Source organism: Mycobacterium sp. TY815 (genome assembly GCF_030755135.1).
Lineage (GTDB): Bacteria > Actinomycetota > Actinomycetes > Mycobacteriales > Mycobacteriaceae > Mycobacterium.
This window is the reverse complement of record NZ_JAUFRX010000003.1, coordinates 115,344-173,014: the sequence shown is the minus strand read 5'-3', so window position 1 is coordinate 173,014 and position 57,671 is coordinate 115,344. Positions and strand designations below refer to the sequence as shown.

At 68.2% G+C, this 57,671-nt stretch carries 40 protein-coding genes (2 of these 40 cut by a window edge); 15 read left to right on the top strand and 25 right to left on the bottom strand.

All coding sequences use genetic code 11. The annotated features are described in order from the left end of the window. Positions 1–681: the final stretch of a galactan 5-O-arabinofuranosyltransferase gene (locus QXK92_RS26520; protein ID WP_306246773.1), read on the top strand. It extends 1,278 nt beyond the left edge of the window; 681 of the gene's 1,959 nt are visible here — the last part of the coding sequence; the start codon falls outside the window, past its left edge; it ends in the stop codon at positions 679–681. Continuing rightward, positions 681–3,947 (top strand): arabinosyltransferase domain-containing protein, encoded by a 3,267-nt coding sequence (locus QXK92_RS26515; RefSeq protein WP_306246771.1) that lies wholly within the window; start codon positions 681–683, stop codon positions 3,945–3,947. The genes QXK92_RS26520 and QXK92_RS26515 overlap by 1 nt, the downstream gene beginning before the upstream one ends. Here QXK92_RS26515 and QXK92_RS26510 read toward each other — a convergent pair. Together QXK92_RS26510 and QXK92_RS26505 are read right to left on the bottom strand one after the other, a co-directional pair. Then, a complete protein-coding gene (locus QXK92_RS26510) occupies positions 3,944–5,011 on the bottom strand; it encodes a diguanylate cyclase (protein WP_306246769.1) in 1,068 nt (355 codons plus the stop codon). The two genes, QXK92_RS26515 and QXK92_RS26510, sit on opposite strands and share 4 nt — an antisense overlap. A gap of 21 nt (positions 5,012–5,032) precedes the next feature. After that, positions 5,033–6,157, bottom strand: coding sequence for a BTAD domain-containing putative transcriptional regulator (locus QXK92_RS26505; RefSeq protein WP_306246767.1), 1,125 nt, complete (start codon positions 6,155–6,157; stop codon positions 5,033–5,035). Between the two features lie 260 nt (positions 6,158–6,417). Between QXK92_RS26505 and QXK92_RS26500 the strand changes: the two genes are divergently transcribed. Together QXK92_RS26500 and embB are read left to right on the top strand one after the other, a co-directional pair. Then, on the top strand, positions 6,418–9,705 hold the full coding sequence (locus tag QXK92_RS26500) for an arabinosyltransferase domain-containing protein (protein WP_306246765.1): 3,288 nt from the start codon (positions 6,418–6,420) through the stop codon (positions 9,703–9,705). Beyond that, positions 9,702–12,995: an arabinosyltransferase EmbB gene (gene embB / locus QXK92_RS26495; RefSeq protein ID WP_371934603.1), complete on the top strand. Its 3,294-nt coding sequence runs from the start codon at positions 9,702–9,704 to the stop codon at positions 12,993–12,995. Before QXK92_RS26500 ends, embB begins: the two co-directional genes overlap by 4 nt. A 205-nt stretch (positions 12,996–13,200) precedes the next feature. Here embB and QXK92_RS26490 read toward each other — a convergent pair whose 3' ends face one another. Both QXK92_RS26490 and QXK92_RS26485 read right to left on the bottom strand, forming a co-directional pair. Then, the gene (locus QXK92_RS26490) at positions 13,201–15,021 is read right to left on the bottom strand and encodes a serine/threonine-protein kinase PknD (RefSeq protein ID WP_306246761.1); all 1,821 of its coding nucleotides are present in this window, start codon (positions 15,019–15,021) and stop codon (positions 13,201–13,203) included. A 21-nt stretch (positions 15,022–15,042) separates the two neighbouring features. Continuing rightward, positions 15,043–16,518 (bottom strand): arylsulfotransferase family protein, encoded by a 1,476-nt coding sequence (locus QXK92_RS26485; protein ID WP_306246759.1) that lies wholly within the window; start codon positions 16,516–16,518, stop codon positions 15,043–15,045. A 90-nt stretch (positions 16,519–16,608) separates the two neighbouring features. Here QXK92_RS26485 and QXK92_RS26480 point away from each other — a divergent pair, with 90 nt between their 5' ends. After that, entirely contained in the window at positions 16,609–17,481 is an 873-nt protein-coding gene (locus QXK92_RS26480) for an SGNH/GDSL hydrolase family protein (RefSeq protein ID WP_306246757.1), read from the top strand. 49 nt (positions 17,482–17,530) lie between these two features. On the opposite strand, the gene QXK92_RS26475 is transcribed toward QXK92_RS26480, so the two are convergent. Beyond that, positions 17,531–17,848 carry a hypothetical protein gene (locus tag QXK92_RS26475; RefSeq protein ID WP_306246755.1) on the bottom strand — a complete coding sequence of 106 codons (318 nt, stop codon included), beginning with the start codon at positions 17,846–17,848 and terminating at the stop codon, positions 17,531–17,533. Between QXK92_RS26475 and QXK92_RS26470 the strand changes: the two genes are divergently transcribed. After that, positions 17,842–20,292, top strand: coding sequence for a PE family protein (locus QXK92_RS26470; protein ID WP_306246753.1), 2,451 nt, complete (start codon positions 17,842–17,844; stop codon positions 20,290–20,292). The genes QXK92_RS26475 and QXK92_RS26470 overlap by 7 nt on opposite strands. A gap of 122 nt (positions 20,293–20,414) precedes the next feature. On the opposite strand, the gene QXK92_RS26465 is transcribed toward QXK92_RS26470, so the two are convergent. Beyond that, positions 20,415–20,651, bottom strand: coding sequence for a hypothetical protein (locus QXK92_RS26465; RefSeq protein WP_306246751.1), 237 nt, complete (start codon positions 20,649–20,651; stop codon positions 20,415–20,417). On the opposite strand from QXK92_RS26465, the gene QXK92_RS26460 reads away from it, so the two are divergent. From QXK92_RS26460 to QXK92_RS26445, 4 genes are all read left to right on the top strand, one after another. Then, positions 20,638–20,919, top strand: a complete 282-nt coding sequence (locus QXK92_RS26460; RefSeq protein ID WP_306246748.1) for a hypothetical protein — start codon at positions 20,638–20,640, stop codon at positions 20,917–20,919. The two genes, QXK92_RS26465 and QXK92_RS26460, sit on opposite strands and share 14 nt — an antisense overlap. A 29-nt stretch (positions 20,920–20,948) precedes the next feature. Continuing rightward, positions 20,949–22,721, top strand: coding sequence for an acyl-CoA dehydrogenase family protein (locus tag QXK92_RS26455; protein ID WP_306246746.1), 1,773 nt, complete (start codon positions 20,949–20,951; stop codon positions 22,719–22,721). Between the two features lie 8 nt (positions 22,722–22,729). After that, positions 22,730–23,050, top strand: a complete 321-nt coding sequence (locus tag QXK92_RS26450; protein ID WP_306246744.1) for a hypothetical protein — start codon at positions 22,730–22,732, stop codon at positions 23,048–23,050. A 162-nt stretch (positions 23,051–23,212) separates the two neighbouring features. Further along, complete coding sequence (locus tag QXK92_RS26445; RefSeq protein ID WP_306246741.1) at positions 23,213–23,641, top strand: FHA domain-containing protein; 429 nt, start codon at positions 23,213–23,215, stop codon at positions 23,639–23,641. 72 nt (positions 23,642–23,713) lie between these two features. Here the strand turns inward: QXK92_RS26445 and QXK92_RS26440 are convergent, their stop codons facing one another. The 11 genes from QXK92_RS26440 to glf all read right to left on the bottom strand — a co-directional run bounded on the left by QXK92_RS26440 (position 23,714) and on the right by glf (position 43,155). Then, positions 23,714–25,297 carry an acyl-CoA carboxylase subunit beta gene (locus QXK92_RS26440; protein WP_306246739.1) on the bottom strand — a complete coding sequence of 528 codons (1,584 nt, stop codon included), beginning with the start codon at positions 25,295–25,297 and terminating at the stop codon, positions 23,714–23,716. A 3-nt stretch (positions 25,298–25,300) separates the two neighbouring features. Further along, entirely contained in the window at positions 25,301–30,661 is a 5,361-nt protein-coding gene (pks13, locus tag QXK92_RS26435) for a polyketide synthase Pks13 (RefSeq protein WP_306246737.1), read from the bottom strand. Positions 30,662–30,681: 20 nt separating this feature from the next. Further along, on the bottom strand, positions 30,682–32,571 hold the full coding sequence (fadD32, locus tag QXK92_RS26430) for a long-chain-fatty-acid--AMP ligase FadD32 (RefSeq protein WP_306246735.1): 1,890 nt from the start codon (positions 32,569–32,571) through the stop codon (positions 30,682–30,684). 332 nt (positions 32,572–32,903) lie between these two features. Beyond that, positions 32,904–33,917 carry a cutinase family protein gene (locus tag QXK92_RS26425; protein ID WP_306246733.1) on the bottom strand — a complete coding sequence of 338 codons (1,014 nt, stop codon included), beginning with the start codon at positions 33,915–33,917 and terminating at the stop codon, positions 32,904–32,906. Between the two features lie 176 nt (positions 33,918–34,093). Next, positions 34,094–34,999: an alpha/beta hydrolase family protein gene (locus tag QXK92_RS26420; RefSeq protein WP_306246731.1), complete on the bottom strand. Its 906-nt coding sequence runs from the start codon at positions 34,997–34,999 to the stop codon at positions 34,094–34,096. Positions 35,000–35,166: 167 nt separating this feature from the next. After that, positions 35,167–36,210 carry a diacylglycerol acyltransferase/mycolyltransferase Ag85A gene (gene ag85A / locus QXK92_RS26415; protein ID WP_306246729.1) on the bottom strand — a complete coding sequence of 348 codons (1,044 nt, stop codon included), beginning with the start codon at positions 36,208–36,210 and terminating at the stop codon, positions 35,167–35,169. Between the two features lie 390 nt (positions 36,211–36,600). Continuing rightward, positions 36,601–38,580 carry a terminal beta-(1->2)-arabinofuranosyltransferase gene (gene aftB / locus QXK92_RS26410; RefSeq protein WP_371934618.1) on the bottom strand — a complete coding sequence of 660 codons (1,980 nt, stop codon included), beginning with the start codon at positions 38,578–38,580 and terminating at the stop codon, positions 36,601–36,603. Beyond that, positions 38,567–39,517: a decaprenyl-phosphate phosphoribosyltransferase gene (locus QXK92_RS26405; RefSeq protein WP_306246725.1), complete on the bottom strand. Its 951-nt coding sequence runs from the start codon at positions 39,515–39,517 to the stop codon at positions 38,567–38,569. The genes aftB and QXK92_RS26405 overlap by 14 nt, the downstream gene beginning before the upstream one ends. Further along, positions 39,514–40,053, bottom strand: coding sequence for a phosphatase PAP2 family protein (locus QXK92_RS26400; protein WP_306246723.1), 540 nt, complete (start codon positions 40,051–40,053; stop codon positions 39,514–39,516). The genes QXK92_RS26405 and QXK92_RS26400 overlap by 4 nt, the downstream gene beginning before the upstream one ends. Next, the gene (locus QXK92_RS26395) at positions 40,046–41,956 is read right to left on the bottom strand and encodes a glycosyltransferase (protein WP_306246722.1); all 1,911 of its coding nucleotides are present in this window, start codon (positions 41,954–41,956) and stop codon (positions 40,046–40,048) included. The genes QXK92_RS26400 and QXK92_RS26395 overlap by 8 nt, the downstream gene beginning before the upstream one ends. Next, positions 41,953–43,155 (bottom strand): UDP-galactopyranose mutase, encoded by a 1,203-nt coding sequence (gene glf, locus QXK92_RS26390; protein ID WP_306246720.1) that lies wholly within the window; start codon positions 43,153–43,155, stop codon positions 41,953–41,955. Before glf ends, QXK92_RS26395 begins: the two co-directional genes overlap by 4 nt. A 235-nt stretch (positions 43,156–43,390) precedes the next feature. Between glf and QXK92_RS26385 the strand changes: the two genes are divergently transcribed. The 3 genes from QXK92_RS26385 (at position 43,391) to QXK92_RS26375 (ending at position 48,319) form a co-directional block, all read left to right on the top strand. Further along, positions 43,391–44,350, top strand: coding sequence for a hypothetical protein (locus tag QXK92_RS26385; RefSeq protein WP_306246718.1), 960 nt, complete (start codon positions 43,391–43,393; stop codon positions 44,348–44,350). 312 nt (positions 44,351–44,662) lie between these two features. Then, on the top strand, positions 44,663–46,279 hold the full coding sequence (locus tag QXK92_RS26380) for an LGFP repeat-containing protein (protein WP_306247928.1): 1,617 nt from the start codon (positions 44,663–44,665) through the stop codon (positions 46,277–46,279). 9 nt (positions 46,280–46,288) lie between these two features. Beyond that, entirely contained in the window at positions 46,289–48,319 is a 2,031-nt protein-coding gene (locus QXK92_RS26375) for an alanine racemase (protein WP_306246716.1), read from the top strand. Here the strand turns inward: QXK92_RS26375 and QXK92_RS26370 are convergent. Continuing rightward, complete coding sequence (locus tag QXK92_RS26370) at positions 48,206–48,838, bottom strand: hypothetical protein (RefSeq protein ID WP_306246714.1); 633 nt, start codon at positions 48,836–48,838, stop codon at positions 48,206–48,208. The two genes, QXK92_RS26375 and QXK92_RS26370, sit on opposite strands and share 114 nt — an antisense overlap. Positions 48,839–48,885: 47 nt before the next feature. After that, on the bottom strand, positions 48,886–49,902 hold the full coding sequence (locus tag QXK92_RS26365) for an AraC family transcriptional regulator (RefSeq protein ID WP_306246712.1): 1,017 nt from the start codon (positions 49,900–49,902) through the stop codon (positions 48,886–48,888). Positions 49,903–49,974: 72 nt separating this feature from the next. Between QXK92_RS26365 and QXK92_RS26360 the strand changes: the two genes are divergently transcribed. After that, positions 49,975–51,288 (top strand): cytochrome P450, encoded by a 1,314-nt coding sequence (locus QXK92_RS26360; RefSeq protein ID WP_306246710.1) that lies wholly within the window; start codon positions 49,975–49,977, stop codon positions 51,286–51,288. 80 nt (positions 51,289–51,368) lie between these two features. Continuing rightward, entirely contained in the window at positions 51,369–52,850 is a 1,482-nt protein-coding gene (locus QXK92_RS26355) for a PE family protein (RefSeq protein WP_306246708.1), read from the top strand. Between the two features lie 10 nt (positions 52,851–52,860). On the opposite strand, the gene QXK92_RS26350 is transcribed toward QXK92_RS26355, so the two are convergent. The 6 genes from QXK92_RS26350 to QXK92_RS26325 all read right to left on the bottom strand — a co-directional run. Then, a complete protein-coding gene (locus tag QXK92_RS26350; protein ID WP_065049165.1) occupies positions 52,861–53,319 on the bottom strand; it encodes a DUF350 domain-containing protein in 459 nt (152 codons plus the stop codon). A gap of 29 nt (positions 53,320–53,348) precedes the next feature. Continuing rightward, on the bottom strand, positions 53,349–54,515 hold the full coding sequence (locus QXK92_RS26345; RefSeq protein WP_306246705.1) for a glutathionylspermidine synthase family protein: 1,167 nt from the start codon (positions 54,513–54,515) through the stop codon (positions 53,349–53,351). Beyond that, a complete protein-coding gene (locus tag QXK92_RS26340) occupies positions 54,512–55,225 on the bottom strand; it encodes a hypothetical protein (protein ID WP_306246703.1) in 714 nt (237 codons plus the stop codon). Before QXK92_RS26340 ends, QXK92_RS26345 begins: the two co-directional genes overlap by 4 nt. 82 nt (positions 55,226–55,307) lie before the next feature. Further along, positions 55,308–56,156 (bottom strand): HAD family hydrolase, encoded by an 849-nt coding sequence (locus QXK92_RS26335; RefSeq protein ID WP_306246700.1) that lies wholly within the window; start codon positions 56,154–56,156, stop codon positions 55,308–55,310. Between the two features lie 23 nt (positions 56,157–56,179). Then, a complete protein-coding gene (locus tag QXK92_RS26330; RefSeq protein ID WP_306246698.1) occupies positions 56,180–56,983 on the bottom strand; it encodes a 1-acyl-sn-glycerol-3-phosphate acyltransferase in 804 nt (267 codons plus the stop codon). 20 nt (positions 56,984–57,003) lie between these two features. Then, on the bottom strand, positions 57,004–57,671 hold the 3' portion of the coding sequence (locus QXK92_RS26325) for a 1-acyl-sn-glycerol-3-phosphate acyltransferase (RefSeq protein ID WP_306246696.1). 88 nt of this gene lie beyond the right edge of the window; 668 of the gene's 756 nt are visible here — the last part of the coding sequence; its start codon lies off the right edge, out of view; it ends in the stop codon at positions 57,004–57,006.

The following is a 57,671-nucleotide window of genomic DNA, read 5'->3' as shown; positions in this document are numbered from 1 at the left end:
CCGACGCTGAGCGTGCTGCTGGTGGCGGCCGGGGTATTCGGATTCGTCGAGTTCGCGACGGCGCTGGCCGCACGCAGCCGGGCGGCGCTGCCAGTCGCCACGGCGCTCGGGCTGACCGCGGCGATCGCGTTCAGCCAGGACATTCCCGACGTGCTGCGCCCCGACCTGACGATCGCCTACACCGACACCGACGGCGACGGCCAGCGCGGCGACCGGCGCCCGCCCAGTTCGGAGAAGTACTACCCGGCCGTCGACGCCGCCATCCGGAAGGTCACCGGCCGGCCGCGTGATCAGACCGTGGTGATGACGGCCGACTACAGCTTCCTGTCGTTCTACCCCTACTGGGGCTTTCAGGGCCTGACGTCGCACTACGCCAATCCGCTGGCCCAATTCGACAAGCGCGCCGCCCAGATCGAGAGCTGGTCGAAGCTCAAGAACGCCGACGAGTTCATCGGGGCGCTGGACAAGCTGCCGTGGCCGCCGCCCACCGTCTTCGTCATGCGCCGCGGCGCCGGCAACACCTACACGCTGCGGCTGGCCGAGGATGTCTACCCCAATCAGCCCAACGTCCGCCGCTACACAGTGGACCTCAAAGCCGCCCTGTTCAACGACCCGCGTTTCGCCGTCGAGACCATCGGACCGTTCGTGGTGGCGATCCGCAAGCCGGTGCCGAGCGCTTGATGGCGACCGAACAATTACCATCTACCTCCGTGGACGATGCGGGAGCAAACTACCGGATCGCTCGACTCGTTGCCGTCATCGCCGGACTGCTGGGGGCAGCGCTGGCGCTGGCGACCCCGCTGCTGCCGGTCAACCAGACCACCGCCCAACTCAACTGGCCGCAGAACGGCACCTACGGCAGCGTCGAAGCGCCGCTGATCAGCTACGTGGCCACCGACCTGAACGTCAGCGTCCCGTGCCAGGCCGCCGCGGGATTGGCCGGGCCGCAGAACGCCGGCAAGACCGTGCTGCTGTCAACGGTGCCCAAACAGGCACCCAAAGCGGTCGATCGCGGGCTGCTGCTGCAGCGCGTGAACGACGACCTGGTGCTGATCGTGCGCAACGTCCCCGTGGTGGCGGCGCCGCTGAGTCAAGTGCTGGGCCCGGACTGTCAGCGACTGACCTTCACCGCCCACGCCGACCGCGTCATCGGTGAGTTCGTCGGCCTCAAACAGGGCCCGACCACCGAGCATCCCGGCGCGCCGCTGCGCGGGGAAAAGAGCGGCTATGACTTCCGGCCGCAGATCGTCGGGGTGTTCACCGACCTGGCCGGTCCGACGCCGCCCGGCCTGAGCTTCACCGCGACCGTCGACACCCGCTACAGCAGCAGCCCGACGACGCTGAAGATGGCCGCGATGATCCTCGGGGTGCTGCTGACCGCGGCCTCCCTGATCGCGCTGCACGTGCTGGACACCGCCGACGGCACCCGGCACCGCCGCTTCCTGCCGTCGCGCTGGTGGTCGGTCGGCGGGCTGGACGCGCTGGTGATCGCGGTGCTGGTCTGGTGGCACTTCGTCGGCGCCAACACCTCCGACGACGGCTACATCCTGACCATGGCCCGGGTGTCCGAACACGCCGGCTACATGGCGAACTACTACCGCTGGTTCGGCACGCCCGAGGCACCGTTCGGCTGGTATTACGACCTGCTGGCGATGTGGGCGCATGTCACCACGGCCAGCGTCTGGATGCGGCTGCCGACCCTGCTGATGGCGCTGACGTGCTGGTGGGTGATCAGCCGCGAGGTCATCCCCCGGCTGGGTCACTCCGTCAAGAAGAGCCGGGCCGCGGCATGGACGGCGGCCGGGATGTTCCTGGCGGTCTGGCTGCCCCTGAACAACGGCCTGCGGCCCGAGCCGATCATCGCCCTGGGCATCCTGCTCACCTGGTGCTCGGTGGAGCGGGCGGTGGCCACCAGCCGGCTGCTGCCGGTGGCCGCGGCGTGCATCCTCGGCGCGCTGACCCTGTTCTCCGGCCCCACGGGCATCGCGTCCATCGGTGCCCTGCTGGTGGCGATCGGCCCGTTGCGGACCATCCTGCATCGTCGCTCCAAACAGTTCGGACTGCTGCCGCTGATAGCGCCGATCCTGGCGGCCACCACCGTCACCGCGATCCTGATCTTCCGGGACCAGACGTTGGCCGGCGAAGCCCAGGCCACCTTCCTCAAGCAAGCCGTCGGCCCCAGCCTGAAGTGGTTCGACGAACACATCCGTTACGAGCGGCTGTTCATGCCCAGCCCCGACGGGTCGGTGGCGCGCCGGTTCGCCGTGCTGGCGCTGATCCTCGCACTGGCGATCGCGGTGGCAATCTCGTTGCGCAAGGGGCGGATTCCGGGTACCGCGGCCGGGCCGAGCCGCCGCATCATCGGCATCACCATCATCTCGTTTCTGGCGATGATGTTCACCCCGACGAAATGGACCCACCACTTCGGCGTGTTCGCCGGCCTCGCGGGGTCATTGGGGGCGTTGGCCGCGGTGGCGGTGACCGGCGCGGCGATGCGGTCGCGGCGAAACCGCACCGTGTTCGCCGCGGCCGTCCTGTTCGTGATGGCCATGTCGTTCGCCAGCGTCAACGGCTGGTGGTATGTATCCAATTTCGGTGTGCCGTGGTCTAATTCGTTCCCCAAGTGGCGCTGGTCGCTCACCACCGCGCTGCTCGAGCTGACGGTGATCGTGCTGTTGATCGCGGCGTGGTTGCACTTCGTCGCCAGCAACGACGACGGACCACCCCGAACCCGGTTAGGCGCTCGCCTGTCACGAATTCTGCAGTCCCCGTTGGCTATTGCCACCTGGTTGCTGGTTCTGATGGAGGTCGTGTCGCTGACCCAGGCGATGATCTTCCAGTATCCGGCGTGGTCGGTGGGACGGTCGAACCTGCAGGCTGCGGTTGGTTTCAAGACCGGTAAGACCTGTGGGCTGGCCGAGGACGTCCTGGTCGAACTGGATCCCGAAGCCGGGATGTTGGCGCCGGTGTCCGCCCCGGTGGGTGACGCACTGGGCGCGGGCCTCTCGGAAGCGTTCACTCCCAACGGGATTCCGGCCGACGTTTCGGCCGACCCGGTGATGGAGCGTCCAGGTGACCGCAACTTCGCCAACGAGGACGGGGTGATCACCGGCACCGAGGCCGGCACCGAGGGCGGCACCACCGCCGCACCGGGCATCAACGGCTCCCGGGCGCGATTGCCGTTCAACCTCGATCCGGCCCGCACCCCCGTGCTGGGCAGCTGGCGGGCCGGTATCCAAGTGCCGGCGATGTTGCGGTCGGGCTGGTACCGGCTGCCGGCCAAAGATGAACGGCATAAGACACCACTGCTGGTGGTGACGGCGGCGGGCCGGTTCGACGCCCGCGAGGTTCAGGTGCAGTGGGCCACGGACGAGGAGGCCGCGGCCGGAAAGCACAGCGGTTCAATGGGATTCGCTGACGTCGGGGCTTCTCCGGCCTGGCGCAACCTGCGCGCGCCGCTGTCGGCCATCCCCGACTCCGCGACCCAGATCCGTTTGGTGGCCGACGACGACGATCTGGCCCCGCAGCACTGGATCGGCCTCACCCCGCCACGGGTGCCGCAGCTGCGCACGCTGCAGGACGTGGTGGGCTCGAAGGACCCGGTATTCCTGGACTGGCTGGTGGGGCTGGCGTTCCCGTGTCAGCGGCCGTTCGGCCATCAGAACGGGGTCGACGAGACACCCAAATGGCGCATCCTGCCCGACCGCTTCGGCGCCGAGGCCAATTCGCCGGTGATGGACAATCTGGGCGGCGGCCCGCTGGGCATCACCGAACTGCTGGCACACGCGACCACAGTGGCCAGCTACCTCAAGGACGACTGGTTCCGGGACTGGGGTGCGCTGCAGCGGCTGACGCCCTTCTACCCCGATGCCGCGCCCGCCCGGCTGGAACTGGGCACCGTCACGCGCAGCGGGTTGTGGGATCCGGCGCCGCTGCGCAAGAGCTAAATCCGGTCCATCGGCTGGTGGATGACACACGTCGCGCCGCCGGACCGCTTCGCCTCGTACATCGCAGCGTCGGCGTGCCGCAGCACGTCGTCGATCGAGAAATAGCGATCACCGGCGACCTGCGTTGCGACCCCGATGCTCGCGGTGAGCGCGAGCGCGCCGATGTCCACTCGGGCCAACGGCATCAGGCGGTCGACGACTTCTGACACATCGCCCGCGCTGCCGAACACCACGAGCACCAGTTCGTCGCCCCCGATCCGGGCGGTGATCTCGTCCGGTCGCGCCAGGGCCCGCAGTTCCTTCGCCATCTCGATCAGGGCGGTGTCACCGACCACGTGGCCGTGCGCATCGTTGAGAGCCTTGAAGCGGTCGATGTCGCATACCGCCACGACCACCGTCGCCGACGGGGCGAGCCGCCGCACGGCGACTTCGATCGCGGCGTACAGCCCGCGCCGGTTGCGCAGTCCGGTCAGCGGGTCGTACCGCGCCGAGCGCGCGGTTCTCCCGATCGCGCGCCGCCCGCCTTCGATGAGCGCCAGACCTCCCAGCGGCACCGCCACCACCCAGGCCAGGGCGGGCATGTAGAAGACGAACAGGTCGAACAACCCCGCATGCTGCTCGGCCACCGCCCAGGCCGTGATGGAACCGATCACCAGGGCACCGAAGACACAGTGCGCGTAGAGGATTCGTGCCCCCAGCAGGAAAGCGGCGAAGATGCCGACGATGCCCAGATACAACGTCGCGCAGAGCCGCGCGTCAGTTTCGGACAGAGCCGCCGCGCCGAACGCGGCCGCGCAGTCCGCCCACACGACGAACACCACGGCTTGCCGGTAACCGGGGAACCGGCCGAACAACCAGCGCATCCCGTAACCCACGGCGGTGACCATCGCGACGATGTGCACCGACTTGGCGACCACGCCCACGGGACGGGCCGGATGAAACTGGACGGCCACCAGCAGACCGGCCGCGACGAAGCAGGCCCCGGCGACCACCGTGGTGAACGCCCGCGTCATCCGACCCTCGCGCAGCGCCTCCGTCGCAAAACGATATTCCCGCCTGCCCACGCCCCGGACCTTCCCGTGATCTCAGACAGGCCGGATCTCGAAGACGAACTCGCATCCGCCGACGCAGACGCTGTCGCCGTGGGACAGCGTGGTGCTCCCCCGGATCAGTTCACCCCGTACCTCGACACCGTTGGTCGAGCGCAGGTCGGTGATCACGAAGCCTGATCCGGTGTCCGCGATGACGGCGTGGTGGCGGCTGACGTCGTTGTCGTCGAGCACGATGTCGTTGTCGTTCAACCGCCCGATACGGGTGGTCGCGCCCTTGAGCTGGTAGGTGCGTCCGAAGCGGTCCCGCAACCCCGCGGCCACCGACGTCGACAGCGTGGTCCTAGTGTCGATCCGGCTGCGCTTGCGGGTGCTCTTGACCGCCTGTTTGGTGACGATGGGCTCCTGGCGCAGGATCCGTTCGTGCAGGTCGCTGACCGTCGGCCCGGGATCGATACCCAGCCCCTCGGCCAGCGCCGTCTTCAACTGCCGATAGGCGCCGAGGGCATCGGACTGGCGCTCGGTGACGTAGTAGGCCGTGATGAGCTGCGCCCACAGCGGCTCGCGGTAGGGATGTTCGGCAGCCAGCGCCTCCAGCTCACCGATCACGGCATCGGCACGCCCGCACGCGATCTCGGCCTCGGCGCGAGCACTGTGCGCGGCGACCTTGTCTTCGAGGCATTTGGTGGCGAAGGGAGCCACGAAGTCGAAGTCACGCAGGTCATCGAGGACCGGGCCGCGCCATTCGGCCAGCGCCGCGGACAGGTGACTGCTCGCCTCCTCGAACCGGCCGGCGGCGGCGGCCTCGACTCCAGCGGCCTTGGCGGCGGCAAACCGGCCCAGGTCGTAATCGGAGTCCGCCACATTCAACTGGTAGCCCGGCGGGGCGCTCGCCAGTACGCGGACCGGGTCAACGCCCCCGTCACGCAACAGCCGCCGCAGGTTGGAGATGTGGGATTGGATGCTGGTCCGGGCCGCCGGCACCGGGGATCCGTCCCACACCGCGTCGATCAGCGAATCGACCGAGACCGGCCGGTTGCGATTGATCAACAGCACCGCGAGCACCGCCCGCTGCTTGGCGGGGCCGACCGATACCGGTACGCCGTCCACCGACAGTTGCAGCGGCCCGAGCACACCAAACCCGAGACCCGAGTTCGTCATCGCGCTGCCAGCCTTCCGGGAGATCAAGAGTCCTGGCTAGTTCTCCGGCAATATTGTGACCTCTGGGGGCGTCCCGTTTGGCAAAGCCCCACCATTTCGGTGTGGCGGCGGCGGCAAGTGCGCGGAATCCGCGGCTTCGGCAGCGTCGCCTGCGGATCGACGGACCGGCCGGCGCCCCAGCCCCGAAAGGCAACTCCGGAGGCTGAACCCCGGCCCCGCATCCGAAGACCACTCAGTCGCGTCGCCTACGATCGAGCCTCGTGTCCCCCGACGGTAATCAGCGGTCCCACCGGATCGCCCGGTTAGCAGCCGTCGTCTCCGGCATCGCCGGTCTGCTGTTGTGCCTGCTGGTTCCGCTGCTTCCGGTGCGGCAGACCACGGCGGCCATCCTGTGGCCGCAGGGCAACGCCCCGGACGGCAACATCAGTCAGATCACGGCGCCGTTGGTGTCGGGAGCGCCGCGCGACCTGGACATCTCGATTCCCTGCTCGGCCATCGCGACGCTGCCGGCCAGCGGCGGTCTGGTGGTCTCCACGCTCCCCTCCGACGGCTTCCAGACCGGCAAGCACGGTCTGTTCGTCCGCGCGAACAAAGACTCCGTCGTCGTCGCGTTCCGCGACACCGTCGCCGCGGTGGCGCCCCGCGCCAAGATCGCGGCCGGCGGATGCAGCGTGCTGCACGTCTGGGCCGACGCGGGCGGCGCGGGAGCGGACTTCGTCGGTATCCCGGGCGCCGCCGGGCGGCTCGACCCGGAGAAGAAGCCGCAGGTCGGCGGGATTTTCACCGACCTCAAGGTGCCCGCACAGCCAGGGCTCTCCGCGAAAGTCGACGTCGACACCCGGTTCATCCTGCGGCCCACCGCCCTCAGGACGCTCGCGATGGTGCTGGGCGCGCTCGCGGTGCTCGGCGCCATCGCCGCGCTGGCGGTGCTGGACGGGCTGAGCCGGGGCGAGACACTGCGTGGCTGGCGCCCGCGGTTGCCGAAGATCAGGGCGGGCATCGCCACCTGGCTCGCCGACCTCGTGGTGATCGGAACCCTGCTGCTCTGGCACATCATCGGCGCCACCTCCTCCGATGACGGCTACAACCTGACCATCGCCCGGGTGGCTCCGAAGGCCGGCTACAACGTCGACTACTACCGCTACTTCGGCACCACCGACGCACCGTTCGACTGGTACTTCGGGGTGCTGTCCCGGATGGCGTCGGTCAGCAGCGCGAGCGTGTGGATGCGGCTTCCCGCGACGCTGGCCGCCATCGTCTGCTGGCTGCTCATCAGCCACTACGTGCTGCGTCGGCTGGGCCCGGCGCGGGGTGGTCTCGGCGCGAACCGGGTGGCGGTGTGGACGGCCGGGGCGGTGTTCGTGGCCGCGTGGATACCGTTCAACAACGGCCTGCGCCCCGAGCCGCTGATCGCGCTGGGCGTCATGGTCACCTGGATCCTGGTGGAGCGGTCCATTGCGCTGGGACGGCTGGCTCCGGCGGCCGTCGCGATCATCGTCGCGATGCTCACCGTGACGCTGGCTCCGCAGGGGCTGATCGCGCTGGCGCCGCTGTTGACGGGTGCCCGCGCCATCGCCCAGACGATCCGCCGCCGCCGGGCCACCGACGGCCGGCTGGCGCCGATGATCACCCTGGCGGCGTCGTTGTCGCTGATCACGGTGGTGGTGTTCCACAGCCAGACGCTGGCCACGGCGGCCGAGTCGGCGCGGATCAAGTACACGGTCGGCCCGACGATCGCGTGGTACCAGGACTTCCTGCGCTACTACTTCCTCACCGTCGAGAGCAACGCCGACGGGTCGATGGCGCGGCGGTTCTCCGTCCTGGTGCTGCTGCTGTGCATGTTCGGGATGCTGTTCGTGCTGCTGCGGCGCGGCCGGGTGGCGGGGCTGGCCAGCGGACCGGCCTGGCGGCTGATCGGCACCACCGCGATCGGCCTGCTCTTGCTGACGTTCACGCCTACCAAGTGGGCCATCCAGTTCGGCGCCTTCGCCGGGCTGACGGGTGCGCTGGGCGGTCTCACCGCCTTCACCGTGGCACGGATCGGCCTGCACAGCCGGCGCAATTTGGCGCTGTATGTCACCGCGCTGCTGTTCGTGCTGGCCTGGGCGACGTCCGGCATCAACGGCTGGTTCTACGTCGGCAACTACGGCGTGCCGTGGTACGACATCCAGCCCGTCATCGCCAGCCACCCGGTGACGACGATGTTCCTGATGCTGTCGATCCTCACCGGCCTGCTGGCCGCCTGGTACCACTTCCGGATGGACTACGCCGGACACACCGAGGTCAAGAACAACCGGCGTAACCGGGTGCTGGCATCGACTCCGCTGCTGGTGGTGGCGGTGATCATGGTGGCGGGCGAGGTCGGTTCGCTGGCCAAGGGCGCGGTGTTCCGCTATCCGCTGTACACCACCGCCAAGGCCAACCTGGCCGCCGTGCAATCCGGGCTGTCACCGACCAGCTGCGCGATGGCCGACGACGTGCTCGCCGAACCCGACTCCAACGCCGGAATGCTGCAACCCGTGCCGGGGCAGGAATTCGGCCCCGACGGCCCGCTCGGCGGGGTCAATCCGGTGGGCTTCAAGCCCGAGGGCGTCGGTGAGGACCTGAAATCCGACCCGGTGGTGAGCAAGCCCGGCGTCGTCAACTCCGACGCGTCCCCGAACAAGCCCAACGCCGCCATCACCGACTCGGCCGGCACCGCCGGCGGCAAGGGCCCGGTCGGGGTCAACGGCTCGCACGCGGCGCTGCCGTTCGGTCTGGACCCCGCCCGCACGCCGGTGATGGGCAGCTACGGGGAGAACAACCTGGCGGCCCGCGCCACCTCGGCGTGGTATCAGCTGCCCGCGCGCCGGCCGGACCGGCCCCTGGTGGTGGTCTCGGCCGCCGGGGCCATCTGGTCCTACAAAGAGGACGGCGACTTCATGTACGGGCAGTCGCTGAAGCTGCAATGGGGGGTGGCCAAACCCGACGGCAGCACCCTGCCGCTGGGCGAGGTGTTCCCGATCGACCTGGGCCCGCAGCCGGCCTGGCGCAACCTGCGGTTCCCGTTCGCCTGGGCGCCGCCGGAAGCCAATGTGGCCCGCATCGTCGCCTACGACCCGAACCTCAGCTCCGAGCAGTGGTTCGCGTTCACGCCGCCGCGGGTGCCGGAGCTGGAATCGCTGCAGCGCCTCATCGGGTCGCAGACCCCGGTGCTGATGGACATCGCGACGGCGGCCAACTTCCCGTGTCAGCGGCCGTTCTCCGAGCACCTCGGTATTGCGGAGCTGCCGGAATACCGCATCCTGCCCGACCACAAGCAGACCGCCGTCTCGTCGAACCTGTGGCAGTCCGCCTCGACCGGCGGCCCGTTCATGTTCACTCAGGGTCTGTTGTGGACGTCGACCATCTCGACCTATCTGAGCGGCGACTGGTATCGCGACTGGGGTTCGGTGGAGCAGTATCACCGGCTGATTCCCGCCGACCAGGCCCCCGAAGCCACCGTCCAGCAAGGTGTGACCACAGTGCCCGGCTGGAGCCGGCAAGGACCGATTAGGGCCCTCCCATGACCAGTCCCGCCAGCCCTTCCGCGAGCCCCCTCCCCCCGAGCAGACGCGAAATCGCACAAAATCGGGCGGATTCAGGCGATTTGACGTTCCCCCGCAAGCGGGAGGTACCCCCAGCTCGCGAGACGAAGGTGACCCGGTGGGTGGCAACGATCGCCGGGCTGATCGGCTTCGTGCTGTCGGTCGCCACACCGCTGCTGCCGGTTGTGCAGACCACCGCGATGCTCAACTGGCCGCAGAACGGCCAACTCAACAGCGTGACCTCGCCACTGATCTCGCTGACACCGGTCGACTTCAAGGCGTCGGTGCCGTGCAGCATCGAGCGCGACATGCCGCCCACCGGCGGCGTCATCCTGGGCACCGCACCCAAGCAGGGTAAGGACGCCAACCTCAACGCGCTGTTCGTTGTGGTGAGCGCACAACGGGTGGACGTCACCGACCGCAACGTGGTGATCCTGTCGGTGCCGCGCGATCTGATGCGGTCCCCGCAGTGCGAGCGCATCGACATCAGCTCGACCCACGCCGGGACGTTCGCCGAGTTCATCGGGCTGAAAGACCCGCGCGGCGCCCCGCTGCGCAGCGGCTTCCCCGACCCGAACCTGCGCCCACAGATCGTCGGGGTGTTCACCGACCTGACCGGCCCCGCACCACCCCAGCTGAGCCTGTCGGCGACCATCGACACCCGGTTCTCCAGCACCCCGACCACGCTGAAGCTGCTCGCCATGGTCGGCGCGATCGTCGCCACCATCGTCGCGCTTCTTGCGCTGTGGCGACTCGACCAGCTGGACGGCCACCGGATGCGGCGGTGGATCCCGGCCAACTGGCGCACCTTCACCCTGCTTGACGGCGTGGTGATCGTCGCGTTCCTGCTCTGGCACGTGATGGGCGCCAACTCCTCCGACGACGGCTACATCCTGGGCATGGCGCGCGTCGCCGACCGCGCGGGCTACATGTCCAACTACTTCCGCTGGTTCGGCAGCCCCGAAGACCCGTTCGGCTGGTACTACAACCTGCTGGCCCTGATGACCCATGTCAGCGACGCCAGCATCTGGATGCGGCTGCCGGACCTGGTCGCCGGGCTGATCTGCTGGCTGCTGCTGTCGCGCGAAGTGCTGCCCCGACTCGGCCCGGCGGTCGCGGCCAGCAAACCCGCCAACTGGGCGGCGGCAATGGTGCTGCTCACCGCGTGGATGCCGTTCAACAACGGCCTGCGCCCCGAAGGCATCATCGCCCTCGGATCGCTGGTGACCTACGTGCTGATCGAGCGCTCGATGCGCTACAGCCGCCTGACGCCGGCCGCGCTGGCCATCATCACCGCCGCGTTCACCCTGGGCGTGCAGCCCACCGGCCTGATCGCGGTTGCCGCACTGGTGGCCGGTGGCCGCCCGATCCTGCGGATCCTGGTGAAGCGCCGCCGCATGGTCGGCACGTTGCCGCTGTTGTCGCCGATGCTGGCCGCCGGCACCGTGATCCTGACCGTCGTGTTCGCCGACCAGACCTTGTCGACGGTGCTGGAAGCCACCCGTGTGCGCAGCAAGATCGGGCCCAGCCAGGCCTGGTACACCGAGAACCTGCGCTACTACTACCTGTTCCTGCCGACCGTCGACGGTTCGCTGTCGCGCCGGTTCGGCTTCCTGATCGCCGCGCTGTGCCTGTTCACCGCGGTGTTCATCATGCTGCGGCGCAAGCGGGTGCCCGGTGTGGCGCGCGGTCCTGCGTGGCGGCTGATGGGCGTCATCTTCGGCACCATGTTCTTCCTGATGTTCGCCCCCACCAAATGGGTGCACCACTTCGGGTTGTTCGCCGCGGTGGGTGCGGCGATGGCGGCGTTGACGACGGTGCTGGTGTCGCCAGCGGTGTTGCGCTGGTCGCGCAACCGGATGGCGTTCCTGGCGGCGGTGTTCTTCGTGGTGGCGCTGTGTTTCGCCACCACTAATGGCTGGTGGTACGTATCCAGCTACGGCGTCCCGTTCAACTCCACCATGCCCAAACTCGGCGGAATCACGGTCAGCACAGTCTTTTTCGCGCTCTTCGTGATCGCCGCGGTGTATGCGGCGTGGCTGCACTTCGCGCCGCGCGGCAGCGGCGAGGGGCGGGTGGCGCGCTTTTTGACGACCGCGCCGGTTGCGCTGGCGGCCGGCTTCATGGTGCTGGTGTTCGTCGCGTCGATGGGGATCGGCATCGTGCGCCAGTACCCCACCTACTCCAACGGCTGGTCGAACCTGCGGGCGTTCGCCGGCGGCTGCGGACTGGCCGACGACGTGCTCGTCGAACCGGACACCAATTCCGGCTTCATGACGCCGCTGCCCGGCAACTACGGACCGCTCGGTCCGCTGGGCGGCAGCGACCCCGTCGGCTTCTCACCCAACGGCGTGCCCGAGCACACCGTGGCCGAGGCCGTGGTGATGAAGCCGAACCAGCCCGGCACCGACTACGACTGGGACGCCCCGACCAAGCTCAAGACACCCGGCATCAACGGCTCGACGGTGCCGCTGCCCTACCAGCTCGACCCGGCGCGCGTGCCGCTGGCCGGCACTTACACGACCGGCGCGCAGCAGCAGAGCCGGCTCGCGTCGGCCTGGTATCAGCTGCCCAAGCCCGATGACGGGCACCCGCTGGTCGTCATCACCGCGGCCGGCAAGATCGCCGGCAACAGCGTGCTGCACCACTACACGTCCGGCCAGACCGTCGTGCTGGAATACGCCCGGCCCGGGCCGGGGGCCCTGGTACCGGCCGGGCGGATGGTGCCCGATGACCTGTATGGCGAGCAGCCCAAGGCCTGGCGCAATCTGCGCTTCGCCCGGGACAAGATGCCCGCCGACGCCGTCGCGGTGCGGGTGGTGGCCGAGGACCTGTCGCTGACGCCGGAGGATTGGATCGCGGTGACCCCGCCGCGGGTGCCCGAGCTGCGGTCGCTGCAGGAGTATGTCGGCTCGACGCAGCCGGTGCTGCTGGACTGGGCGGTGGGCCTGGCGTTCCCGTGCCAGCAACCGATGCTGCACACCAACGGCGTCACCGAAATCCCGCGGTTCCGCATCACCCCGGACTACAACGCGAAGAAGCTTGACACCGACACCTGGGAGGACGGGGTCAACGGCGGCCTGCTCGGCATCACCGACCTGCTGCTGCGCGCCCACGTCATGGCGACCTACCTGTCGCGCGACTGGGCCCGCGACTGGGGTTCGCTACGCAAGTTCGACACGCTCGTCGACGCGCCGCCGGCGCGGCTGGACCTGGGTGAGGCGACACGCAGTGGGTTGTGGTCGCCGGGGCAGATCCGGATCAAGCCCTAACGCGGCGCCGATGCGGTCCGCGTAGTGCCGTCGTCGAGCCTGTAAATACGCAGGCCGTTACTCGGGGCAGATCCCCTGCCGATCTGCAGGCTCGACGCACCCACGACGCGACCACCACCACACCCCCACCGAGCCTGCAATAACGCACACCCCCACCCGCACTTCCCCTGCAGATTTACAGGCTCGACGCACCCACGACGCCGAGTCACGCTTTCGGCAGCTTCAGCACCCGGTTCTTACCGCTCTCGGCCACGTACAGATTCCCCGCACCGTCGACTGCCACCCCGTGCGGGCCGTCGAGCCCGGGAAACGGCAGCACGGACTGCGAACCGGTCGTCGCGGCGAGTCGCACCACCCGGCCGGTGCCGGCATCGCTGACGTAGACGTTGCCGGCGCCGTCCACCGCCACGCCCCACGGCTTGACCAGCCCGAAGAACGGCACCGTGGTCTGCGCACCGGTCTCGACGGTCAGCTTTGTCACCTGGCCGTCGCCGAGGTCGGCGACGTAGACGTTGCCGGCCCCGTCCACCGTCACCCCTTCGGGACCGTCCAGGCCGGTCATCGGCAACGCGGTCTGAGCGCCGGTCCCCGGCACCACCTTGAGCACCCGGTCTTTGATCCAGTCGGCCAGGTACAGATTGTCGGCGCCGTCGACGGCAATCCCGTGCGGACCGTTGCGCTCGAGTTTCAGCACGGTCTGGCTTGCGGCGCCGGCGGCCAGCTTCGTCACCCGCTCGTTGTAGGAGTCGCTGACGTACACGGTGCCGCGGCTGTCGACCGCGACCCCGACGGCGTACCGAAGGTCGGTGAACGGCAGCACACTCTGCTCCAGCGTCGCCGCATCCAGCTTCACCACCCGGTTATTGCCGTTGTCGACGACGTACACGTTGCCGCCGCCATCCACCGCAATCCCGAGCGGGCCGTTGAGACCGGCGAACGGCAGCACGATCTCGGTCGGCGCCGGCGACGGCGGCGGGGATGGCTTCACCACGGACGACTGACCGGACGACTGACCGGACATGGTCCCGGCGCGGTGCACGAAGACGGTGGTGGTGACGACGACGGCCGCGACCAGGGTGACCAGGACGGCGCCGAGCGCGACCCGGGCCCGGGGGCTCATCCTCGCGAGAAGCGGCGGTTTGCCCGCCCCCTCGCTGAGCACGGTGACAGCGGCGGCGTCCGCCGCCATCGTTTCGGCGCTGCCGGCAACGGCGTCGGCGTCAGCAGGCGACCCCAGGGCAGCAGCCAATTCGGTGACCGTCTGGTACCGCTCGGCGGGTTCTTTGGCCATGCCCTTGGCGATCACCGCATCGAAATCCGCCGGCAGGTCGGGCCGGGTGCTCGACGGCCGGGGCGGCGGCAACGTCAGGTGCGCGGTCACCTGGCTTTCCAGCGAGTCGCCGGGATAGGGCCGGTTGCCGGTCAGGCATTCGTACAGCACACACGTCAGTGCGTAAACGTCGGCGCGCGCGTCGGCGTCCTGGGCCATCAGCCGCTCCGGAGCCATGTAGTGCCAGCTGCCGATCATCTCGCGGGAACCGGTCAGACCGGCGTCGTCGGCGCCGCGGGCGATGCCGAAGTCGATCAGGTAGGCGAAGTCGTCCTCGTCCAACAGAATGTTGGACGGCTTGACGTCGCGGTGCACCAGACCCACCTTGTGCGCGGCTCGCAGTGCCTGGGCCACCTGTTCGATGATGTGCACCGCGCGCTGCGGGGGCAGCGGCCCGCCGGCCAGTTTCTCTTCCAGGTCGCGGCCCTCGACCAGCCGCATGTCCACATAGAGCCGGCCATCGATCTCGCCGTAGTTGTGAATCGGAATGATGTGCGGATTGTTGAGCTGGGCGGCCGCCTCGGCTTCGCGGCGGAACCGCTGCACGAACGTCTGGTCGGTGGCCAGCTGCGGCGGCAGGAGTTTGATGGCCACCGTCCGGTTGGTGGCCGTGTCGTAGGCACGCCAGACCTCGCCCATGCCGCCCTGGCCCATCATGTTCTGCAACCGGTAGCGCCCGAAGGGGGTCCCCTGCACCGGATCACCATAAGCCCAGATTCAGCCTGTGTGGGGCAGTGGCGGCGTCTCGCCTATGACTTTGCCGGCGGCGTCCAGGGCCTGCAGTTGGTAGTAGCCGGCAGTGCTGCCGTTCAGCGGTAAAGCGGTGTCGTATCCGGCCCAGTCGGCGCCGGCCAACGCCGTCATCGCGGTGCTTTGCGGACCGTGCCGCAGCCGCCAGCTGCGCACCGCCGTGGCGCCGTTCCACACTGCGTGCACGGTGTCGCCGGCGAAGATCATCCTGGGGGGCTCGACGGGGTTGCCGGTCCACTCGTTGAGGTAGGCGCGGTAGGTGCCGCCGGCGAGCGCGACGTCGTAGAGCATCGTGCCGTCGGCCGCGAATTCGGCGATCCGACCGGCCGTTCCCCAGCCGGAGAAGGTGCCGCCGCCGGGGAGTTGCTGCAGGTTGCCCATGGCACCGCTGCTGAGTTTGTCGGGATGGGGCTGCGCGCGCAGCAGCGAGGTCGTGCGCGCGGCTCGATCCAGGCGGATCCACTTGAGGCTGCTCGGCACCGACCCGCCACTGGTCTGGCCGGCATTGCCCTCGAAATGGTTGTCGAACAACGTGATCGTGTTCTCGTCGGGCATCTCGACGTCATGCTGGTAGGCGAACTCGACCCCCTCGCCCAAGGCGAATGTCGACTGCTTACCGCCCAGGCGCCAGTTGATCGCGCCGCTGCGCGGGTCCACATTGAACACCGTGGACAGCGCGCGCATGCTGACCAGCAGGTTGCCGGCGGGGTCGAGCGCGATCGAATTCATGTGGTACGGGTCGAAAACCTGTCCGGCGGTGTACTTTGCCGGTGACTCGCTGACCGGCACGTGGGCCAGCGCATCCCACTGGAACAGCGTCTGGTGCCGCGCGACGTCGACCACCGAGGCGATGCAGTTGTAGATCCTGCCGTCCTTCGGGCCGCCGACGGCGCTGAGGTCGGTGACGACTTCCTGGTACGAGGTGATCAGCGCGTGCCCGTCGGGCGTGAGCCGGAACTCGTGGATGTCCGACGACAGTTCACCGCCCGGGGTGACGGTGTCGATGACGTTGTACCGCTCGTCGGCGATGTAGCTCTGACCGAGTCCGTGGCCGCCCTGCTTGAGCCCCTGCCACCAGGTGAGAACTGGCCTGCCCTGATAGGTCTGGACGCGCAGGTTGCCCGCGGTCTGCCCGGCCGGTAGCTCGCGCTGCCACACCACCCGTCCGGATTTGTCGGCGATCACCAGCACCGCGGCCTTCGAGCCGGTGCCACCCGGATTGGCCGCCGTGGTACCGGAGACGTAGAAGACGTATCCGCGCCCCCCGCCGGGGGCGTCGACGTTGACGGTGTAGCCGAGCGATGAGGCCGCCGGAATCGGGGGCGTGGCGGGTTTGCTGTCCCGGCTGCCACGACTGTCGTGCGAACCGCACGCCGCTACCGCGGCGGTCAGCGCGGCTCCCGCGGCGGCACCGAACTGACGCCGCGATATCCCGCCGGCCATTGGTCTCCCTCGAGGATTTCACTGCTGCGGCCTGCTGCTGCGGCTATTACACCAGGGCCGGCCGTGACGCGGGATGAAACACTGGAAGGCATGTGGGCGAGGGGCTTTGGCATCACCGTGGTGGTGAGCCTTGCGTCCGCCGGTTGCGCCGCCGCACCGACGGCCGGCCCGGGCTCGGCCGCCCGGTCCAACTACGTCGCGATGGGTGATTCCTTCGCCGCCGCTCCCGGTGTGCCCGAGCCGGCGGCGCCGCGCGGCTGCCACAAGTCGACCAACAACTACCCGGCCGTGCTGGCAAGGCGCCTCGCTGCCATTGCCTTCCACGACGTCACCTGCAGTGGAGCGACCACCGACGACGTCGTGAACCGGGAACAGCGGACCGATCACGGGTTGATTCCGCGCCAAATCGACATGGTCGGGCCACCTACGGATCTGATCACGATCACCATCGGCGCCAACGACGTCGGGCTGGCGGGGGACGCAGAGTCCTGCGAAGTGAAAGCCAACGACCCCAAGCCGTGCGCTGCGGGCTTCGTCGTCGACAACGTCGACAGGGTTTCCCGCATGATCAACGAGCAGGTCCCGGTATGGGCCAGCATGATCGACCAGCTGCGTGCCGACGCGCCCCGGGCGCGGATCATCCTGGTGGGCTACGGAACCTTCGTCCGGCCCGGCGGTTGCTTCCCCACGCAACCCCTGCTGCCGAACGACGCCAACTACCTGCAGGCCAAAGTCGACGAGCTCGACGACCGGCAGCGACAACTCGCCGCGGACAAGGGCGTGGAGTTCTTCGATGTGCGGTCGCTGTCCGAGGGACACGACATGTGCGCGTCGGCCGGCGAACGCTACGTGGAGGGCTACGTCGCCAAGGACGGTGGCGTTCCGCTGCATCCCACCGCGCTGGGCGCAGTGGCACTGGGAAATGCGTTGACCGACTATCTGGTGCTCTCGGAAAACCGTTGAGCGCCAGCTGCTCCGGGGTCCGGGCGGCGATTATTTCCCGAATTGCATTCTAAATTGCGCGTTCGTCCTGCGGACAACGGACATTCGTGATCGATTGGGCAGAAATCTGCCCTCGGTATTCCAATTCGTCCGCATGCCGCAGCGCGCCGCTGCTAATCTCACCATCGAGCGCATCGTGTCGAAGCCCTGCGGGCGGGTCGGGCACCAGCACGCTTATCAAGGCGTGAAGAGCCATTCGCCTAGGGCAATCCTCCACCAAGTCGACGACGAAATTCTGCGCAGCGCAGCTCTCTTCGGGTACCTTCGTGCGCCCGAGATTGCCTGCCGCCCAGCGGTTTCGATGAACCGAAGGGATCTTCTGTGTCATTTCTCATTGCCGCGCCGCAAGAGTTGGCCGCTACGGCCGTACGGGTCTCGGCCATCGGGTCCGCGCTGGGATCGGCCAACCGCACCGCAGCGGCAACCACCGGTCAGGTAGCCGCCGCAGCCGGCGACGAAGTCTCGGCGGCGATCGCGGCGCTTTTTTCGGGTCATGGCCAGTCGTTTCAGGCGCTGAGCAAGCAGGCGGCGCTGTTTCACGAGCAATTCGTGCAGTCTTTGCTGACCTCCGGAGCCAATTACGGGCTCGCCGAGGCGGCGAATAACGATCTCTTGCAGGGAATTGAGCAGAACGTGCTGGGCGTCATCAACGCGCCTGCGAATGCGGTGCTGGGACGGCCGCTGATCGGCAACGGCGCGGACGGTGCCGCCGGCACCGGACAGGCGGGCGGCGCCGGCGGAATCCTCTGGGGCAACGGAGGTGCCGGCGGTTCCGGTGGCGCCGGGCAGATCGGCGGCCGCGGCGGCGACGCGGGCCTGTTCGGTGCCGGCGGCACCGGTGGCGTCGGCGGATCGGGTGCGGCCGGTGGCGCCGGCGGTGCCGGTGGGTGGTTGTCCGGGTCCGGCGGAGCGGGTGGTGCGGGCGGGGTGGCATCCAGTCTGGGCACGCCCGGTGGGATAGGCGGCAATGGCGGGCATGCCGGGTTGATCGGCACCGGCGGCGCGGGTGGTGCCGGCGGCGCCGGCGCGGTCGGCTCGGTCGGCACCGCCGGCAGCAACGGATTCAACGGCGGTGGCGGTGGCGCCGGTGGCAGCGGTGGCGCGGGTGGTCTGCTGAGCGGCGACGGCGGAGTGGGAGGTGCCGGCGGCAGCGGCGGGTCAGGCGGTGCCGGCGGGGCAGGCCAAGACGGTGCGGCCTCGACGAACCCGCTCTACTCAGGAGCGGCCGGCGGCAACGGCGGTAATGGCGGCGTCGGCGGCGCCGGTGGTACCGGTGGCGCCGGCGGCAGCAGCGGCCTGTTCGGATCGGCAGGCGCTCAGGGCGCCGCGGGCGCCGGGGGTTCCGGTGGGGACGGCGGAGCCCCGGGTGCCGGCGGTGCGGGGGCCTCGGGCAACTGGGCGATCAACAACGGTGTCGGCGGCGCCGGCGGCATCGGAGGAAACCCGGGAGCCGGCGGCGCCGGCGGTATCGGCGGTGCGGGGTCCACGGCCGGCGGCGACGGGCTGGCCGGACACAGCCCGCTCAGCGGCGGCGACGGGGGTCACGGCGGGACGGGTGCCAACGGCGCAGTGGCCGGGCAGGCCGGCGCGGCCGGGGGTCGCGGCGGCAACGGCGGATCGGTCGGAAACGGCGGCGCCGGCGGTAACGGCGGTAACGGCGCGGCCGGCAGCGCCACGGTACGAGCAGGAGGCGCGGGCGGAGCCGGCGGTGACGGTGGAGCCGCGGGCGGCACCGTCGGCAATGGCGGCGCGGGCGGCAACGGCGGCGTCGGCGGCAACAGCGGCATCAACAGTGGCACCTTCCCGCAGGACATCGTCAGCGGCGTGGGCGGACAAGGTGGTGCCGGCGGCGCGGCGGGCACGATCGCCGGCAACGGCGGCGCCGGCGGTGACGGTGGCGCAGGTGGCAACTCCGACGGCTACTACGGAGCCCGCGGCGGCAACGGCGGTGCCGGCGGGACCGCCGGTTCGTTGTCCGGCGACGGCGGCGACGGCGGTGCCGGCGGATCAGGTGGCGCCGGCATCCTCACCGGGAACGGCAGCGGACGGCTCAGTGGCTTCGGTGGCGCCGGCGGAACGGGAGGCAACGGCGGTTTCGGCGGTCTGCAGGACGGAGCCGGCGGAACCGGTGGGATCGGCGGCGTGGGCGGCGACGGCAGCAGCGGCGGCGGCCGCGGCGGCGACGGCGGAGTCGGCGGAGACCTGGTCCGGGGGATCGCCAGCGGCACCGCCGGCGACGGGGGGCAGGGCGGGGACGGCGGTCTCAGTGCCGCCGGGCCCGGGGCAGCCGGCGGAACCGGCGGCAACGGCGGCAGCGGGGGTGCTCGCGGCGGCGCGGGCGGGGACGGCGGACACGGCGGCGTCAACTTCGTCGGCAGCGGCGGAGCCGGCGGAGGCGGTGGAGTCGGAGGTACCGGTGTGCTCGGCGGAGCCGGCGGCGACGGCGGCGATGGCGGCAACGGCGGCTACAACTCCGGCAGCGGCGCCAGCGGTGGCAACGGCGGGACCGGGGGTAACGGCGGAGTGGGCACCAACGGGCCCGGCGGCGTTGGCGGCGACGGTGGGACCGGCGGCCTCGGCGGACCTACTGCCCGAGATTCCTTCGTGGCCGGAGGAACGGGCGGCAACGGCGGTAACGGAGGCAGGGGCACGGCAGGGCCGGGCGGCACCGGGGGTCTCGGCGAACTGGGCACGGGGGGCAGAACCACGACGGGAGGGACCGGGGGCACGGGCGGCACTCCGGGCCCTGGGGCCGTTCCGACGCCCGGCTGAACGGCCGCACTGCGCCCGCGCCCGCGCCCGCGCCCAGCAAATTGACGCTAATGCAGGTTTAGCTGCGTAAACGATCGTCAATATCCACCCCGTGCAACGGCATTCATAGGGGAATGGACGGGTCAAATGCGGGTAATCACCGGGTTCGGGACTGCTGTTTCAACTTTCACGGTGCTCGGCGCTGCGACGCTGACGCTGGGCACGGGTATGGCGGCCGCAACGGGGCCGGTGCCCATCAGTTCAACCTTGCGAAATTGCGATGGCAGCGCCGTGAAGACCGCGGTACAGGCGCCGCGCACGTCGCTGGGGCGCGGCGTCGTCCTGTTCCGCTCGTCGGGTTCGTCGGTGAGTGCGGACATCAACCTGGTGATATCCAATCAGCCCGGCATGCACTACGACGTCGGTCTCATCCAGGTGCCGCGCCCGACGTCGGCGACCTGCGGGCCCGGGGATCCGGGAACCACGTTCACCGGGGTCGACACCGACCCCTCCGGTCAGGCGGCCGTGACCATCACCGCTCCAATCCAGCAGGGCACCACCGGAGTCTGGGTCATGGTTACCTCGCCGAATGAGCACAATCAGGCGCCGGGCGAGTATTACACCTCGGAGTTCGTGGCTCCCGTCTAGAAAGCCCGAATCTGTAATACCGTCGCGGAATGAGCGATTACGAGCTCGAGGCCGTTGATCGGCTGCCATTCTCGACGCCGGAAAAGTCGCAGCGCTACCGCACTGACGATTACGCGGGTGCCGTCGGACTCAATTGGTACCGCACGGATCCCACGCTGCAATTCACCATGGCGTACTACCTCGAGCCGGACGAAATGGCGGTCGTCGAACCGCAGCTGATCCGGATCGGCGATCTGATGGGCGGCCCCGTGGCCCGCTGGGCCGAGGAGACCGACCGCAACCCGCCGCGGCTGGAGCGCTACGACCGGTGGGGCCATGACATCAGCCGGGTGGTGATGCCACCGTCGTTCACCGCGGCCAAGCGTGCGGTGCTCGACGCCCAGGGTTCGCTGCGCGACGCGTGCCGCGCTGCTGGCTTCCGGTCCTCGTTGTCGATGTTCGCGTCGAACTATCTGCTGAACCAGGCCGACATCGGGATGGGCTGTGCGCTGGGGACCGGCGGCGGCATGGTCCAGTCGCTGGTGGCCGCGTATGCACCGGCCGACGTACGCGATCACGTGCTGGCCAAATGCGACTCCGGCGAATGGGCCGGCGAGACGGCGCAATTACTCACCGAACGCACCGGCGGCTCAGACCTGGGTGCGCTGGAGACCACGGCGCGGCGGTCCGGCGACGCATGGTTGCTGAACGGATTCAAGTGGTTCGCGTCCAACTGTGCCGGGGAGGCGTTCGTCGTCCTCGCCAAACCCGAAGGCGCCCCGGACTCGAGTCGCGGCGTCGCCAACTTCCTGGTGCTGCGCACCCGTCGGGATGGCTCCCGCAACGGGGTTCGGGTGCGACGCCTCAAAGACAAGCTCGGCACCCGCTCGGTGGCCTCCGGGGAAGTCGAATTCGTCGACGCGGAAGCTTTTCTGCTCTCGGGTGAGCCGTCAGCGGAGTCCGGCCCGTCCGACGGCAAGGGGCTGGGCCGGATGATGGAGCTGACCAACGCAGCCCGCCTGGGCATCGCGCTGTTCGGCCTGGCCAATGCGCGTCGCGCGCTGGTCGAATCGCTGTGTTACGCCCGGCAGCGGCAGGCTTTCGGTGCAGCACTGATCGACAAGCCGCTGATGCGGCGCAAGCTCGCCGAGCTGATCGTCGATGTCGAAGCCGCCCAGGCGCTGGTGTTCGACGGCACCGGAGCGACCAATCACCAGCAACCGCGGAGCACCCGTCAGCGGATCGCGGTGCCGGTCACCAAGCTCAAGGTCGCCCGGCTCGGAATCACCGCCGCCTCCGACGCGATCGAGATTCACGGCGGCAACGGCTACATCGAAACTTGGCCGGTAGCAAGGCTTTTGCGCGACGGCCAAGTGAACACCATCTGGGAGGGTCCGGACAACATCCTGTGCCTGGACGTGCGCCGCGGCATCGTGCAGACCCGCGCCCACGAGGCGTTGCTGACGCGGTTGCGTGACGCGGTGTCGGTCTCCGACGACGACGCGACCACTGCGCTGGTGGCCGAACGGATCGAGGATCTGGACGCGGCGGCCACCGCGTGGGGAAAGCTGGACGGAGCCGTGGCCGAGGCGCGGCTGTTCCCGCTCGCCCAGTTCATGGGCGACGTCTACGCCGGTGCGCTGCTCACCGAACAGGCGGCCTGGGAGCGGCAGACGCGCGGTGGTGATCGCAAGGCGCTGGTCGCACGGCTGTACGCGCAGCGCTACCTGGCCGACCGCGGGCCGCTGCGCGGCATCGACGCCGAGGGGGACGAAGCGCTGGACCGCTTCGACGAACTGGCCGAAGGTGCGCTGCGGCTGTGAGGCGGTGCATGGCGATCGTCGCGCTCGCGTTGGTTATCACCGGGTGCTCGGGTGGGGCGACCGGGCACGCGTCCGGGCCCACCCCGAGCACCAATTCTTCGCCGATGGTCGAGCAGGACACCGTGCAGCAACTCATGGTGGGTGCGCCCGACGCGCCGGTGCGGGTGGTGTTCGGCCGGCACGCCGCCATCTATCTGCTGGACCGCGGCGACCCGAACTTCGCTGGGTGGCTGGCGGTGCTGCAGCACACCCACGACGCGGGCACCCCGGTGCGGTTCGCCTACGACGTGTACGGGCCGCGGCTCACCCTGGTCGAGCCGGCTAACTGAGCCGCCGAGCGTAAAACACCCGACGCGTCGGCGGCTTGGACTCACAGCCGGCCCGGACCGGTCGTTGCCGAATTACTCCCGGACGTGGGACTTCCGTCCCTATTGCGGCACGTCGCGCAAATGGTCCGATGGATCGGAGTTTACGTACATGGAGGTACGGCGATGAACACGACGATTCAGTCATCACCGCGCAGCACGCACCCTGGGGCAATCACCGCCTCCTGGCGCGCCGACTTCAACGGCGCGTCTGCCGCCATTGAGGATCTGATAACCGTCAAGGACCTCGAGTCATTGCAGTCGGGCTCGGGCATGCTCATCGTGACGCGCGGGCCCAACACCGGAGCACAGTTCCGCCTGGATAAGCCCGTCACCTCCGCCGGCCGGCATCAGCTCAGCGACCTCTACCTCGACGACATCACGGTCAGCCGTCGGCATGCCGAAATACGTTGCGAGAAAGGCACATTCAGCATCGTAGACTGCGGCAGCTTCAACAATACGTACGTCAACGGCGAGCCGGTGGAGTCCGCCGTGCTGGCCAACGGCGACGAACTTCAGATCGGCAAATTCCGCCTGATGTTCATTACCGGCTGACCCCGCGAGCAGGCGCAAAATCGCCCTATTTCGGCCGAAATAGGGCGATTTTGCGTCTGCTCGGCAGCCTAACTAGACCGGGATCAACCCGTGCTTGCGCGCCAACCGGGACCAGTTCTGCTTGTCCCGCAGCAGGTGCATCGACCTGCGCAGCAGCAGCCGCGTCTGGTGCGGGTCGATCACCGCGTCGATGAACCCACGCTCGGCGGCGGTCCACGGGATCGCCATGTTGAGGTTGTAGCCCTCGATGAAGTCCTTCTTGATCTTCTGCGCCTCGGGCGTGGTCGGGTCCGGGAAGCGCTTCATCAACAACTGCGCGGCCCCTTCGGCACCGATCACCGCGATGCGCGCGGTGGGCCAGGCGAAGTTGAAGTCGGCAGTCAGCTGCCGGGAGCCCATCACCGCGTAGGCACCGCCGTAGGACTTGCGGATGGTGATGGTCACCTTCGGCACGTCGGCCTCGACCACCGAGTACAGGAACCGGCCGCCGCGCTTGATGATGCCCCGCTTCTCCTCCTCGGCGCCCGGCAGGAACCCGGGGGTGTCCACCACGAACACGAGCGGGATCTGGAACGAGTCGCAGAACCGGATGAACCGTGCCGCCTTGTCAGAGGCCTCGTTGTCGATGGCGCCCGACAGGTGCATGGGCTGGTTGGCGATCACGCCCACCGGACGCCCGTCGACCCGGGCGTACCCGGTGATGATCGCCGGCCCGTGCTGCGCGGCGACCTCCAGGAAGTCGCCGTCGTCGAAGATGCGCAGCAGGATCTCGTGCATGTCGTAGGCCGCGTTGTCGGAGTCCGGGATGATCGTGTCCAGCTCCAGGTCGGTCGGCGTGACCTCCGGCTCCAATCCGGGATTGATCACCGGCGGCTTCGTGAAGCAGTTGGACGGCAGGAACGACAGGAACTCCCGCACATACTGGAACGCCTCGGCTTCGGAGTTCACCACCTGGTGGATGTTGCCGTAGCGGGCCTGCGCGTCGGAGCCGCCGAGCTCGTCGAGGGTGACCTCCTCGCCGGTCACCTCCCGGATCACGTCGGGGCCGGTGACGAAGAAGTAGCCCTGGTCGCGCACCGAGACCAGCAGGTCGTCCTGGATCGGCGAATACACCGCTCCCCCGGCGCACTTGCCGAAGATGAGCGAGATCTGCGGCACCACACCCGACAGCGCCTCGTGACGCTGACCCAGCTCGGCGTACCACGCCAGCGAGGTGACGGCGTCCTGGATGCGGGCTCCGCCGGAGTCCTGGATGCCGATGATCGGGCAGCCGACCATCGCACACCACTCCATCAGCCGGGCCACCTTGCGGCCGAACATCTCGCCGACGGTGCCCTGGAAGACCGTCTGGTCGTGTGAGAACACGCCGACGGGGCGGCCGTCGATCAGCGCATGCCCGGTGACCACACCGTCGCCGTACAGCGCGTTCGGGTCACCCGGGGTCTTGCACAGCGCACCGATCTCGAAGAAGGTGCCGGGGTCCACCAGCGCGTGCACGCGGGCCCGCGCACTCGGGATGCCCTTCTTCTCGCGCTTGGCGGCGGCCTTCTCGCCACCCGGCTCCTTGGCCAGCTCCAGACGAGCACGAAGCTCGGCCAGCTTCTCGGCGGTGGAATGCACGACGATCGGAGCCGGCTCCGGAGCCACTTCAGTCACTTACTACCCCACCTCACTAGCGCGTTCAGCTTCGATGTCGTCCAGCGCGCGGCTCATGTGTTCGCCTACCTTGGCGATGATCGGCTCGTCGATGGCCTGGATGTGCTCACCACCGATCGGCACGACCTCGAGGTCGGCGACGTACTCACCCCAGCCGCCATCCGGCTTGCGGATGCCGTACCGCGGCTCGAACATGATCGCGTCGTCATGGTAGCGATCGGCCATGTAGAGCGTGACATGCCCATCGAAGGGCTGGATCTCGGCGGTGTCGATCGCGCGGTTGTCCAGGTAGGACGTGCGCTGGTGCTCGATGATCCCGGCCGGGATCTGCACGCCGCTCTGGCTGACGGCATCCAGCACGAATCGCACCTGGCCGTCGTCGTCGAGTTCCTCGAGCTGCTCGTACGGGATCGCCGGGATGGTGACATTGAAGGTCTTCTCGGCGAACTTGGCGTACCGGTCCCAGCGCTTGCGGACCTCTTCTTTGGTCTGCGGGATCTCCTCACCGGCGCGCACCGCGTCGATCAGACCCACCCAGCGCACGTCCTTGCCCTGCCGCTTCAATCCGATCGCGCAGGCGTAGGCCAACACCCCGCCCAGCGACCATCCGGCCAGGATGTAGGGCCCGTCGCCCTGCATCTCGATGAGCTTCGGGACGTACTGCGCGGCGCGCTCCTCGATCGTCCCCTCGACCCGTTCGAAGCCGTACATCGGCACGTCCGCCGGCAACCGGTTGAGCAGCGGCTCGTAGACCACGGTGGAGCCACCGGCCGGGTGGAACACGAACACCGGTGTCCGTGAACTGCCTTCCTGGCGGGGCCGCAGCGTGCGCACGAAGCCGTCGATCACACCGGCCTCGAGGTAGTTGCGCACCTTCTCGGCCAACTCCTCGATGGTCTGCGAGCTCTGCACGTCCTCGACGGTGATCGGCCCTTCGGCGCGTTCGGAAAGCCGCTCGGCCATCTTGGCGGCCTTCTCGTCGTCCAGCTTGGGCAGCGGGTTGAAGATGCCGCCCGCCGACTTGCCGGTGACGATCGCCCAGGTCGCAAAGACGACTCGTTCGGCTGCGTCGCGGGGCGGGACGTCGGAGTTGAGCGCCTTGGCGACGGCCTCCTGGCTGAGCGCACCAGCGGTCGGCTTCTCCCCGTTGCCGGCGGCGCCGTTGGTGCCCGGGCCGGCCGGGTTGGTCGGCGGCGGCGGAATCGGCACGTCCGACGGCGGCATCGCCGCCTCCGCGGGCGCTGCGTCCGACGGCTCCGCCAGCGTCTGCGGCTCCGCCTGAGTTTGCGGCTCCGCTTGCGGATCGGGCGCCGGCGCCCCCAGGCTCGCCGGTGACGCGCCGCTGAGCAACTCGGCCTGCGCCCGCGCGATCTCCTCGGCGGTCTGGGTCTTCTGGTACTCGTGCAGCTGTTCGACCTCGTCGCGGTGCTCGATCGCGTACTCGATCAGCTTCTCCACGGCATACAGGTTGGCGTCGCGCACCGCGGTCAGCTGGATCGGCGGCAGGTCGAAGTCGTACTCGACGCGGTTCTTGATCCGCACCGCCATCAGCGAGTCCAGTCCCAGCTCGATCAGCGGCACCTCCCACGGCAGGTCCTCGGGCTCGTAACCCATGGCCGCCGCCACGATGGTGCCCAGCCGCTCGGCGATGGTCTCGCCGGAGTCCGCAGACCACCGGCCGACGTCCGACGGCAGGTAGCGGTTGGTCAGGCTGTCCGACAGCGTCTCGGCGTCGTCCTCTTCGACGGCGGCCACCGCGGGAGAGGCGGACTCCCCCGCCGCAATCGCCGTGCCGGCGCCCACAGCCACCGGCAATACGGCCTCGGTGCCGCCGCGAGCGACCAGCGCGTCATAGACGAGGGTGAATGACTCGTCGATGCGGGCATGCACCTGCACCGACGCGCCGCCCGGGTGACGGGTCAGCGTCGTCACGAGCCGGGCGCCCTCGCCGGGCACCGCGCGCTGCTCGGATGCGGTCAGCACAGCGTCCGGCAGCACCGCCGCAGCGGCGGCTTTGACCAGCGCCGCGAGATCGGGCGTCTTTTCCCGCGGCTTGTACTCCCACACGTGGCGGCCGTCGGGCAGGGCTACGTGGGAACCCGGCATCAAGATCGAGCCATCCCCGGCGAAATGCGCGTCCAGCCAGTGCTCTTTGCGCTTGAACCGGGTCGGCGGAATGTTCGCGTAATCTTCGGGGCCGGCAGCCCGGGTGAACAGAGTCCGCACGTCCAGGTCGTGGCCGTGCACGAACAGCTGCGCCATGGTCGAGATCATCGACTCGACCTCGTCCTGCTTGCGGGCCAGCGTCGGGATCAGCTGGGCGTCATGCAGACCCGCCGAAGCTGTCGTCAGACCGACCTGCATCAGCGCCACCGGGTTCGGGGCGAGCTCGAGGAAGGTGGTGTGCCCGCTGTCGACGGCGTTGCGGATGCCGTGGGTGAAGTAGACGCTGTGCCGCAGTCCCTTCTTCCAGTAGTCGACGTCGTGGATCGGCTCGCTGCCGGGCTTGATGTAGCGGCCCTCGTGCACCGTCGAGTAGATCCCGCAGGTCGGGCTCATCGCCTTGATGCCCTGCAACTCGGCGGCCAGTTCACCGAGCAGCGGGTCCATCTGCTGGGTGTGGCTGGCGCCCTTGGTCTGGAACTTGCGAGCGAACTTGCCCTCGGATTCCGCGCGGGCGATGATCGCGTCCACTTGCTCGGGCGGCCCGCCGATGACGGTCTGGGTGGGTGCGGCGTAGACGCACACCTCCAGGTCGGGGAAGTCGGAGAACACCGTCTTGATCTCGTCGGCGGAGTACTCCACCAGTGCCATCAACCGGATGTACTCGCCGAACAGCATCGCCTCGCCCTCACCCATCAGGTGCGAGCGCGAGCAGATGGTCCGGGTGGCGTCGCGCAGCGACAAACCACCGGCGAAGTACGCGGACGCCGCCTCACCGAGGGACTGCCCGACCACCGCGCCGGGCTTGGCGCCGTGGTGCTTGAGCAACTCACCGAGGGCGATCTGGATCGCGAAGATGGTGACCTGGGTGGTCTCGATGCCGTAGTCCTGCGAGTCGTCGAGGATCAGCTCGAGCACCGAGTAACCCAGCTCGTCCTGGACCAGCGCGTCGACCTTCTCGATCCACTCGGCAAAGACGGGATTGCGCAGATACAGGCTCTTGCCCATCTTGCGGTGCTGCGCACCGAAACCGGCGAGCACCCAGACCGGGCCGTTGGCCACCGGGCCGTCGGTGCTGAACACGTTCGGCCGCTGCTTGCCCTCGGCGATCGCGCGCAGGCCCTTGATGGCCTCTTCGTGGTCTTTGGCCAGCACCACCGCACGCGAGCGGCCGTGGTTGCGCCGCGACAGCGAGCGGCCGATGGACTCCAGCGACGACGCCTGTCCCTCGGGGCTTTCCATCCAGTCAGCGAGTTCGGCGGCGGCCGCCTTCTTACGCGAGGTGAGGAAGGCCGAGATCACCAAGGGGATGGTCGGGGCCGGAAGTTCTTGTGTGGCAAGCTCTTCCAGCGCCGCTTCCTTGAGCGCCAACGCTTCGTCGGTGACGCCGGGCAGCTCGTACTCGTCGTCGGCGCTGGCGGCCGGGGCGTCGTCGTCGATGATCTCGCCGTACTCGTCGAAGCGCAGCGAATGGCCGACCCCTTCGGTGAGCTCGCCGCCCGCGGACACCACCGCGGCCTGCGGCGCGGCCGCCGGCTCCTCGGGTTCACGCTCGATCACGTCACGCGGCAAGACCTCGCGCACCACCAGGTGCGCGTTGGCGCCGCCGAAGCCGAAGCTTGACACCCCGGCCAGCGCGTAGCCGCCGTAGCGTGGCCAGTCGGTGGCCTGGTCGACCACCTTCAGCCGCATCGCGTCGAAGTCGATGTACGGGCTGGGGCCGGCGAAGTTGATCGACGGCGGCAGCTTGTCGTGCTGTAGCGCCAGGACCACCTTGGCCATGCTCGCCGCGCCGGCCGCCGATTCCAGGTGGCCGACGTTGGTCTTGATCGCGCCCAGCAGCGCCGGCCGGTCGGCCGGACGGCCCTTGCCCACGACCCGCCCCAGCGCCTCGGCCTCGATCGGGTCGCCCAGGATGGTGCCAGTGCCGTGCGCCTCGATGTAGTCGACGTTGCGCGGGTCGATCCCGGCGTCCTTGTAGGCCCGGCGCAGCACCTCGGCCTGTGCGTCCTGGTTCGGCGCGATCAGTCCGTTGGAACGACCGTCGTGGTTGACCGCGCTACCGGCGATGACGGCCAGGATCTGGTCGCCGTCGCGGCGGGCATCGTCGACCCGCTTGAGCACCAGCATGCCGCCGCCCTCGGAGCGGGTGTAGCCGTCGGCGTCGGCGGAGAACGACTTGATCCGGCCGTCCGGTGCCAGCACGGCGCCGATCTCGTCGAAACCGAGGGTGACCGCCGGGGTGACCAGCGCATTGACGCCGCCCGCGACCGCTACGTCAGCCTCACCGTTGCGCAGCGCCTGCACGGCCTGGTGCATCGCCACCAGAGAACTCGAGCACGCGGTGTCGATCATGACCGACGGTCCGCGGAAGTCGAAGAAGTAGGAGACCCGGTTGGCGATCACCGCACCCGAGTTGCCGGTGATCGCGTAGGGGTGCGCCACGGTCGGGTCGGAGATAGCCAGGAAGCCGTAGTCGTTGTTGGTGACGCCGACGTACACGCCGACGGCTTCGCCGCGCAGGCTGGATGCCGGGATGCGCGCGTTCTCGAGCGCCTCCCAGGTGAGCTCCAGCGCCATCCGCTGCTGGGGGTCGATGTTGTCGGCCTCGGTCTTGGCCACCGCGAAGAACTCGGAGTCGAAGCCCTTGATGTCTTTGAGGTAGCCGCCGCGGGTGCGGGCCTTGGCGACCCGCTCGGCCAGCCGCGGCTCTTCCAGGAATTCCGACCAGCGCCCCTCGGGCAGGTCGGTGATGGCGTCGCGGCCCTCCATCAGCGCCGCCCACGTCTCGTCGGGGGTGTTCATGTCCCCGGGCAGGCGGGTGGACAGGCCGACGATCGCGATGTCGACGCGCTCGGCCGGGCCGTTGCGGGTCCAGTCGGCCGCATCGGCGCCGTCATCGTCGGCCGATTCCGGCTCGCCCTCGATGATCCGGGTGGCCAGCGACTCGATGGTCGGGTGCTGGAACGCCACCGCGACCGACAGCGTGACTCCGGTCAGGTCCTCGATGTCGGCGGCCATGGCGACCGCGTCGCGCGAGGCCAGACCCAGCTCCACCATCGGCACCGACTCGTCGATGGAGTCCGGTGACTTGCCCACCGCCTTGCCAACCCATTCGCGCAACCATTTGCGCATCTCGGGGACCGTCATACCGGCCTGGTTCTCGGGTGCGGGCGAGTTCTCCTGGCTTATGTCAGACATCAGCTACCTTGTTCAGTCGATCACTCAGAGGTGGCGAAGCTGGTCGCGGAGTTGACGCCGCTGCGCAAACTCCCGTCCAGGTAGGCCGCCCGGCAGGCGCGGCGGCCGATCTTGCCACTGGAGGTTCGGGGAATCGAGCCGGCCTGCACCAGCAGCACGTCGCGCACGGTCACCCCGTGACCGACGGCGATGGCCGCACGGATGTCGTCGGCGATCGGCTGGTACTCGAGCTTGTGGGTGCCGGCGGCACGCTCGCCGACGATCACCAGCTGCTCGGAGGTGTCTTCGGCGTCGAACTTCAGCCCGGCGTGCGGGTCGTCGTACACCTTCTGCGGCAACTCGTTGGCCGGCACCGAGAACGCGGCGACGTAGCCCACCCGCAGCGCCTTGGTGGATTCCTGAGCCGTGAACTCCAGGTCCTGCGGGTAGTGGTTACGGCCGTCGATGATGACCAGGTCCTTGATGCGGCCCGCGATGTAGAGGTGACCCTTGTGGTAGGTGCCATAGTCACCGGTGCGCACCCAGAGGCCGTCGTCGGGAGCGCCTTCGGCGTGCGACTCGCTGACTCGGGACTTGAGGATGTTCTTGAAGATGTTGGCGGTCTCTTCTTCCTTGCCCCAGTAGCCGATGCCCAGGTTGTTGCCGTGCAGCCAGATCTCGCCGATCTGGCCGTCCGGCAGCTCGCTGGCGGTCTCGGGATCCACGATGACGGCCCACTCGTCGACACCGATCTTGCCCGCGGATACCTGCGCGACGGCCTTCGGTGAGTCGGCGGCCACCTCGACGAAGTGCTGCTTGTTCAGCTCGTCGCGGTCGACGTGGATGACGGTGGGTGTCTCGTCCATCGGGGTGGTCGAGACGAACAGCGTCGCCTCCGCCAGACCGTAGGACGGTTTGACCGATTCGGGCTTCAGGCCGTAGGGCTCGAAGGCTTTGAAGAACTTGCGCAGCGACGACGGCGACACCGGTTCGCTGCCGTTGAGGATGCCCTTGACGTTGCTCAGATCCAGGGGCGGCTCGTCGTCGCGCGGCAGACCGCGCACCGCGGCGTGCTCGAAGGCGAAGTTCGGCGCGGCGGAGAAAGTGCCGCCGGTTTCGCCGGGCTTGCGCGCCAGTTCGCGGATCCAGCGCCCGGGGCGACGCACGAACGCGGCGGGCGTCATGAACGTGAAGCTCTGGCCGAGCACCGACGTGAGCAGCACCGTGATCAATCCCATGTCATGGAAGAACGGCAGCCAGCTCACGCCGCGGTCGCCTTCCTGACCTTCCAGGGCGTTGAGCACCTGCACCACGTTGGTGGGCAGGTTCAGGTGGGTGATCTGCACACCGGTCGGGGTGCGGGTGGAGCCGGAGGTGTACTGCAGGTATGCGGTGGTCGTCTCGTCGGCGTCGGGCTCCTGCCACGTGGAGGCCACCTCGGTGGGCACGGCGTCGACGGCGATGACGCGCGGACGCTCCTTGGCCGAACGGGCGCGGATGAACTTGCGGACACCCTCGGCGGATTCGGTGGTGGTCAGAATGGTCGACGGGGTGCAGTCGTCGAGGACCGCGTGCAGACGGCCGACGTGGCCGGGCTCGGAGGGGTCGAACAGCGGAACCGCGATCCGGCCGGAGTACAGGGCGCCGAAGAAGGACACCATGTAGTCCAGGTTCTGCGGGCAGAGGATGGCGATGCGGTCACCCGGCTGGGTGACCTGCTGCAGCCGGGCACCCACGGCCCGGTTGCGGGCGCTGAACTCCGACCACAAGATGTCGCGTTCGATACCGTCGCGCTCGGTTGAGTAGTCCAGGAAGCGGTACGCCAGCTTGTCCCCACGCACCTTCGCCCACTTCTCAACGTGACGAACCAGGTTGGTGTTGGACGGGAACCTGATCTTGCCGTTCACGATGAACGGGTTGTGGTAAGCCATGACGCCCTCTCCTGTCACAAACTTTCTAGGTGCCGGCTTGCGCCGGCGGTAGTTCTCCATGTGCCGGCGTGCGCCGGCGGTAGTCCTCTGGTCGTCGGCCAAGCCGACTGAAAAATCTGCGCGCAGCCCAGCTGCGACCAGCGCCCGCTTCGCACCGGCGCCTGTCGCAGCCAACTTTGACCCAGCCGGGTCAACCACATGCTCTTAATTTTCTCTTAATGTTAAGGGGCCGGGCGCGGCAGACCAAATCACAAGGTACGCCTGATCGCGGCCACCACCATCACACCGAGGCCGTGTCTGATAGCCGACCTATCGAATCCGCCCGCGAGGGGTCAGCTGTGCTTGGGGTGCGGCGCCTTGTCCAGCACGCCCTGGGCCCAATTCAGCGTCCATTGGGTCGCGGACTGGCCGTTGGAGTTCCAGAAATCGGTGGTGGCATACATCGCGTGGATGGGTTGCCCGGCGCCTCCGGCCAGCGTGTTCAACGTGGTCGGCAGGTTGGCAGGACTGAATGCCTCTTTGGGTGCGGCACAGATCAGGTCGCCCTCGGCGCAGATCTCATTGGTCCGGTTGTCCAGGTCGCCGAAGCCGCCGGGACGCGCACCGGTCATCGTGAGGCCCAGCCCGGACAGCACCGGCACCTCGTGCAGGGTGATCTCGGCACCGACGCCCGGCGGGGTCGGCGGGACGTTGTTGCCGACGCTCTCCTGGCGCCGGCCGTCGGCGATCAACGTCACACCGAGGACCAGGTCTTCATCGACGGGGCCCAGGCCGTTGCCGATGTCACTGGCGACGTCGCCGCCGATGACGGCGCCCTGGGAGAACCCGATGATCACGTAGCTGGTGAGCGGGCACCGGTTGTTCATGTCGGTCATCGCCTTGACGGTGGCCCGGGTGCCTTCCGCGCGGCTGTCGTTATAGGACATCTGACCGTCGGCGCTCAGCGGGTTACGGAACTGGGCCGTGTACGGAACGGTGTACGTCTGCACCCGGCCGGGAGCGAACTGCTGGCTGACCGGCCCGGTCACATTGAGCAGCAGCGCCTTCGGGAACTGGGTGGGGTTCAGCGGGTCGTCGGTCGGCCACGACTCCCAGGTCCCCGGCACCGAGATCAGTTGCACGTCGGGACAGGACGCGTCCTGCGATGCCGGACGCGGCTTCTTGGGGTGGGAGGTGGTGGGACCCGAAGGCAGCACACCCGGCGGCACCGCGCTCGGTGGCACGTTGGGCTGACGCAACAGCATCACCCCGCCGATGATGACGAGGGCCACCACCAGGGCCATCGAGCCGGCGGCCGCCCAGGCGAGCCGTCGGCGGCGTTTGCGCTGCGCGCTGTTCTTGGCCATCTTCTCCCGCTAACAGAGTCCGGTAGGACCCTCTCGGGTCCAGGCGAATGGGTTGGGCAAGTGCCTTAACAGGTAACGCACCTTCGCGCCCTACTCACCCGCGCAGCGTGGTGATGCGGACGTACCGCCCTCTGCTGCACTCCCTACACGGTACCGGCCCGCGGAACCGGTCCGGTTCAGCGAATGGCGCCGACGATGTCGCCCGACATGGCGCCGAGTTGTCCGGCCCACGAGCCCCAGCCGTTGTCGCCGCCGCCCGGGAAGTCGAAGTGGCCGTTGTGCCCACCCACGTCGCGGTACTGCTGGTAGAAGGCCTTGCTGTTGCCCATCGCCTCACCGGCGGCACCGAGCATGGCCGCGGGGTTGCTGGCACCCGGGTTGGTCGGAGCCCAGACCCAGACACGGGTGTTGTTCTGGGCGAGCAGCGCGGCGTGCACGTACGGGTCGTGCCACTTCCAGCGGCCCAGCTGCGGGGCTCCCCACATGCCGTTGCCGTCCACTCCGCCGAACTGCTGCAGACCGGCCAGGATCGCGCCGTTGGTGAAGGTGTTCGACGGGTACAGGAAGCCGGACAGCGAACCGGCGAACCCGAAGCGGTCGGGGTGGAAGGCGGCCAGGGCCAGCGCGGCATACCCGCCCTGGGAGGCACCGACCACGCCGTGCCCTCCCGGCGCCAGGCCCTTGTTGGCGGCCAGCCAGTCCGGCAGCTCGCTGGACAGGAAGGTGTCCCACTGCTTGCTGCCGTCCTGCTCCCAGTTGGTGTACATGCTGAAGGCCCCACCGGCCGGCGCAGCGACCGAGATGCCCTTGCCGGCAAGGGTGTTCATCGCGTTACCCGCGGTCACCCAGTTGCTGACGTCCGGGTTGGCGTCGGCGGCGTCGAGCAGGTAGACCGCGTGCGGCCCACCCGCCAGGAAAGCCACCGGGATGTCGCGGCCCATTGCGCCCGAGGGCACCATGAGGGTCTCGAACCCGGCCGCCTTCGCGGTGCCCGCCGATCCCAGCGACGTCGACACGCCCCCGAACGCCACTGACAGCACGGCAACGCACAACAGCCGTAGCACTACCGAGAGACCCCTCATGTCCACCCTCCATGGTGTGACGCTGCGCACGACAAGACCTAGCCCGCAGGTAGCTAACCACACCCCGCTCCGCGGGATAAAGGGTAGCCGGATAAAGGGCAGCTAACGCCAACGGCGGCGACCCGAATGGGTCGCCGCCGTCAGACGGTTGTTCAGCGCAGTGGCAACTAGTTGCCGGCGCCCTGGTTCACGCCCACCGCAGCGGCGGTGGCAGGGCCGGCGCCGGGCGTCGCGCCCAGCGTGCTCTGCAGGTCACCCTTCATGGCGTTGAGCTGCGCACCCCAGTACGGCCAGTCGTGCGTGCCGTTGGCGTCGAAGTTGAACACCGCGTTGTGGCCACCAGCGCCGTTGTAGGCCTCCTGGAACTTCAGGTTGCTGGTACGCACGAAGCCCTCGAGGAACTTGGCGGGCAGGTTGTTGCCACCGAGGTCCGACGGCTTACCGTCGCCGCAGTAGATCCACAGACGCGTGTTGTTGGCGACCAGCTTGCCGACCTGCAGCGACGGGTCGTTGCGCTGCCACGCCGGGTCCTCCTTGGGACCCCACATGTCGGACGCCTTGTAACCGCCGGCGTCACCCATGGCCAGGCCGATCAGCGACGGGCCCATCGCCTGCGACGGGTCCAGCAGCGCCGAGAGCGAACCGGCGTAGATGAACTGGTCGGGGTGGTAGGCCGCCAGGATCAGGGCGGACGAACCGGCCATCGACAGACCCACGGCAGCGCTGCCGTTCGGCTTGACCTGCTTGTTGCTGGCCAGGTAGGCGGGCAGCTCGCTGGTCAGGAAGGTCTCCCACTTGTAGGTGGTGCAGCCGGCCTTACCGCAGGCCGGGTTGTACCAGTCGCTGTAGAAGCTGGACTGGCCGCCGACCGGCATGACCACGGAGATGCCGGACTGGTTGTACCACTCGAACGCCGGGGTGTTGATGTCCCAGCCGTTGTAGTCGTCCTGGGCGCGCATGCCGTCGAGCAGGTACAGCGCCGGCGAGTTGGCTCCACCACTCTGGAACTGGATCTTGATGTTGCGGCCCATCGCCGCCGAGGGCACCTGCAGGTATTCCACCGGCAACCCCGGACGCGAGAACGCACTCGCGGTCGCGGAGCCACCGACGAAGCCGACCAGCCCAGACAGCAGCGCCGCACCAACGGCACCCACCATCAGGCGGCGCGGCATACCCGTCACGGCGCCACGAAACCTGTCAACAAGCTTCATCCTTGCTTCCTCATCCTCATCCTTGTTGGGCACATCCTTACGCATCGCTGTGCTTGGGGCGTGTCCCGAATTGGGTCAGACTGCACGCACGCGGCGCTGCAGTGCACCCGTAGTCAACCACACCTTGAGGCTCCAGCTCTCCTCCGGGACGCCTCCCGCGGCGCCATCCGGCGACGTTTCCGCGCTGTTTCAGCCCGCCGATCGGCCGTCGAAAATGTCGTTTCCGCATGTGCCCGGTGACGGGTGCACGCTGGTGACGGCTCACTTGTGATGTTGCTGCCGGTCTCCGGCCGACACTCGATCCACAGCGCCGACACCTCGCGCCGCGATTCTTAAAAAAATTCTGAGCTTCGGCGCCCGCGGCTGCCGATTTCGCTTCCAAGAGAGCCGTCACTCACGCGGTGGTGTGGGTGGCACCTTCGGCACCTCGAGGCCACACTTGACCAGTTCATACAGCGGTACCCGGTCGATGCGGTACTGCGTGAATTCATAGGCGTGCAGCACATTGGAGAAGAACCGGCGCAGGGTCATCGGGGCGCGCACCGAGTTGAGCACCGCCTGGGTCGCAGGGCACTTCAGCGCCGCCTCGGCCTCGGCAACCCACTGCTGATCGAGGTAGCCGGGGATGCCCGGCGGCCACTTCACCCACGGCCCGTCCGCCACCACCCAGTCCGGGAACAGGTTCTTGTCATGGCCGATACGTCCATGCTTGAGCCGCTCGGTGTGGGCGGCCAGCGGGTTCGCCAGCCCGATCTGGTCGATCACGCGGACGTCGAGCCCGACGTTCATGCCCACCATGCCCAGGTTGGTGAAGAACACCGTGTGCTGCGGCTTCTGGTCGGCAGGGATGCCCGGGGCGCTACCGGGCGGGATCATCGGCACCAGGTCCCACTGCGTGTAGTTGCCCGACGGCAGCAGCAGCGCGCCATTAGGAGTGTTGTCGAGCGCCACCAGCACGGCCGCCATCCGCGGGTAGTCGAGGTAGTCCGCGGCGGTGAGCGGATGCGCGCGGCCGGTGGCCTGGGCGTAGAACCGGCGCTCGTCGACGATGCCGGAGTAACTGACGTGGGTGGCGTCGTCGCCCATTCCGGGCGAATTCGCCGCCCACAGCGACCACCCGGCCACCGCCAGCCAGAGCGCGCTCACCCCCCCGGCCAGCCAGTAGCCGGCCCCCTTGGAGAAGTCTTTCCCGTCCGGAATCACCACCGGGATAACGGCCACTGGCGCCAGCAAACAGAACAGCGGAGTCAGCAGCACCCGTCCGTGCATGAAGTCACCGCCCTGCCGGATCCAGTACAGGGCCTGCAGCAGGCCGCTGACCACCATCCACGTCACCACGGCGGTGGGACTCTGGACCGCGCGGGCCACCCGCCCGTAGCCGGGTGCCAGCGTCGGGCGCATGAACGAAGGCCGGCGCCGGGCCAGCATCAACACGACCCCCAGCGGCACCAGCAGCACGACCGGCACCCAGAGGGAGTACGGCGCGTTGAAGTTCGCGAGATAGGTCAAACCCTGTGACCACTTGTCTCCGGCCGCGTCCTTGGCCAGCGCGGTACCGGGGACCAGCAGACCGTAGTAGCCCATCCGGAAGATCTGATACCCCACCGGAAGCAATCCGCCGCACAGCACGATCAGTCCCCGGCGTCCCCAACTGCGGGCGGCGATCATCATCATGATCAGCGCAGCGCCGCCGATCAGCGCCAGTTCGGGGCGCACCAGCACGCTGCAACCCGCGACGAAGGCGAGCACACCGATAAACCACGAACTTTCCGGGCGCACCCGCAACGGCTGCGCCCAGCAAACCATCATCCACCACAGCAGGCCGACATAGGCCATCACCAGACCGCTCTCCAGGCCTGACGTCGCGAAGTCGCGCGCCGGGGGTACCGCGATGTAGACGAGTGCACCGGCCGGCAGCATGATCGCCCGGCGGGAGCGCAGGCTGGGCGCGTACAACCGGCCCGTCCCCAACATCAACAACACCACGCCCAGCACCGACAGCGTCAGGGCCACGGCCAGCGCCACGTACTCGAGCCGCACCGGCCCGCCCACCCAGCTGCACACGTAAAGCAGGTAGGTCCAGACGGTGGAGGTGTTGGCCTCCACCCGCTCGCCCGCGTTGAACACCGGCCCGTTGCCGGCCAACAGGTTTCGCACCGTGCGCAGCACGATCAGCCCGTCGTCGGCGATCCAGCGGCGTTGCCAGGCACCCCAGCCGAACAGCACGGCAACCAGCGCCACGCTCACCCACAGACTGACCCGCACCGTGGTGGTGTACGGGAAGACCGGCCACTTGACCCGCCGGACGGCGGGACGCCGCGCCAGGGCGGCCGCCTGGAGGGCCTTGAATCTTTCGCTAGCCGAAAGCAACAGCAGCACCAACTGTTGCGATCCACGCCAGGGCCAACAGCTGCAGCACGCGGTCGCGCAGCGCGATGTCCTCGGGTTCCCCGGCCAGCCCGCCGTCGACGTCCACCGCGTAGCGCAGGATCGCGATAGTGAACGGAATCATCGACACCGCGAACCAGGAACCCGAATAGCGGTCACGCTCGAATGCCCACAAGCCGTAGGACATCACCACCGCCGTCGCTGACAGCGTCCAGACGAACCGCAGATACGTGCTGGTGTAGCTCTCCAGCGACTTGCGGATCTGGGCGCCGGTGCGTTCGGACAGTTGCAGCTCGGCGTACCGCTTGCCGGCCACCATGAACAGCGACCCGAACGCCGCGGTCAACAGGAACCACTGGGACAACGGGATGCCGGTGGCCGCGCCGCCGGCGATGGCACGGATCAGGTACGCCGAGGACACGATGCAGATGTCGATCACGGCTTGGTGTTTGAGCCCGTAGCAGTACCCCAGCTGCATCACCAGGTAGACCGCCATGACCACCGCCAGGTTGGGCGTCAGCCACCAGGACAGCCCGAGCGACGCGGCACCCAGCACCACGGCCAGCGTGTAGGCCAGCCACGGGGGCACCACGCCGGCGGCGATCGGCCGGAACCGCTTGGTGGGGTGCTCGCGGTCGGCTTCGACGTCGCGCACGTCGTTGATCAGGTAGATGGCCGAGGCCGCCAGGCTGAACACCACGAACGCGATCGCCACCTTGACGCCCATGGCGCCCCAGTCGTACGGCACGACGTGGCCGGCGGCATCGCGCGGGCGGGTGTGGTCGCCGCTGCCGGCCGCGGCCAACGGCGCGGCCAGGACCAGCACGTTCTTCACCCACTGCCGGGGGCGGACCGCCTTGATCACCCCGGTCACCAGGTTCTTCGGAGGACCGCTCACTTCCATCAGATCGTCGCTCATCGCACCCACCTTTGTCGGGCCGCGCTGTCCACCCGGACGGCTGCTGCGGCAACCCCGGCACCGAGAGCAACGCCGGCGGCGACGTCGCTGGGATAGTGCACACCCAGCAGTATTCGTGACAGCGCCATGGGTGGTACCAACACCACCGGTAGCGGCAGGCCGGTAACCCGGCCGAGCAGGATCGCAGCGGCCGTCGTCGACGTGGCGTGCGCCGACGGGAAGCTGAGCTGACTGGGGGTGCCAACGTTGACCATCACCGCAGGATGATGTGGCCGTTTGCGCCGGACCACCCGCTTGACCACCACGGCTGCGGCATGTGCGGCGAAGGTGCCGGCACCGGCCAGCGCCCAGTCCCGGCGCCGGCGCGGATCCACAGCGGCCCCCAGCAGGGCGATGAGCAGCCAGCCGATGCTGTGCTCACCGAAGTACGACATGGCACGGGTCGCCGGCAGAACACCCGGCCGCTGCGTCAATGCCGACTGGACAGCCACCATCGCGGCGACTTCACCGCTCGGCGGCTCAGCCGGTTCAACCATGGCGGGCCGCACCGGCAGCGTCGGCCGAGCCATTCACGGGCAGCACCATCTCCCACTTCTGCTTGCTCGACAGCACGGGCAGCGCGTCGCGGTACACCCGGCGCATCTCGTCGAAACGGCGCGCCAGCTGGCGCTGCCTGCGCAACGACGCCAGCAGCAGCGAGAACATCTTGGCCCGGTCGCGCTGCCGGTAGACCACGCCGCAGCCGTCGGCGGTGGTGACGGTGACGCCGTCCACCGTGCAGAGCCGGAACCAGCGCGCGTCCTGGGTGGGGACGTTGAACTCCGGACGCTGGTGGTGAGCCGGGTCGGCGGCCTTGAGGTTGTGCAGGATTCCGCGGGCCAGCCGGTAGCTGATCACCACCGGGTTCACCGGCGGCTTCATCACCTTGTTCTTGTGCAGCGGCGCGGGCAGCTCGCTGGCCGCGGGGAGCACCACCGCGTCCGGGTACGCCTCGCGCATCCGGCGCACCTCCGGCAGCGCCGACTCCAGGATGGAGAAGATGTGCTCCGGGCCGGCCAGGAAGTCGTCGATGGCCCTGTTCTGAATCTCGACCGTCGAATACTCAAGGCAGGCAAGGTGTTTCAGCGTCGCCTTGAGGTGGCTGCGGACCAGGCCGGACACGTCGCCGTCCCAGTGCATCGCGGCCACCACCAGCCGGTTGCGCAGATGGAAGTAGGCCTGCCAGTCGATGGCGTCGTCCTTGTCGCTCCAGGCCATGTGCCAGATGGCGGCGCCGGGCAAGGTGACGGTCGGGTACCCGTGCTCGGCGGCACGCAGGCCGTAGTCGGCGTCGTCCCACTTGATGAACAGCGGCAGCGGCTGACCCAGCTCCTCGGCGACCTGGCGCGGGATCATGCACGTCCACCAGCCGTTGTAGTCGACGTCGATGCGCCGGTGCAGCAGCTTGCTCTTGTCCTCGTTGTCGTTGAGGGGGTACTCGGCGAAGTCGTGGTCGTACTCGGCGTGCGGAGCGGCGGTCCACATGAAGTTCGAGCGGTCCACCACCTCACCCATGATGTGCAGGTGCGACGGCTCCTGCAGGTTGAGCATCTGCCCGCCGACCAGCATCGGGGTCTTGGCGAACCGGCTCATCGCCAGCACCCGCAGGATCGAGTCCGGCTCGATGCGGATGTCGTCGTCCATGAACAGGATCTGTTGGCAGTCGGTATTTTTCAGCGCCTCGTACATCACCCGGCTGTAGCCGCCGGACCCGCCCAGGTTGGGCTGGTTGTGGATAGACAGACGGGCGCCCAGCCGCTCGGCGGCCGCCGGGAAGTCGGGGTGGTCACGCACCTTGCGGGCGCCCTGATCGGGCACGATCACCGCGCCGATCACCTCGTCCACCAGCGGATCGGCGGTGAGTTCGCGCAGCGCGTTGACGCAGTCCGCAGGGCGGTTGAAGGTCGGGATGCCGACGGCGATGTTGGCCCTTCCCGGAGCCGGCGTGGGGGCGTACCAGCCGCCGCCCAGCAGGGCGACCTTGGTGTCGGTGGTGATGTCGAACCAGATCCAGCCGCCGTCCTCGAACGGCTGCAGGCTGACCTCGATCTCCAGCACCGCCGGGTTTTCGTCGGTGCCGCTGAATCCGCGGCCCTCGATGAAGATCCGGGCACCGGTGGCCTTGGTCCGGTAGAGGTCGATGCGCCCGGTGCCGGTCAACTCGACGCGCAGCACCACCGAGGAGCAGATCGACCAGCGCCGCCAGTAGCTGGCCGGGAACGCGTTGAAGTAGGTCGCGAACGACACCTCGGACTCGCCGCCGATCTGCAGCGAGGTGCGGCTGGTCGCGTGCGCCCGGCGGGCGTTGGTGGTCGACTCCTCCAGGTACAGCTTGCGTACGTCGAGGGGCTCGCCGGGGCGCGGCAGGATGATCCGCGACAGCAGACTGACGGCGGTCATGAGGCGGCCTCGGCCGTCAGGGGTGCGCCGTCGCGCAGGTGTGGCGCAAGGACGTTGTCGTACATGCTCAAAGCGCTGGCAATAGCCATATGCATATCCAGATATTGGTAGGTGCCCAAGCGTCCGCCGAACAGAACTTTCGCTGCCGCGGTCTCGGACTTCGCCCTGGCCCGGTAGGCGGCCAACAGGGCGCGGTCGGCCTCGGTATTGATCGGATAGTAGGGCTCGTCGTCGTCTTCGGCGAACCGGGAGTACTCGCGCATGATCACCGTCTTATCGGTCGGGTAATCGCGCTCGGGATGGAAGTGCCGGAACTCATGAATACGCGTGTGCGCGACATCTGGATCGTTGTAATTCATCACCGGGGTGCCTTGAAAGTCGCCGATCGGAAGCACTTCCAACTCGAAGTCCAGCGTGCGCCAGCCCAGCCGGCCTTCCGCATAGTCGAAGTAGCGGTCCAGCGGTCCGGTGTACACCACGGGAGCGTCCGGGTTGGCCGCGCGCAGCTCGTCGCGCACGTCGAACCAATCGGTGTCCAGGCGCACCTCGATGCGGTCGTCGGCGGCCATGTTCTGCAGCCAGGCGGTGTAGCCGTCGACCGGCAGGCCCTCGTAGGTGTCACTGAAGTAGCGGTTGTCGAAGGTGTAGCGCACCGGCAGACGGGTGATGTTGGCCGCCGGCAGTTCTTTCGGGTCGGTCTGCCACTGCTTGGCGGTGTAGCCCTTGACGAACGCCTCGTACAGCGGCCGGCCGATCAGCGAGATGGCCTTCTCTTCGAGGTTCTGCGCGTCGGCGGTGTCGATCTCCGCCGCCTGCTCGGCGATGAGCTTGCGGGCTTCCTCCGGGCTGAAGTAGCGGCCGAAGAACTGCGACACCAGGCCCAGCCCCATCGGGAACTGGTAGGCCTGCCCGTTGTGCATGGCGAACACCCGGTGCTGGTAGCCGGTGAAGTCGGTGAACTGCCGCACGTAGTCCCACACCTTCTTATTGGAGGTGTGGAACAGGTGCGCGCCGTACTTGTGGACTTCGATCCCGGTCTGCGGCTCCGGTTCGGAATAGGCGTTACCGCCGAGGTGCGGGCGCCGCTCGACAACGAGGACCCGCTTGTCGAGTTGAGTGGCCACGCGCTCGGCGATCGTCAGGCCGAAGAATCCGGAGCCGACGACGATGAGGTCGTAGCGACCAAGAGGAGCAGTCATCGGTTGCCTAGGGTATCCGACCTTGCTGCCAAAACCCGACTTGGCGGGTCGGCCCGCCCGCGGTTTTCCCAGGTTCCGGCCTCATGTGCGGCGTGCCATCTGGCGAACGTCACACCTTCGAACCACTCCCCTCACGATTCGGTCTCGCCACACTAGTCACAAGATTCTCACTCGTACCATCGGTCATGTGGGTCTCCGACCCCGCCTCCACATAATCCAGATTGAGGAGACTTCCGTGCCGAACCGACGCCGACGCAAGCTCTCGAAGACTATGAGCGCGGTCGCCGCCCTGGCCGTCGCAAGTCCGTGTGCTTATTTTCTTGTCTACGAATCAACCGCCGACACCAAGCCGGTGGAGCACCACGAGTTCAAGCGGGCGGCCAGTGTCGCCGACCTGCCCAACGAGCTGATCTCCGCGCTGTCCCAGGGCCTGTCCCAGTTCGGCGTCAACCTGCCGCCGGTGCCCGCACTCGGCGGCGCCAGCGGAGCCAGCACTGGTCTGGGCACCACGGGTCTGGGAACCACCCCTGGCCTGGCCAGCCCTGGCCTCGGCACCGCCGGCCTGGGAACCACTCCCGGCCTGGCCAGCCCGGGCCTGACTCCCACTACGCCCGGCGCGTTGCCCGGCACCTCGCTGATGCCGCCGACGGCGGCCACGGGCGCGGGCGTCAACCCGGCCCTGACCAGCCCGACCGGGGTGGCCCCCGGCCTGACGAGCCCGTCGGCGCTGAGCCCGGCCACCGCAACCGGTGAGGTCCCGATCAGCACCCCGGTCGGATTGGACCCGGGTGCCGACGGCACCTACCCGATCCTGGGTGACACCTCCGGGCTCGGCGGCGGCGGTACCGGCCTGTCGCCGGTCAGTCCGGCCGGCAGCGGCAGCGGCGGTGGCGGCGGTCTGGTCAGCGACCTGATGCAGGCGGCCAACCAGCTGGGCGCCAGTCAGGCGATCGACCTGCTCAAGGGCCTGATCATGCCGGCGATCATGCAGCAGGTGCAGGGCGGTGCCGCCGGAGCTCCGGCAGCGGCGGGTGCCGCACCCGCGCTGCCCGGCGTGGCCGGTCTGACACCGGTCCTGCCCACCGCGGGTGCGCCCGGCGTACCCGCTGTGCCCGCCATTCCGGCGGCGGGAGCACCGGCAGCCGCAATCCCGGCGGTGCCGGCGGCAGCGGTGGCGGGGGCGCCACCGGTTTAAGCCTGTCACGTGACGGCACCGCAGAGTCGGCGCTGGGCTCCCGGCAACCCGCCCAGCCATAAATACTCTGCGGTGTCGTCGACAGCTTTCCCGCGCGTCTCACCTCGCGAGCAGGGGCACCTCCCTCTCGCGGGCGGGGGGCACCTCCCCCTCGCGGGCGGGGGGCACCTCCCCCTCGCGAGCAGGGGCACCTAAGCCTCGCGAGCAGACGCAAAGTCCCGTTGGAGCACACGTTCCAGTGCGATTTCGCGTCTGCTCGCGAGAAATGCCGTGTCGCCCCAGAAGAAACAGCAGTCACACAAGTAACATCGCCTGGTGTCCCGCGGTCGCACACCCACGATGTTGCTCACCGCCGCCCTGGCGACGGTCGTCATCGTGTCGTGGGTGCTCATGCGCCCCCCGGCCGGCAGCCACCCGCCGGCGCCCGCACGCGACACCCAACTCGCCGAGCGGCCACTGGTCGGCCTCGGCGGTGGCGTGACCGTCCGCGAACTGACCCAGGACACACCGTTCTCCCTGGTCGCGCTCACCGGCGACCTGGCCGGCACCTCCGCCAGGGTGCGCGCCAGGAAGCCCGACGGCTCATGGGGTCCCTGGTATCAGACCGAATACCAGACTTCGGCGCCCAACGGCGCGACGGCGGAGCCGCGCAGTACCGACCCGGTGTTCGTCGGCACCACCACGGCCGTGGAGATCGCCGTCACCCGCCCGGTGGACGCCCCGGTGACGCAGCCCCCACCCGCGCCGTCGCACCAGGATGATCTGGGCTACCGGCCGGCCACCAAGGAACAGCCGTTCGCCCAGAACATCAACGCAATCCTCATCTCGCCGCCGCAAGCGCCCGCGGAAACACACTGGACTCCGCCGACCGGAGTCACCATGCCGGGTCAGGCGCCGCAGATCATCAGCCGGGCCGAGTGGGGCGCCGACGAGTCACTGCGCTGCGGCAGCCCGGAATACGACCGCGGCGTGCGCGCGGCGGTGGTCCACCACACCGCCGGCAGCAACGACTACTCGCCGCTGGAATCGGCCGGCATCGTCAAGGCGATCTACACCTACCACAGCAAGACCCTGGGCTGGTGCGACATCGCGTACAACGCCCTGGTCGACAAGTACGGCCAGGTCTTCGAGGGCAGCGCCGGCGGGCTCACCAAGCCGGTCGAGGCGTTCCACACCGGCGGCTTCAACCGCGACACCTGGGGTGTGGCGATGATCGGCAACTTCGACGACGTCGCGCCCACCCCCATCCAGATCCGCACCGTCGGACGCCTGCTGGGTTGGCGGCTGGGGATGGCCGAGGTCGACCCGAAGGCCACCGTGGAACTGGAGTCCGCGGGCAGCTCCTACACCACCTATCCGGCCGGCGCGATAGCCAAGTTGCCGACAATCTTCACCCACCGCGACGTCGGCAACACCGATTGCCCCGGCAACGCCGCCTACGCACTGATGGACGAGATCAGGGACATCGCCGCGCATTTCAACGACCCGCCGGAGGAACTGATCAAGGCGCTGGAAGGCGGCGCCATCTACGAGCACTGGCAGGCGATGGGAGGGATGACCAGCCCGCTGGGTGCTCCCACCTCGCCGGAGGCCGACGGCGCGGACGGATCGAGGTTCGTCACCTTCGCCAAGGGCGCCATGTACTGGTCGCCGACCACCGGGGTGCAGCCGGTCACCGGCGCCATCTACGACGCCTGGGCGGCGCAGAGCTACGAGCACGGCCCGCTGGGGTTGCCGACCAGCGGGGAGATCCAGGAGCCGCTGCGGATCACGCAGAACTTCGTGCACGGGACGCTGAACTTCGAACGGCTGACCGGCAACATGACCCAGGTTCTCGACGGGATCACCACACCGCTGTCCACCCAGCCACCGAGTGGCCCGAACGTTCCGCCCGAACACTTCTCGCTGCCGTCGCACCCGCCCAATTAGTCTGCTGGGGTGCCCGACACGCCCTATCTGCGGATCGATCTCGACCGGGTCCGCGACAACTTTCGGGCGGTGCGGGCGGCATTGCCCGACGCGGACATTCGCTACGCCGTCAAAGCCAACCCGGCCGAACCCATCCTGCGACTGCTCGCCGCCGAGGGATCGGCGTTCGACGTCGCGTCGGCGGGCGAGGCCGACGCCTGCATCGCCGCGCAGATCGGCGGGGACCGGCTGGCGTTCGGCAACACCATCAAGAAACCGGCGGCAGTGGCGGCGGCCTACGGCCGGGGGGTCCGACTGTTCGCCTTCGACACCGAGCACGACCTCGCCGTGCTGGCCGAGTACGCGCCTGGGTCCACGGTGGAATGCCGTATCGCCCCTCCGTTTCCGTCCTCGGTGACCCCGTTCGGTCACAAGTTCGGTTGCGCCCCAGCGCACGCCGCTGAACTGCTCAACCTGGCCCGGGCACGGGGGCTGGTCGCCGGGGGCGTCAGCTTCCACGTGGGCTCGCAGCAACTCGACGTTTCCGCGTGGGACCTGGGCATCGCCTGCGCTGCTGGGATATTCGATGAAGTCGAGGGGCTGACGACGATCAACGCCGGCGGCGGATTCCCGCTGCCGTATGCCGGCACCGCACCCGAACTGGCGACGATCGCTGAGGTCATCGCATCGGCAATGCGGCGGCATTTCGGTTCGCAACCACCACGATTGGCGCTGGAGCCGGGACGGGCGATCGTCGGCTCCGCCGGCACCATCGCCGCCGAGGTGGTGTCGGTGCGGACCGGAACCGACGGCCGGCGCTGGGTCTATCTCGATGTCGGCCGTTACAGCGGTCTCGCCGAAACCGAGAACGAGTACATCCGCTACCGACTGCGGACGCAGCGCGACGGTGACGCCATTGCCGACGCGGTGTTGGCGGGGCCGACGTGTGACGGTGACGACGTGCTGTACCAGTGCTACCCGCTGCCGGTCACGCTGCGACCGGGCGACGGGGTGCAGATCTGCGACAGCGGTGCCTACACCGCGAGTTACGCATCCGTGCGATTCAACGGATTCGAGCCGCTGCCAACGCTTTTCGGCACGACGGAAAGTGCCGGCCGGACCATCGTCGAGCCACTGACATCGGGGCTCACCCGAAGCTGGACGCTGTCCGAGGTGATCCGCGACGTGCGCACCGACTACCAGGAACTGGTCATCGCTCGCACCGATCAGGGCGTGGCGTTGTTCAGCGACGGTGAACGCCAGAGCACCGCATTCAGTCAGCTGGTCTATCACGAGGCGCTGCTGGTGCCCGCGCTGCTGCTGGCCGGGCGTTTGGAGCGGGTGCTGATCATCGGCTCCGGGGAAGGCGTGGCCAGCCAGATGGCGATCGCGGCGGGAGCCGCCCACGTCGACCACGTCGACATCGACCGCGATGCGGTGCGGCTGTGCGCCGAACACCTGCCCTACGGCTACTCGATCGACGAATTACGCAGGGCTGAACAGGGATTCGGTCCGGTCACGATGCACTACCGCGACGGTTGGGACTTCGTGCAGCAATGCACCTCACCCTATGACATCGTGGTGGTGGATCTGCCCGACGAGCGCCCGGAGCCCGCTCAGCACAATCGACTGTACGACAACGGCTTTCTGGACCGGTGCCGCCGGATCGGCCGGGTCGTCGTCGGCCAGGCGGGCTGCCCTACCCTGTGGCGCAACGAGACGCTGCACCGGTCGTGGCGGCGATATCACGAAACATTCTCCACCACAGTGTATTTCGGTAGCGACGAGCACGAGTGGGCGTTCCTGTCCGGCCTTGCCGAGTTTGTCGCCGACCCGGTGGCCCTGATGTCCGAACGGCTGCCCACCCTGGCGTACCGGCCGCAGACCATCGACGCCGTGTCGCTGATCGCCGCTACGGTGCCACCGAAAAGCCTGCGCGACGCCGGGTCAGCGCAGAACCGTGGCGCGCCTGCGGATGCCGCGCAGCATTCCGCGTTCCATGACGAAGTGCGGAATGTCGAAGAAGGCCATGCCGGCAACGCCACCGGTACCCCGCGCTAGCAAGCGGGTCCCGCCGTCCTGCGGGCGCAGGTAGAACCCCCACGATGCGATGGCCTTCTCGCCGCGCTGCACCCGCTCGAAGTCCGCCGGCGACATCAACACCAGGTGCGATCCGGGTTCGACCGCGGCGACCACTTGGCTCGCGTTGCGGCCGTACCGGCGAGCCAGCCAGACGATGTCGCCGACGTTCAACTGCTGCCATTCGGGGTGGATGGTGTCGGCGTTGTGAATGCGGGTGCCTGCCAGGCGTTCCAGCCAGTCGTAGCTGTAGAAGCCGCCGCGGCCCTCCCCGATCTGGGCCAGCCACGGCCAGATCGCCGCCGGCGTCGCGGCCACGGTGATGGCGCGGGTAGTACGCACCGCCCCCGGCTGGACCAGCTCGTCGCCGGGCAGCTCGGCGTTGATCTCCTCGTCGGTGGCGCCCCAGTTGTACATCACCGGCCGTCCGACCCAGTTGTACAGGCCGACGATGCCGCCCGCCGTCATCAGCGCTCCCAGCAGCGGCCGTTGGTTAGCCATGGTTGCTGACGTTAACGGTGGCCCCGGCAGCCGGGCAGAGGCTTAAGTCACCGGCGCCGGCTGGGCGGATGGCCGTTCCACCGGATGTGGGCGCGGGTGAACGCGGCCGTCTCGGAATACCCGAGGCGCTGTGCGGTCTCCTCGACGGTCAGTCCCGATTTCAGCAGTTCGCCCGCCAAGGTGGCCCGCACCTCGTCGAGCAGCGCCCGATAGCTGGTGCCCTCGGCGGCCAGCCGGCGGTGCAGGGTGCGCTCGGTGATGCATAGTTCCTTCGCGACCGTCGCCATCGACGGGATCTCCGCCGAATCCTGGATCAGCCTGGTCCGGACGGTCGCCGAGAACCCCCGCCGGGTGCGTCGCCGATTCAACAGCTCCTCGCACTGACGGATGCAGATCGCCGCCGTCTGCGGGTCGGCCGCGGGCATCGGCCGGCCGATCAGGTCGGCCGGGATGATCAGCGCATTGCGCGTGGTGTGCTCGACATGGACGGCCACGCCGTCCAATTCGACTGTCTCCATCGGTAATTGCATATCCGCAAGCTCCATCCGCAGGGTGACGGACGGGTGGTTGGCACCCAGCAGCAACGGCAGCAACCGCAACATGATCGCAAAATCGCGTTCCATGACAAAGCGCCGGACATCGTGCGGAATTGTGTTGTCGCGGAACTCGATGACCGCTTCGCTGCTGGTCACCTCCGCGACCAGGCTCAGATAGGTGTCGGCCAGAGCGGCATAGCGACAGGCGACGTCGATGGCGTCGCCGAACGTGGGACTGGCCATCAGCGCATAGCCGAAGATGCCGGTATCGGCGAGGTTGTACTGCATCCCGGTTTCCATGCCGAGCCCTGGCTTGTCGCCGAGCCGGCCGATCACATTGCGGATCATGGTCAGCTCTTGACTGGCATAGACCTCCGTCGCCGGATCGGCCAAGTCGTCGGATGTCAGCCCCGTTCCGGCGAGGCACGTCGCCGGGTCAAGCCCGTGCCGGCGGCCGGTCTCCAGCAGGTGCCGGCCGGTCGCAGACGACAGCGCCACTTCCCAGACAGGAGATGCAGCACCAACCATTGTCTGAAAATATCAAATCTGTGTCTGGAACGACCATTCTCACGACGTCCGACCCGGCCTAGCGTCATCGGAGTGACGACTGATCTGCTCAGGCCTCCGCCCCGGGCGCTTGCCTCGGCGGCACGGAGCTCGGTCACCGATCTCTGGCGACCCGTCGCCGTCGGCGGTTACCGCGACCTGCGCCGGCCGCATCCGAACTCCGCACCGGCATCGGTGCCGCGCACGACATTCGACCCCACGCTCGTCCGCAACATCGCCAACCCCTATCCCGACTATGAACGGATTCGGGAACACCCCGTGGTGATCAACGAACGTCTCGGCGTCTGGATGGTGGGGCGGTACGACGACGTCCACTCCGCCGTCCGCGACAACACCACGTTCACCTCGCGCGACGGCATCACACTGCGGTCGTTCGCGGCGAACATGGTGGTCTTCACCGACCCACCGGATCACACCCGGCTGCGCCACATCGTGGCACCACTGTTCACCAAGCGGGCCGTCCAGGCGTGGACGACCGACATCCGCGCGCTGGCGGGCGAGGCGATCACCGGGCTCAAGCGCGGCGAGGTGGTGGATCTCGTTCCGGCACTGACCATCCCGATGCCCATCAATGTGATCGCCAACATCCTGGGTATTCCACGGCAACAGTGGCCGGCGTTCCGGGCGGTGTCGGAGAAGTTCGCGCAGATTTTCGCGCCGCGGTCACTATCGCAGATCGTGCGCATGATGGGCTCGGCGATGCAGGCCTATCTGCGGTTGCGTAGCTTCTCTGACGCCGAAATACGCATGCGCGCAACCCAACCCGCCGACGATCTGCTGACCCGCCTGCAGGCCGCCCTCGCCGCCGGGGAGCTGTCGGACAGCGAGGCGTTTCTGTATGTGCTCGTGCTGTTGGTGGCCGGCAACGAGACGACCACGAACCTGCTGGGGATGCTGCTCATCAGGCTCGCCGAGGACCCCGAGTTGTTCGCCGAACTGAAGGCGGACCGTAGCCGCCTCTACGCCGCGGTCGAAGAGACGGCGCGCTGGGGTTCGCCGGTGCAGTGGGTAACCCGGACGGCTACCGCCGACTACGAGATCGGCGACACGGTAATTCCCAAGGGCTCAAGGGCATTGCTGTTCTACGGGGCCGCCAACCGTGATCCCGGCAAGTTCGCCGAGCCGGACCGCTTCGACATCCGGCGCAACACCACCGGGCATCTCGCCTTCGGACACGGCCTGCATTTCTGCCTCGGAGCTCATCTGGCCCGTCTCGAAGCGGCCACGGCCATCGATTGTCTGCTGGACGAGGTGGACGGGTTGGAGCTGGCCGGGCCGGTCCGGTGGAGCATCACGCCGTCGCTGCGCGGACCGGTTTCGTTGCCGGTGCGGCTGACTCGCCGCTGACTTCGGCGAATCTCCGGCGCTGGGGCCGCGCCCGGGATTACCCTCGATTCGGCGGGGAAGTCATTCGAGGGGATTCGGCCATGTCGTACTTGGTCACAACGCCAGATTGGGTCACTGCTGCCGCCGAGGATCTGGCGGGGCTCGGTTCGTCGCTGCAGGAGGTGGCGACGGCGGCCTCGGCGCCCACCACCGGTATCGCGACCGCCGCCGCAGACGAGGTGTCGGCCGCCGTCGCGCAACTGTTCGGCGGCTTCGGCGAGGAGTTTCAGGCCGTCAGCGCGCAGGTGTCCGCGTACCATGCCGACTTCGCACGACTGCTGAACAGCAGCGCAGCGGGTTACGCGAGCGCGGAAATCGCCAATGCCGGAACGGTTCTCGCGAGTGCCGCGACGATCGTTCCGGGAGGCGCGTACGGGCAACTCGTCACCAACACGGCGACCAATCTGCAAGCACTGGGCGGCGCCTGGGCCGCGAACCCGTTCCCCTTCTTCCGGCAGTTCCTGGCCAACCAGGCGGGCTACGCACAGCAGATCGCTACTGCTATCGCGAACATCCCCGCCAACTTGCCCAATCTTCCTGCGGCGATTGAAGCCGCCATCCAGCAGGCGCTGTCCTTCAACGCGGCGTATTACGCACAGCAGTTCATCACCACCCAGATCGGCTTCGCGCAGACGTTCGTGACGTCGGCGATCAACGGGTTCAGCGGTCTGGCCGCGGGGCTGCCGACCTACGTATCGGGACTCCAGGTGGCCGCTCAAACCCTGTTGACCGGTAACTTCACCGGTGCGGTGTCCGACTTCGGCAGGGCCACTCTGGGCCTGCTGGTCACCGGGGTCGAGACCGGGCCGGTGACGACCACCGTGGATCTCCTGAATCTCACCTTCACCGCCACCGTGAATCCCACCATCCTCGGCCCGCTGGGTGACTTCTTCACCATCATGAATCTGCCGGGACGGGAGGCGCAGTACCTCACCAATCTGATGCCGCCGTCCCTCCCCCGGCAGATTTCCCAGAACTTCACGAATGTGCTTAACACGCTTACGGTTCCGAGTATCAGTGCGGAGGCTGACCTCAATATTCTCGCGGGCACCGGAACACTCGAAGCTTTCTTCGGGCTGCCGCTGGTGGCCACCTATGCCGCCGCCGGCGCCCCACTCGCGACGCTGAATGCAATCGCGACGAGCGCCGAAACCTTCGGGCAGCAGATCGCGGCCGGAAACTATCTGGGAGCGACGAGCACACTCTTCGATGCGCCGGCGGTGGCGCTGAACGGCTTCCTCAACGGCAATCTCCCGATCGACACGACGATCAATGTGCCGACCGGATCCGTGGATCCGAATCTGTTCCCCACCAATGTCGCAATCGTCCTGCACCTGCCCTCCGACGGGCTCCTGGTTCCACCCCATCCGGCCACCGCGACAGTCAATGTGCCCCCGTCTCTGCTGACACCGGGCGGTCTTTCACTACCGGTGACGATCTTCGGCACACCGTTCTCGGGACTACTCCCCCTGCTGGTCAACTACACGCCGCAGCAGCTCGCCCTGGCGATCAGGCCCGCGTAGCAACCGAGATTCAGAGAATCGCGACCGACACCACAATCCCGAGCGCGAACTGCGCCGCGGCCACCATCAAGGCGTCGTAGCTGAATTCGTCGGAGTGGAACAACGTGTCCATGTCGATGCCGATCACCACGGTCGCGATCCGCATCATCACCACCTGCGAGGCGATACCGACCAAACCGAACACCGCCGACGCCAGCAGCCCCTCCCGCAGGTTGCCCGACGACGAGTAAATCGCAATGACCACAATGAAAGCCATGCTGACCATTCCGGCCGCGGCCACCAGAATGGCGTTCGGCTTACCCGCGTTGACCATCTTGCGAAGCGGGCCCGGCGTGGTCAGGTCGATGGCATAAAAGCCGACGATCATCAGCACCAGGCCGAGGATCGAGTAGAGCACGATGGCTCCGGCGCCCCGTCCCAGCCAGCTCCAGTAGTCCGAATGCGGCAGCGCAACAATCGTCGTCGTCATCGAAGATCAACTCCGTTCATCTCAAGGGTTCATCTCAGTGGAATTCGGTGTGGAACGAATGCCGCGCCATCGTCGGTGATGAGTCCGGCAGTCTCGCGGATGCCCAGACCCGCGGCGGTGTCGCCGACCACCCAGGCCCCCAAAGCCGGTCGCATGTCGTCGAACTCGGGCAGCGGGTCGAGCAACTGATAGACGAATCCCTCTTCGCCGTAGAAGCCTCCGGTGGCGGTCTCCATGCCGGCGCCGACGACGGTGACGTTCGCCCCTTCACGTCCGAGCTTGGGCTTGCGCACGTACTCGGTGAGCTCGTGCGGGTCGTCGAGGTAGGCCGGCAACAGGTTCGGGTGCCCCGGATACATCTCCCACAGCACCGCCAGGATCGCCTTGTTGGACAGCAGCGTCTTCCACAGCGGTTCGATCCACATGGTCTGCGGCAGCGTCTGCGCCACGTACTTGCCGAACTGATCGTCGAGCACCCATTCCCACGGATGCAGCTTGAAGATCGCCTGGATCGGATCCTCTTCGAGGTCGACGAAGCGCTCCAGCGCGGAGTCCCAGCCGACGTCCTCGATCAACAGCCCGACCGTGTGAAAACCGGCCTCGGCTGCGGTCTCCTGCATATAGGTGGTCGTGATCTGATCCTCGCCGGTGGCCTCCACGCCGGACCAGGCGAAGTGTAATTCGTTGCTGGGCAACAGATCACGGACCACGCCCCAGCGCTCCACCAACTGCTCGTGCAGCGAGTTCCACTGGTCGTCGTCGGGGAACTTGTCCTTCAGCCAATACCATTGCAAGATCGCGGCTTCCAGCAGCGTGGTGGGCGTATCGGCGTTGTATTCCAGCAGCACCGCGGGACGCCGGCCGTCATACCGCAGGTCGAAGCGGCCGTACACGTGCGGATCCGAGCGGCGCCAAGACTCGGCGACGTGCGGCCAACTCCATTCCGGCAAGCCGAAATCCGCGTAGCGCTCCATCAGCACCACTTGCTCGACGGCGTTCAGGCACATCGAGTGCAGCAGCTCGACGTCGGCTTCCAGGGCGAGGATCTCGTCCATCTCGAATTCGTAATAGACCGACTCGTCCCAGTACGGCCGGTCGGCTCCACGTGCGTCACGCGCCGGTGTGCCGTAGACGAGTCCCTGTGATTCGACGATCGACTGCCAGTTCGGCCGCGGCTGAGATCGGGCACGTTTCACGAGCCGCCGCCGCCCTTGCCACCACTGCCTCCGATGCCGCCGCGCTGGATCGTCGTGCCTGACTTGGTGGTGACGTTCGCTCCCTTGGGGATGCTGGTCGATCCGCCGATCGGCCGTTGCCCGACCGAACCGCTGCTGCCGTAGTAGTAGCGGTAGGAGTGTCCGCCCCAGAAGAAGAAGCCGTTCATGCCCGGGGTGTGGCCGGTGCAGTAGCTGTCGGGCACGATCACCGGCTGACCGCTGGGGTCGTCCTGGACGCACTGCGCGGTGACGTTGTCCGGCCGCAGCAACCAGTACCCGACACCCGCCACCAGTCCGACCACGCCGACGGCCGCCGCGGACCCCATCAGGATGCGCTTCTGCTTCTGCCGCTTGGCCTCGGCGGCCTGGCGCGCCTCTTCGAGCTCGCGCTGCTTGTCTTCGTGCTTGCGGCGCGCGCGCAGCTCGGCCGGCGTCGGCGGCCTCGGCTTCGTCGTGGCGGCGTCCTGGAACTGAATGCTGCCCAGGGGTTTCAGCAGGGGTGTGTCCGGCTTGTCAGGCGCGTCCTTGAACGGACGGTTCGCGCCCAGCGAACTGCGGCGCGGACGATCCGCGGCCGGTTTGCCCGGCTCGGGCTTGGTCTCCGCGGGCTTGCTCTCCTCGGTCCCGCGGCCCTCGGCCGGGCCGTCCTCTGTCTTACCCTCTTCAGGCGGATCTGATTCGGAATCCACTAGGTCCCCTCCGGTCCCCGCTCACCGTGGCCCGCATTCCTGATCACGCGGGCAGTCTCCCACATCGTCGCCGCCTGCGTGGCTAAGACCACCAGCGCTCCAGCACGCGCGCCACACCGTCCTGACTGTTGGGCGCGGTGACCTCGTCGGCGGCCGCCAGTGCGTCGGGGTGCGCATTGCCCATCGCCACGCCCAGCCCCGCCTGCAGCAACATCGGCACATCGTTGGGCATGTCGCCGAAGGCGATCACCTCAGACTCGAGAATGCCCAGCGGTTCGGCGACCTCGCGCAGGCCACTGGCCTTACTGATTCCCCGCGGCAGGATCTCCAGCAGGCCGTTGTTCGTCGAGTACGTCAGATCGCTGTCGTCACCGATGTGCCCGGCCAGCGCCGCAGCCATGTCCGCACTGACCGCGCCGGCCTTGCGGATCAGCAACTTGATCGCCGGTGCACTCAGCAAGTCGTCGAACGACACTTCGGTGTTGTCCGGGTTCAGCCACGCGTGCTCGTAGCCGGGCGAGCTGATGAACTGCGGTGTGGCGGTGTCGTGGGCGCGCTCGCCGATGCGCTCGACGGCCAGCCCGGCACCCGGGATGATCCGGCGTGCGACGTCCGCGAGGGTCGCCAGGGTCTCGACCGACAGCGTCTGCGCCGACAACACCCGGTCGTGTTCGGGGTCGTAGATGACCGCACCGTTCGCGCAGACGGCCATCGGCGCGAAACCGAGGGCCTCGACAACCGGCTTGATCCAGCGTGGCGGGCGACCGGTGGCCAGCACGAAGTGAGCACCACCGGCTACCGCGGCCTGAACCGCCGCGCGCGTACGCGCGCTGAGCCTTTCTTCCTCATTGAGCAGGGTGCCGTCGACGTCGCACCCGATGAGCGCAGGCTGCTTCGACGACGGAGTTCGCTCGGCGGTCGGCTCAGGCATCGGATCCCAGAGCCGACGTGTGGTCAGGAGCGGCCGGGTTTGTCAGAGGGGCCCGCCTTCTGTCGCTTCTTCGCCGCATCGTTGTACATCTCGCGCTTGCGGGCTCGTTCGGCCAGTTCGGCGATACGGAATTCTTTGGACTCGTCCGGGGTCGGCGCACTGCCGCCCAACCGGCGCGGCACCCAGGGCTCGCCCTCGGGATGCGGATAGTTCTCCTGCGCCCAGTACAGCATCGCCTGCATCGCCTGACGCAGAGTGGCGTTGAGCGCTTCGTGGTCGCCTCCCGGAGACAAGGGCGGCCCGATCGCCGCGGTGATGGGAATCTTGCTGCGCACCAGCTTCTTGGGATGATCTTTGGGCCAGATCCGGTGTGCACCCCAGACGATCATCGGAACGATCGGTACCTGCGCCTCGACCGCCATCCGCGCTGCCCCGGTCTTGAATTCCCGGAGTTCGAAGCTCCGGCTGATCGTCGCCTCCGGATGCACCCCGACAAGCTCGCCCTCCCGTAGCCGCTGTACGGCCACCGCGTAGGCGTCGGCACCCATGCTGCGGTCGACCGGGATCAGCTGGATGTGCTTGATCACGTAGTTGACCGCCTTCACCTCCTGCATTTCGGCCTTGATCATGAACCGCAACCGGCGCTTGCGCTCCTTGGCGGCAAGCGACGCGGGAATCCAGTCCACGTAGCTGGTGTGATTCAGTGCGATGATGGCGCCGCCCTGGGCAGGAATGTTCTCCAGGCCGTAGTACGTGATCTTGTTTCCATTCAGCGCCATAGCTGTCGGGACGAGATACTCCAGCATCCGGAAGACTGGCTCGGCCATCTCTTAGGTCTCCTTTTTCCCTACCGTGACTGACGCGGTGTCCGGCGTAAGCCCCTCGCCGCCGTTTCCTCAGCGTCCATTCGCGCGGCCTCATCCACTGTTGGCGCCCCGCCGCCAAGCCGGCGCGGCACCCAATGCTCGCCGGCTGGATGAGGATAATCCTGCTGCACCCGATGCAACAGCGAAGTCATCGACTCGTAAAGCTCTTTGTTGGCCAGTGAGACGTCGCGCGCAACGGGCAGCGGAGGCCCCACCGCGACGGTCACCGGCACCTTCTTGCGCCCCAACTGCCTGGGCAGGCCCTTGGTCCAGATGCGCTGAGCGCCCCAGACGATGAGCGGGACAATCGGTACGCCGGCCTCGATCGCCATCCGGGCGGCGCCCGTCTTGAAGTCCTTGAGCTCGAAGCTGCGGCTGATCGTGGCCTCCGGATAGACCGCGACCAGCTCGCCGTCCCGGAGCGCCTGCACCGCCGCGTCGTACGCATCGTGACCGGCGCTCCGGTCCACCGGAATCGCCCCGTTCTGCCTGATCAGGAAGTTCACGACCTTCACCCGCTGCATCTCGGCCTTGATCATGAACCGCAACCGGCGGTGCCGCCGGCGCATCGCCAGGCCGGCCGGCAGAAAGTCGACGTAACTGGTGTGGTTGATGGCGACCACGGCACCGCCCCGCGCGGGAATGTTCT

What these genes read in the sequence shown, in the direction of transcription:
- QXK92_RS26515 (WP_306246771.1), top strand. Translation starts at nt 681, where the DNA reads ATGGCGACCGAACAATTACCATCTACCTCCGTGGACGATGCGGGAGCA.
- QXK92_RS26505 (WP_306246767.1), bottom strand. Translation starts at nt 6,157, where the DNA reads ATGACGAACTCGGGTCTCGGGTTTGGTGTGCTCGGGCCGCTGCAACTG.
- embB (WP_371934603.1), top strand. Translation starts at nt 9,702, where the DNA reads ATGACCAGTCCCGCCAGCCCTTCCGCGAGCCCCCTCCCCCCGAGCAGA.
- QXK92_RS26485 (WP_306246759.1), bottom strand. Translation starts at nt 16,518, where the DNA reads ATGGCCGGCGGGATATCGCGGCGTCAGTTCGGTGCCGCCGCGGGAGCC.
- QXK92_RS26480 (WP_306246757.1), top strand. Translation starts at nt 16,609, where the DNA reads ATGTGGGCGAGGGGCTTTGGCATCACCGTGGTGGTGAGCCTTGCGTCC.
- QXK92_RS26475 (WP_306246755.1), bottom strand. Translation starts at nt 17,848, where the DNA reads ATGACACAGAAGATCCCTTCGGTTCATCGAAACCGCTGGGCGGCAGGC.
- QXK92_RS26465 (WP_306246751.1), bottom strand. Translation starts at nt 20,651, where the DNA reads ATGTCCGCACTCACCGACGAACCCGACGAGCGGAACAGGACGACGCCG.
- QXK92_RS26455 (WP_306246746.1), top strand. Translation starts at nt 20,949, where the DNA reads ATGAGCGATTACGAGCTCGAGGCCGTTGATCGGCTGCCATTCTCGACG.
- QXK92_RS26450 (WP_306246744.1), top strand. Translation starts at nt 22,730, where the DNA reads ATGGCGATCGTCGCGCTCGCGTTGGTTATCACCGGGTGCTCGGGTGGG.
- QXK92_RS26445 (WP_306246741.1), top strand. Translation starts at nt 23,213, where the DNA reads ATGAACACGACGATTCAGTCATCACCGCGCAGCACGCACCCTGGGGCA.
- pks13 (WP_306246737.1), bottom strand. Translation starts at nt 30,661, where the DNA reads ATGTCTGACATAAGCCAGGAGAACTCGCCCGCACCCGAGAACCAGGCC.
- fadD32 (WP_306246735.1), bottom strand. Translation starts at nt 32,571, where the DNA reads ATGGCTTACCACAACCCGTTCATCGTGAACGGCAAGATCAGGTTCCCG.
- QXK92_RS26425 (WP_306246733.1), bottom strand. Translation starts at nt 33,917, where the DNA reads ATGGCCAAGAACAGCGCGCAGCGCAAACGCCGCCGACGGCTCGCCTGG.
- QXK92_RS26420 (WP_306246731.1), bottom strand. Translation starts at nt 34,999, where the DNA reads ATGAGGGGTCTCTCGGTAGTGCTACGGCTGTTGTGCGTTGCCGTGCTG.
- ag85A (WP_306246729.1), bottom strand. Translation starts at nt 36,210, where the DNA reads ATGAAGCTTGTTGACAGGTTTCGTGGCGCCGTGACGGGTATGCCGCGC.
- QXK92_RS26405 (WP_306246725.1), bottom strand. Translation starts at nt 39,517, where the DNA reads ATGAGCGACGATCTGATGGAAGTGAGCGGTCCTCCGAAGAACCTGGTG.
- QXK92_RS26400 (WP_306246723.1), bottom strand. Translation starts at nt 40,053, where the DNA reads ATGGTTGAACCGGCTGAGCCGCCGAGCGGTGAAGTCGCCGCGATGGTG.
- QXK92_RS26395 (WP_306246722.1), bottom strand. Translation starts at nt 41,956, where the DNA reads ATGACCGCCGTCAGTCTGCTGTCGCGGATCATCCTGCCGCGCCCCGGC.
- glf (WP_306246720.1), bottom strand. Translation starts at nt 43,155, where the DNA reads ATGACTGCTCCTCTTGGTCGCTACGACCTCATCGTCGTCGGCTCCGGA.
- QXK92_RS26370 (WP_306246714.1), bottom strand. Translation starts at nt 48,838, where the DNA reads ATGGCTAACCAACGGCCGCTGCTGGGAGCGCTGATGACGGCGGGCGGC.
- QXK92_RS26365 (WP_306246712.1), bottom strand. Translation starts at nt 49,902, where the DNA reads ATGGTTGGTGCTGCATCTCCTGTCTGGGAAGTGGCGCTGTCGTCTGCG.
- QXK92_RS26355 (WP_306246708.1), top strand. Translation starts at nt 51,369, where the DNA reads ATGTCGTACTTGGTCACAACGCCAGATTGGGTCACTGCTGCCGCCGAG.
- QXK92_RS26350 (WP_065049165.1), bottom strand. Translation starts at nt 53,319, where the DNA reads ATGACGACGACGATTGTTGCGCTGCCGCATTCGGACTACTGGAGCTGG.
- QXK92_RS26335 (WP_306246700.1), bottom strand. Translation starts at nt 56,156, where the DNA reads ATGCCTGAGCCGACCGCCGAGCGAACTCCGTCGTCGAAGCAGCCTGCG.
- QXK92_RS26330 (WP_306246698.1), bottom strand. Translation starts at nt 56,983, where the DNA reads ATGGCCGAGCCAGTCTTCCGGATGCTGGAGTATCTCGTCCCGACAGCT.